Source organism: Neorhizobium vignae (genome assembly GCF_000732195.1).
GTDB classification, from domain to species: Bacteria; Pseudomonadota; Alphaproteobacteria; order Rhizobiales; family Rhizobiaceae; genus Neorhizobium; species Neorhizobium vignae.
On record NZ_JNNU01000003.1, the window covers coordinates 229,594 to 286,679 of the forward strand.

Annotated in this window: 57 protein-coding genes and 2 pseudogenes (2 of these 59 only partly in view); 35 read left to right on the forward strand and 24 right to left on the reverse strand. The window is 60.9% G+C overall.

The window, feature by feature from the left end; all coding sequences use genetic code 11:
• The 9 genes from GQ59_RS05715 to GQ59_RS05755 form a co-directional block, all read right to left on the reverse strand.
• Positions 1-896, reverse strand: partial view of an SAM-dependent methyltransferase gene (locus tag GQ59_RS05715; RefSeq protein WP_037078663.1) — the 5' portion only. It extends 355 nt beyond the left edge of the window; the window shows 896 of its 1,251 coding nt (coding positions 1-896); its start codon is at positions 894-896; its stop codon lies beyond the left edge, outside the window.
• Positions 897-1,279: 383 nt separating this feature from the next.
• Positions 1,280-2,923 (reverse strand): ABC transporter permease, encoded by a 1,644-nt coding sequence (locus GQ59_RS05720; protein WP_051903811.1) that lies wholly within the window; start codon positions 2,921-2,923, stop codon positions 1,280-1,282.
• 83 nt (positions 2,924-3,006) lie between these two features.
• Positions 3,007-4,029, reverse strand: coding sequence for an extracellular solute-binding protein (locus GQ59_RS05725; RefSeq protein WP_037078669.1), 1,023 nt, complete (start codon positions 4,027-4,029; stop codon positions 3,007-3,009).
• A gap of 123 nt (positions 4,030-4,152) precedes the next feature.
• A complete protein-coding gene (locus GQ59_RS05730; protein ID WP_037078672.1) occupies positions 4,153-5,208 on the reverse strand; it encodes an ABC transporter ATP-binding protein in 1,056 nt (351 codons plus the stop codon).
• 349 nt (positions 5,209-5,557) lie between these two features.
• The gene (locus GQ59_RS05735) at positions 5,558-5,881 is read right to left on the reverse strand and encodes a hypothetical protein (protein ID WP_152564243.1); all 324 of its coding nucleotides are present in this window, start codon (positions 5,879-5,881) and stop codon (positions 5,558-5,560) included.
• A gap of 47 nt (positions 5,882-5,928) precedes the next feature.
• A complete protein-coding gene (locus tag GQ59_RS05740; RefSeq protein ID WP_037078678.1) occupies positions 5,929-6,591 on the reverse strand; it encodes an SH3 domain-containing protein in 663 nt (220 codons plus the stop codon).
• Positions 6,592-6,616: 25 nt separating this feature from the next.
• On the reverse strand, positions 6,617-6,880 hold the full coding sequence (locus GQ59_RS05745; protein ID WP_037078680.1) for a cysteine rich repeat-containing protein: 264 nt from the start codon (positions 6,878-6,880) through the stop codon (positions 6,617-6,619).
• Positions 6,877-7,794, reverse strand: a complete 918-nt coding sequence (locus tag GQ59_RS05750) for a sterol desaturase family protein (RefSeq protein WP_084683056.1) — start codon at positions 7,792-7,794, stop codon at positions 6,877-6,879. The genes GQ59_RS05745 and GQ59_RS05750 overlap by 4 nt, the downstream gene beginning before the upstream one ends.
• A 74-nt stretch (positions 7,795-7,868) precedes the next feature.
• Complete coding sequence (locus tag GQ59_RS05755) at positions 7,869-8,174, reverse strand: hypothetical protein (protein ID WP_244447909.1); 306 nt, start codon at positions 8,172-8,174, stop codon at positions 7,869-7,871.
• A gap of 216 nt (positions 8,175-8,390) precedes the next feature.
• On the opposite strand from GQ59_RS05755, the gene GQ59_RS05760 reads away from it, so the two are divergent.
• From GQ59_RS05760 to GQ59_RS05795, 9 genes and pseudogenes are all read left to right on the forward strand, one after another.
• A complete protein-coding gene (locus GQ59_RS05760) occupies positions 8,391-9,095 on the forward strand; it encodes a response regulator (RefSeq protein ID WP_244447910.1) in 705 nt (234 codons plus the stop codon).
• Positions 9,095-10,438 carry a sensor histidine kinase gene (locus tag GQ59_RS05765; protein ID WP_037078684.1) on the forward strand — a complete coding sequence of 448 codons (1,344 nt, stop codon included), beginning with the start codon at positions 9,095-9,097 and terminating at the stop codon, positions 10,436-10,438. Before GQ59_RS05760 ends, GQ59_RS05765 begins: the two co-directional genes overlap by 1 nt.
• Positions 10,439-10,501: 63 nt before the next feature.
• Positions 10,502-10,851 (forward strand): annotated as a pseudogene (locus tag GQ59_RS30960) (transmembrane cation transporter); the annotation flags it as partial.
• Positions 10,848-11,424: pseudogene (locus tag GQ59_RS05770) on the forward strand (DUF2491 family protein); the annotation flags it as partial. The pseudogenes GQ59_RS30960 and GQ59_RS05770, both read left to right, overlap by 4 nt.
• 106 nt (positions 11,425-11,530) lie before the next feature.
• On the forward strand, positions 11,531-11,932 hold the full coding sequence (locus tag GQ59_RS05775) for a DUF350 domain-containing protein (RefSeq protein ID WP_037078686.1): 402 nt from the start codon (positions 11,531-11,533) through the stop codon (positions 11,930-11,932).
• A gap of 11 nt (positions 11,933-11,943) precedes the next feature.
• Positions 11,944-12,543 carry a DUF1190 domain-containing protein gene (locus tag GQ59_RS05780; RefSeq protein ID WP_037078688.1) on the forward strand — a complete coding sequence of 200 codons (600 nt, stop codon included), beginning with the start codon at positions 11,944-11,946 and terminating at the stop codon, positions 12,541-12,543.
• Between the two features lies 1 nt (position 12,544).
• Entirely contained in the window at positions 12,545-13,702 is a 1,158-nt protein-coding gene (locus GQ59_RS05785; RefSeq protein WP_037078690.1) for a glutathionylspermidine synthase family protein, read from the forward strand.
• Between the two features lie 176 nt (positions 13,703-13,878).
• Positions 13,879-14,925 (forward strand): DmpA family aminopeptidase, encoded by a 1,047-nt coding sequence (locus GQ59_RS05790; protein WP_037078692.1) that lies wholly within the window; start codon positions 13,879-13,881, stop codon positions 14,923-14,925.
• 20 nt (positions 14,926-14,945) lie between these two features.
• On the forward strand, positions 14,946-15,812 hold the full coding sequence (locus GQ59_RS05795) for a D-amino-acid transaminase (protein WP_037078694.1): 867 nt from the start codon (positions 14,946-14,948) through the stop codon (positions 15,810-15,812).
• 5 nt (positions 15,813-15,817) lie between these two features.
• On the opposite strand, the gene GQ59_RS05800 is transcribed toward GQ59_RS05795, so the two are convergent.
• The 7 genes from GQ59_RS05800 to GQ59_RS05830 form a co-directional block, all read right to left on the reverse strand.
• On the reverse strand, positions 15,818-16,702 hold the full coding sequence (locus GQ59_RS05800; RefSeq protein ID WP_037079169.1) for a LysR family transcriptional regulator: 885 nt from the start codon (positions 16,700-16,702) through the stop codon (positions 15,818-15,820).
• A 62-nt stretch (positions 16,703-16,764) separates the two neighbouring features.
• Positions 16,765-18,273: a serine hydrolase domain-containing protein gene (locus tag GQ59_RS05805; protein ID WP_037078696.1), complete on the reverse strand. Its 1,509-nt coding sequence runs from the start codon at positions 18,271-18,273 to the stop codon at positions 16,765-16,767.
• Positions 18,274-18,329: 56 nt separating this feature from the next.
• Positions 18,330-19,073, reverse strand: coding sequence for an ABC transporter ATP-binding protein (locus tag GQ59_RS05810; protein WP_037078698.1), 744 nt, complete (start codon positions 19,071-19,073; stop codon positions 18,330-18,332).
• Positions 19,070-19,897 carry an ABC transporter ATP-binding protein gene (locus GQ59_RS05815; protein WP_037078700.1) on the reverse strand — a complete coding sequence of 276 codons (828 nt, stop codon included), beginning with the start codon at positions 19,895-19,897 and terminating at the stop codon, positions 19,070-19,072. The genes GQ59_RS05810 and GQ59_RS05815 overlap by 4 nt, the downstream gene beginning before the upstream one ends.
• Before the next feature lie 3 nt (positions 19,898-19,900).
• Complete coding sequence (gene nikC, locus GQ59_RS05820; RefSeq protein ID WP_152564261.1) at positions 19,901-20,803, reverse strand: nickel transporter permease; 903 nt, start codon at positions 20,801-20,803, stop codon at positions 19,901-19,903.
• Complete coding sequence (locus GQ59_RS05825) at positions 20,800-21,813, reverse strand: ABC transporter permease (protein WP_037078706.1); 1,014 nt, start codon at positions 21,811-21,813, stop codon at positions 20,800-20,802. The genes nikC and GQ59_RS05825 overlap by 4 nt, the downstream gene beginning before the upstream one ends.
• On the reverse strand, positions 21,810-23,408 hold the full coding sequence (locus GQ59_RS05830) for an ABC transporter substrate-binding protein (protein WP_037078709.1): 1,599 nt from the start codon (positions 23,406-23,408) through the stop codon (positions 21,810-21,812). The genes GQ59_RS05825 and GQ59_RS05830 overlap by 4 nt, the downstream gene beginning before the upstream one ends.
• 209 nt (positions 23,409-23,617) lie before the next feature.
• Between GQ59_RS05830 and GQ59_RS05835 the strand changes: the two genes are divergently transcribed.
• On the forward strand, positions 23,618-24,655 hold the full coding sequence (locus tag GQ59_RS05835) for a dipeptidase (protein WP_037078711.1): 1,038 nt from the start codon (positions 23,618-23,620) through the stop codon (positions 24,653-24,655).
• 259 nt (positions 24,656-24,914) lie between these two features.
• Here the strand turns inward: GQ59_RS05835 and GQ59_RS05840 are convergent, their stop codons facing one another.
• The 6 genes from GQ59_RS05840 to GQ59_RS05865 all read right to left on the reverse strand — a co-directional run bounded on the left by GQ59_RS05840 (position 24,915) and on the right by GQ59_RS05865 (position 30,756).
• Positions 24,915-25,622 (reverse strand): GntR family transcriptional regulator, encoded by a 708-nt coding sequence (locus tag GQ59_RS05840; RefSeq protein WP_244447912.1) that lies wholly within the window; start codon positions 25,620-25,622, stop codon positions 24,915-24,917.
• Positions 25,623-25,716: 94 nt separating this feature from the next.
• Positions 25,717-26,514 (reverse strand): alpha/beta fold hydrolase, encoded by a 798-nt coding sequence (locus tag GQ59_RS30505; protein ID WP_051903812.1) that lies wholly within the window; start codon positions 26,512-26,514, stop codon positions 25,717-25,719.
• 4 nt (positions 26,515-26,518) lie between these two features.
• Positions 26,519-27,364, reverse strand: coding sequence for a carbohydrate ABC transporter permease (locus GQ59_RS05850; RefSeq protein WP_037078717.1), 846 nt, complete (start codon positions 27,362-27,364; stop codon positions 26,519-26,521).
• 1 nt (position 27,365) lies between these two features.
• Positions 27,366-28,310: a carbohydrate ABC transporter permease gene (locus GQ59_RS05855; RefSeq protein ID WP_162183285.1), complete on the reverse strand. Its 945-nt coding sequence runs from the start codon at positions 28,308-28,310 to the stop codon at positions 27,366-27,368.
• Positions 28,311-28,327: 17 nt separating this feature from the next.
• Complete coding sequence (locus tag GQ59_RS05860) at positions 28,328-29,632, reverse strand: extracellular solute-binding protein (protein WP_037078720.1); 1,305 nt, start codon at positions 29,630-29,632, stop codon at positions 28,328-28,330.
• Positions 29,633-29,670: 38 nt separating this feature from the next.
• Positions 29,671-30,756 (reverse strand): ABC transporter ATP-binding protein, encoded by a 1,086-nt coding sequence (locus tag GQ59_RS05865; RefSeq protein ID WP_037078723.1) that lies wholly within the window; start codon positions 30,754-30,756, stop codon positions 29,671-29,673.
• Between the two features lie 316 nt (positions 30,757-31,072).
• Between GQ59_RS05865 and GQ59_RS05870 the strand changes: the two genes are divergently transcribed.
• The 6 genes from GQ59_RS05870 to GQ59_RS05895 are packed head-to-tail and all read left to right on the forward strand — an operon-like array spanning position 31,073 to position 37,043.
• A complete protein-coding gene (locus GQ59_RS05870; protein WP_037078725.1) occupies positions 31,073-31,849 on the forward strand; it encodes an SDR family oxidoreductase in 777 nt (258 codons plus the stop codon).
• A gap of 5 nt (positions 31,850-31,854) precedes the next feature.
• Positions 31,855-32,985 (forward strand): pyridoxal phosphate-dependent aminotransferase, encoded by a 1,131-nt coding sequence (locus tag GQ59_RS05875; protein WP_037078727.1) that lies wholly within the window; start codon positions 31,855-31,857, stop codon positions 32,983-32,985.
• Between the two features lie 43 nt (positions 32,986-33,028).
• Positions 33,029-33,907, forward strand: a complete 879-nt coding sequence (locus tag GQ59_RS05880) for an alpha/beta fold hydrolase (RefSeq protein ID WP_037078729.1) — start codon at positions 33,029-33,031, stop codon at positions 33,905-33,907.
• 4 nt (positions 33,908-33,911) lie between these two features.
• The gene (locus GQ59_RS05885; RefSeq protein ID WP_037078731.1) at positions 33,912-35,171 is read left to right on the forward strand and encodes a hydantoinase/carbamoylase family amidase; all 1,260 of its coding nucleotides are present in this window, start codon (positions 33,912-33,914) and stop codon (positions 35,169-35,171) included.
• Positions 35,168-36,097, forward strand: coding sequence for a cupin domain-containing protein (locus GQ59_RS05890; protein WP_037078733.1), 930 nt, complete (start codon positions 35,168-35,170; stop codon positions 36,095-36,097). Before GQ59_RS05885 ends, GQ59_RS05890 begins: the two co-directional genes overlap by 4 nt.
• 1 nt (position 36,098) lies before the next feature.
• The gene (locus GQ59_RS05895) at positions 36,099-37,043 is read left to right on the forward strand and encodes a nucleoside hydrolase (protein ID WP_037078736.1); all 945 of its coding nucleotides are present in this window, start codon (positions 36,099-36,101) and stop codon (positions 37,041-37,043) included.
• A 58-nt stretch (positions 37,044-37,101) separates the two neighbouring features.
• On the opposite strand, the gene GQ59_RS05900 is transcribed toward GQ59_RS05895, so the two are convergent.
• Complete coding sequence (locus tag GQ59_RS05900; protein WP_037078739.1) at positions 37,102-37,512, reverse strand: hypothetical protein; 411 nt, start codon at positions 37,510-37,512, stop codon at positions 37,102-37,104.
• Positions 37,509-38,084 (reverse strand): DUF523 domain-containing protein, encoded by a 576-nt coding sequence (locus GQ59_RS05905; protein WP_152564245.1) that lies wholly within the window; start codon positions 38,082-38,084, stop codon positions 37,509-37,511. Before GQ59_RS05905 ends, GQ59_RS05900 begins: the two co-directional genes overlap by 4 nt.
• Before the next feature lie 399 nt (positions 38,085-38,483).
• Here GQ59_RS05905 and GQ59_RS05910 point away from each other — a divergent pair, with 399 nt between their 5' ends.
• The 19 genes from GQ59_RS05910 to GQ59_RS06000 form a co-directional block, all read left to right on the forward strand.
• Positions 38,484-39,413, forward strand: a complete 930-nt coding sequence (locus tag GQ59_RS05910; RefSeq protein WP_084683061.1) for an ABC transporter ATP-binding protein — start codon at positions 38,484-38,486, stop codon at positions 39,411-39,413.
• An 18-nt stretch (positions 39,414-39,431) separates the two neighbouring features.
• Positions 39,432-40,202, forward strand: a complete 771-nt coding sequence (locus GQ59_RS05915) for a class II aldolase/adducin family protein (RefSeq protein ID WP_037078741.1) — start codon at positions 39,432-39,434, stop codon at positions 40,200-40,202.
• 57 nt (positions 40,203-40,259) lie between these two features.
• On the forward strand, positions 40,260-41,285 hold the full coding sequence (locus GQ59_RS05920) for an ABC transporter substrate-binding protein (RefSeq protein ID WP_037078744.1): 1,026 nt from the start codon (positions 40,260-40,262) through the stop codon (positions 41,283-41,285).
• Positions 41,282-42,079, forward strand: a complete 798-nt coding sequence (locus GQ59_RS05925) for an ABC transporter permease (protein WP_037078747.1) — start codon at positions 41,282-41,284, stop codon at positions 42,077-42,079. The genes GQ59_RS05920 and GQ59_RS05925 overlap by 4 nt, the downstream gene beginning before the upstream one ends.
• Positions 42,076-42,837, forward strand: coding sequence for an ABC transporter permease (locus GQ59_RS05930; RefSeq protein ID WP_037078750.1), 762 nt, complete (start codon positions 42,076-42,078; stop codon positions 42,835-42,837). Before GQ59_RS05925 ends, GQ59_RS05930 begins: the two co-directional genes overlap by 4 nt.
• Positions 42,838-42,845: 8 nt before the next feature.
• Complete coding sequence (locus GQ59_RS05935; RefSeq protein WP_037078753.1) at positions 42,846-44,156, forward strand: LLM class flavin-dependent oxidoreductase; 1,311 nt, start codon at positions 42,846-42,848, stop codon at positions 44,154-44,156.
• A gap of 334 nt (positions 44,157-44,490) precedes the next feature.
• Complete coding sequence (locus tag GQ59_RS05940; RefSeq protein ID WP_037078755.1) at positions 44,491-45,150, forward strand: aspartate/glutamate racemase family protein; 660 nt, start codon at positions 44,491-44,493, stop codon at positions 45,148-45,150.
• Positions 45,151-45,154: 4 nt separating this feature from the next.
• Complete coding sequence (locus GQ59_RS05945; protein ID WP_037078758.1) at positions 45,155-46,525, forward strand: dihydroorotase; 1,371 nt, start codon at positions 45,155-45,157, stop codon at positions 46,523-46,525.
• 2 nt (positions 46,526-46,527) lie between these two features.
• Positions 46,528-47,454: a dihydrodipicolinate synthase family protein gene (locus GQ59_RS05950; protein ID WP_037078760.1), complete on the forward strand. Its 927-nt coding sequence runs from the start codon at positions 46,528-46,530 to the stop codon at positions 47,452-47,454.
• Positions 47,455-47,606: 152 nt separating this feature from the next.
• On the forward strand, positions 47,607-48,443 hold the full coding sequence (locus GQ59_RS05955) for an ABC transporter substrate-binding protein (RefSeq protein WP_037078763.1): 837 nt from the start codon (positions 47,607-47,609) through the stop codon (positions 48,441-48,443).
• A gap of 17 nt (positions 48,444-48,460) precedes the next feature.
• Positions 48,461-49,168, forward strand: a complete 708-nt coding sequence (locus tag GQ59_RS05960) for an amino acid ABC transporter permease (RefSeq protein WP_051903814.1) — start codon at positions 48,461-48,463, stop codon at positions 49,166-49,168.
• Positions 49,169-49,194: 26 nt separating this feature from the next.
• Positions 49,195-50,292 (forward strand): NAD(P)H-dependent amine dehydrogenase family protein, encoded by a 1,098-nt coding sequence (locus GQ59_RS05965; protein WP_037078765.1) that lies wholly within the window; start codon positions 49,195-49,197, stop codon positions 50,290-50,292.
• A gap of 4 nt (positions 50,293-50,296) precedes the next feature.
• A complete protein-coding gene (locus GQ59_RS05970) occupies positions 50,297-51,793 on the forward strand; it encodes an amino acid ABC transporter permease/ATP-binding protein (RefSeq protein ID WP_051903815.1) in 1,497 nt (498 codons plus the stop codon).
• Positions 51,794-51,924: 131 nt separating this feature from the next.
• Positions 51,925-52,641, forward strand: a complete 717-nt coding sequence (locus GQ59_RS05975) for a GntR family transcriptional regulator (RefSeq protein WP_051903816.1) — start codon at positions 51,925-51,927, stop codon at positions 52,639-52,641.
• A 71-nt stretch (positions 52,642-52,712) separates the two neighbouring features.
• Complete coding sequence (locus GQ59_RS05980; RefSeq protein WP_051903817.1) at positions 52,713-54,002, forward strand: NAD(P)/FAD-dependent oxidoreductase; 1,290 nt, start codon at positions 52,713-52,715, stop codon at positions 54,000-54,002.
• A 34-nt stretch (positions 54,003-54,036) separates the two neighbouring features.
• A complete protein-coding gene (locus tag GQ59_RS05985) occupies positions 54,037-54,417 on the forward strand; it encodes a cupin domain-containing protein (protein ID WP_037078770.1) in 381 nt (126 codons plus the stop codon).
• 60 nt (positions 54,418-54,477) lie between these two features.
• Complete coding sequence (locus GQ59_RS05990; protein ID WP_037078773.1) at positions 54,478-55,368, forward strand: creatininase family protein; 891 nt, start codon at positions 54,478-54,480, stop codon at positions 55,366-55,368.
• 369 nt (positions 55,369-55,737) lie between these two features.
• Positions 55,738-56,049: a helix-turn-helix domain-containing protein gene (locus GQ59_RS05995; protein WP_037079190.1), complete on the forward strand. Its 312-nt coding sequence runs from the start codon at positions 55,738-55,740 to the stop codon at positions 56,047-56,049.
• Positions 56,042-57,086, forward strand: partial view of a type II toxin-antitoxin system HipA family toxin gene (locus tag GQ59_RS06000; RefSeq protein WP_037078775.1) — the 5' portion only. 209 nt of this gene lie beyond the right edge of the window; only the first 1,045 of its 1,254 coding nucleotides appear in the window; it begins with the start codon at positions 56,042-56,044; its stop codon lies off the right edge, out of view. The genes GQ59_RS05995 and GQ59_RS06000 overlap by 8 nt, the downstream gene beginning before the upstream one ends.

The window sequence follows — 57,086 nt, forward strand, 5'->3', positions numbered from 1 at the left end:
GCTCCGGGAAAGATATATTTTCGAAGCCAGGCGCTCGCCATGCCGGGAGGGCTCATGTGGCCGATCGAATGGATGACGGCGAGACCATCATCCGGCATCAGCGCGTTCAGCTTCTTGAAGAACTCATCGTAATGACTGACCCCGACATGCTCGAACATGCCAATCGATACTATCCGATCGAACGTTCCGGTGACATCTCGATAGTCGCGCAGATCGAACCGGACACGATCGGCGACGCCAGCATTCCGGGCTCGTTCAGTCGCCAGCACCTGCTGTTCCGTCGACAGGGTGACGCCAACCACTTCGACATCTTCCAGCTGGGCGAGATAAAGGGCCATGTCGCCCCAACCGCAGCCGATATCAAGCACCTTCATCCCGGGCTTCAGATGGAGTTTCGAGGCGAGCAGCCGAAGCTTGTTTCTCTGGGCCTGTTCCAGGGTTTCGTCCGCCTCACGAAAATAGGCGCAGGAGTAGAGCATCTTGTCGTCGAGGAAGAGTTTGTAGAAATCGTTGCCTAGATCGTAATGGTGGGCGACGTTGCGCTGCGCCTCACCCTTGACGTTGGACTGCTGGCGCTTGCGGAAACGCATCTTGACGGCGCGCAACAGCTTTTGGATTGGATAGGAGCCAAGCGACAACCGATTGACCGAGAATAGGGTCAGGAAGTCTCGAAGCGTCGAACCGTTTTCAAAGCGGAGTGTGCCATCCATATAGGCTTCGCCGGCCGCAAGTTCCGAATTGAAGACCAAAGTGCGGTAAAGTCTGCGGTCTGTCAGTCGCATCGTCACTTCCGGGCCCGCCTCACCTGCAAAGACATGGCTGCGCCCATCGGCGTCAATCACCGTCAGCTTGCCTCTGCGGATGAAGGCTTTCATCATATGCGACAGAGGAAACATGCAGGACCTCGACGGATGGAGCGGGATTGAAGCGTCGCGAGCGACGATTCTGCAAGTGGATGAAACGACCATAGACAGCGGAGACCAGACTAGCCTCCAGCTGACGATAACAATGTAGAAGTCGATCGACAACATGGGCCGCATCTGGCCGCCGGCGTTTGAAGACGACGCTACCGTCGGGCCCGAAACGGGAGCCGGAGACGCTATGCGTCCGGAATGTTGACAGCCTCATTGGAAATAAGAATCGCTGCGGACGGTCATCTGTTTCATGACGTCAAGCAGCGCGGCTATACCGGCAGCTTCATCAATCTGGAGCGTCTGCCGGAGGCTTGGGGCGTCGCCCATGCTAGGCAGGCTGACCGACCTCGGCCTGCTCGGCAACGTCAACGATCTGAGCGACCGATGCGGGAGAGCAGGATGACCGGTAGCATGCCGATCAGAAGAATGGCCAAGGCGGCGACAGAAGCCTCCTCGTAGGTTCCTCTCGCCGCCTCGCTATACAGGTGGGTGGCAAATGTTTCGATGTTGAGCGGTCGCAACAGGAGCGTGGCCGGAAGTTCCTTGACGCAATCCACAAAGACCAGCAGGCCGGCCGCGGTTATTGCCGCTTTGGACAACGGTAGATGTATGTGGCGCAAGGTCCCGGCTGAAGACTGACCGAGCAGACGTGAGGCTTGGTCCAGTGACAAGGGAATACGTGCAAGCCCGGCGTCAATGCCTCCAGCCGAGATAGCCAGAAACCTCATCGTATATGCGTAGATCAGCGCAGCGCCCGAACCGATGAACAACAGGCCCGTGGAGACTCCGAACCAATCGATGGCGGCCTGGTCAACCAGTCGATCTGCCGTCGCCAGCACGATCAGAACGCCGATGGCAACCACCGTGCCGGGGGCCGCATATCCCATTGTCGCGAAACGATAGGACCAAGACGACACCGCGCCCGGTCGAATGCGGTTCGCATAGGCGATGACCAGGCCAAATGCGATCGTGGTCGCGGTTGCGATGACGGCTAGGGCAATCGTGTTTATTGCCTCGTGCAGCAGGTTCGAGGATAAGCCGGCGAAGCGGATGCGTTGCCATGCAGATGTCGACAGGTAAAAGGCCGGTGCGGCGAAACCGATCAAGATCGGGGTTAGGCCGAACATGAGTAGAAGCAGGCCTATCGCCGATGAAACTCGGAGGGGTTCAAAACCACGATTACGCTGCGTGGTTGCGGAATAGCGCTGCCTTCGCCTCGCCCACCGTTCGAACGACACGAGAGCGACGACCATAAGCAATAGCAACAGGGCGATCTGCGACGCCCCGGGCAGGTCCGTTCGCGTGATCCAGGTCGTATAAATCGACACGGTTAGCGTGCGAACACCGAGAAATTCTGAGGCGCCGACATCGTTCAGCGTTTCCATCAGCGCCAGGCTGACACCGACGGCGACCGCCGGCCTTGCAAGCGGCAGAGCGACGTTCCAGAAGATGGCGCGGCGGGAGATACCAAGCGTCCGCGCCGCGTCGATGAGATTGGCCGATTGTGTCAGGAACATCACGCGTGTGGGCATGTAGACGTACGGGTAGAGAACGAAACCCAGAAGAAGAATACAGCCGGGCATCGAGCGCACGTCCGGCAATCGGAATTCGCGCGGGCTCGAATAACCAAGCAACCAGCGGATTGCTCCCTGGACGGACCCGATCGGGTGTAGAATGTCGAGATAGGCATAGGCGATGATGTAGGTCGGCACGGCGAGCGGCAGCAGCAGTGCCCATTCCAGCGTCCGCCGACCGGGAAAGGAATACGCCGTAACCAGCCATGCCATTGTTGTGCCGATGACAGCCGAAACGATGCCGACGCCCAGGAGAAGGATGATGGTATCGACCATGGAAATCGGCAGGATAGTGGTTGCCAGATGCTGCCAGAGGCCGGGAGAACCCTGAATGGCCTGCAGGAAAAGGCCCACGACTGGAAGCGCCACAAGTGCTGCAACTATAACTGCGCAGATCAGCCAACGGTTGCTTGGACGACGTTTGGGCCAAGCCATCGCGGCGATAGGGGAGGTCACGTTATTCACCAACTGGCCAGACGAAAGGCGCCCGCAAAGACAAGGGCGCCTTTCTGTCCATGTTAGTTGTCGAAGCCAACCTTATCGACCAGCGTGCTTGCTTGCTTGCGATGGCCGACGATCTCCGTCAACGACTTGGAATCGATCTTCAATTGACCGAAGGAAGCGATGATCGGATCGGTGGCCGCGCCGGCCTTGACCGGGTATTCGTAATTGGCTTCGGCGTAGATCTTCTGGGCTTCATCGGAGACGAGATATTCCAGGAGCTTGACTGCTTCGGCCTTGTTTGGCGCATTTTTGGCGACAGCTGCGCCACTGATGTTGACCTGCGTGCCGCCATTCTTGAAGGTCGGAAGAATGACGTTGATGGCCTCACCCCACTTGACCTGATCCGGACCGCCCTTGCCCGATCGCATCAGGCCGACATAATAAGAGTTCGCGATTGCGATATCGCAGATACCGCCAAGGATGTCCTTGGCGCCGTCACGGTCGCCACCACCGGCCTTGCGGGCCAGGTTGGCCTTAAGGCCCGTCAGCCACTTTTCTGTTTCAGCCGCGCCGTAATGGGCGATGTAGTCAGCAAAAAGAGCCGTGTTGTAGGGGTGCTGGCCGGCGCGGATGCATATCTTGCCCTTCCATTTTGGGTCGGCAAGCTCTTCGTAGTTGAACGATTTCAGATCCACGTCCTTCGCGGCATAGAGCACGCGTGCACGCATCGAAAGCGCGAACCAGTTGCCTTTGGAGTCGCGCAGCTGCGCGGGAATGGCAGCATTCAGCACCGCCGACTCGACGGGCTGGGTCACACCTTTCTCGACCAGGTCGACCAGGCTACCGGCATCGACGGCCATCAGAATATCGGCGGGGGAGCTGGCGCCTTCTGTCGCAACGCGTTCCGCAAGGCCATCCTTCAGGAAAACGGTGTTGACCTTGGTGCCTGTGGATTTGGTAAACGCATCGAGAAGCGGCTGGATTAGCCCCGCCTCACGCGTCGTATAGATGTTGATCTCGGCGGCAGAGGCTGCACTTGCACTCAGGAAGAGCGAGGCGACGAGAAAGGTCGATGTTGCGATGGCATGCGTGTTCATGAGTCCCTCCATGTTTTGCATGCTTGCTGCAGTTTATGACCATTTTCGTCAAGTTTAATGTTCAGCTTGCAGTGGAAATCACGGTTTATTGATCTGCATTTCCCACCCAATTCAATCTCCGATTTAGTCGCTCGGAAATGCGAGCACTTGATCGTTGGCGATAGAGACTCGCACCAGATCGACATCCGGCGGCAGTCGTTTTGCCGATCTGACCCGCAATGGTGTTTCAAGGTTATCGACACGAACAAGGAACTGCTCGAACTCTCCATGAAAGCTTCGCCCTTCGATGCGGCCGGCAAAATCTCCGTCAGCCTGCGAAATCGAAATCGCCTGGGGGCGGATGTAAAGCGTCGACGGACTGCCTTCCGGGATTGCCAGGGCCTGTGAGAAGACGCCCATCGCTGTTTCAATCGCACCGCTCTTGTAAACGCCCGGCACCTTGTTGAAGTCACAGAAGAATTCCGCCGCATACGGGGTGAGGGGTCGATCGTGTAGATCGTAGCCTGATCCAGCCTGAACGACTTCGCCAGCCTTCATCAGAACTACGCGGTCGCCGGCCGAAAGCGCCTCGTCGGGGTCATGAGTGACCATGATCACGGTGGTACCCAGCGTTTTCAGAAGCGACAGCGTGTTGTCGCGCACCGTGTCCCTCAGGCTCTGATCCAGATTGGAAAAAGGTTCATCCATCAGCAGGATGTGGGGCCGGGGAGCAAGCGCCCTTGCCAGCGCTACGCGCTGTTGTTCGCCACCGGACAGCATATGTGGATAACGGTCAATGAGATGCGTGATACCTATCCTGCCAATCACCTCCGAGCTCCTCCTGATGGCCTCTGGTCTGTTGTAGCGCTTGAGACCGAACAGGATATTCTGCTCCACGGTCAGATGCGGGAAGAGAGCATAATCCTGGAAAACGAAACCGATATTGCGCGCCTCGGGCTCCATGAAGGTCGATGGGCCTGAAATCTCCTTGCCAGCGAGAATGATACGGCCGCCGTCCGGCGTCTCGACGCCGGCGATCAATCTGAGCAGTGTTGATTTGCCACATCCGGAGTGGCCGACGAGGCAGATAATTTCCCCCTGGCGGATCGATAACGAAATGCCGCCGACGGCTGCCGTCGCTCCGAAACGTCGTGTCACGTCTCGGATCTCCAGCGCAAACTCTGCAGTCTTGGCGACCATTTCTGACGTCCTCTCAATCTAGGGGATGGGCTGGTCCCCTTGTTGCAGAAACCGGATAGTGCTGCAAACCATGCGGCCCGCATTCTGACGGCGGTTGCGGATCTGAAGCGGCAGTTTCTGACGATACGGCCCGCGGATAGTCGCGATACAGGGTGCCGCGCATCAAATACTGGTCTTGAGCCGGAAGCCTGTATCCGTCAGCTACTTAATTGCATTGCCGATCATGCCATCAACGATGAACTGTTGCCATGGAACGTTCGCTCGCTCGGATGCAGAGATTGTCCGTCACCAAATCGGCACTTGGCGATGATCAAGGCTGGTGGCCGAATGAAGTGGCAGCAACGACTGGCTATGGCAAGCGGTCGCCGTCCTCAGACAAGCGGATGCTCTCCCGCTGTAAAGGCTGATTGGCTGTGCGAAGCGGATCGCCATCGGGCTTCTGGTCCGGTATGAGGCGCCAGGAGCGCATGCACCGGGCAATCCGGTCTTTCTCATCCATTAGGCAGAGTTCATAGCCGTCGTCGTCCAGGAAAAACGCTATGCAGATCTGCTGTCCGCCGTCCCGCGGAAGGCAGAACTCGTCCAACGGTTCATCCTCGAAGTCGTCTGCGGCCGCCGGAGATGAGAATGTCCCGGCTGCCGCAAACAGAAGGAGGGCAGCGAGACGCGGCATTCCGCGGCTCGCGGCACGTGGGAATAGCATGGCCTCTCCCATCCGCGTCACCGCTCGAAGAAGCGGGTGTGGCTGTTACCACGCGGGCCGGTGCGGGTAACGGAGCACGACTGATCCGCCCGGCTGCAATTACGCTCCCTCGACGCCACGTTGCCGCGGGGGCCGACGACTTCGCGGGTCGCGGTGCATTGCCCGTCGGCGCAACTGCGGTTATGGGTGGCCGTACCGCCATAGATGCCGGTCGTCGAGCGGGTCGCGGTGCAGGCGCCATTTGCGCATTCCACCGTCCGGTCGAAGGAATTGACGCGCGGCGCGACAACCGGCGGGTAATAGCGCCAGGTCGAGTACCACGGGTAGCGCACGTAGTAGCGATCCCAATAGGCGCGATTGTAGCCGACGAGGACGATGCCGATGCGCGGGCCGAGTGTCGGCGTCAGCACCACGGGCGCGCCGCGATAAACCACCTGGATATAGTTCGCCGAAACCCAGCCGCGTGTGACGCCGTGCCCGATGTCGCACCAGCTGTAGCCATCGAGGCAGCCATAGGTGGTGATGCGGGCGCCGGCCGGCACGACGGTGACGACCGGATAGGCAGTCGAGGGGCCGGCCCTCAGATTGACGTTGCCGGTGGCGATCGCTGCGGTAGCGGCGGCTGCGACGGACGTCATGCCGGCGAGCATCGCGAGCGTGAGAAGCGGTTTCCTGAACATCGGACTGTCCTTTCGATGGTAGAATTCAGTGTTGCATCACGTCGCTCAGCGCCGTGCGGCAGGACGAGGAGAGTTTTTGCGCATTGTCCCTGAGGCAGGCGGCGATGCGACCATCACCGCGCTCGACGCCGTCGCAATAAGTTTTCAGGTCGGTGCGGCAGGCGCGGGCGACCTTGATCGCCTGCTGCCGCATTTCGGGCGAAGCCTGCATCTGGGCCGAGGCCGTTCCGGCGAGCGCTGCGAGGAAAAGGGCGAGCAGGCTTGAGGCTATGAGGAGTTGGCGGATCATGGCGATAGTCCTTCGGTTCTCGTGGTGGTGGTATCGTGTGTCGGAAGACCGTCATTCGCAGGTCTTTCGATTGGCCGCAGCGTGGGGCTGACTGGTCCGAACAGTACCCGGAGCTTGGCGGCCGGGCCGGCTGCACGGCCGAAATCCCGCCAGAGGATGGCCCACTCGCCAAGCGCGATCCGGCCCGGATTGAGCGAGGCCGGGCGACCGCGCAGGCCGTAGCGCAAGGGCTCGGTCTTCGGCACCTCGGCGAAAGTGTCGAACAACCGGTCGAAGACGATCAGGATACCGCCAAAGTTCTTGTCAAGGCAGCCGGCATTGGAGGCGTGATGCACCCGATGGTGCGCAGGCGTGTTCAGCACCCATTCGAGGGGGCCGAGACGCGGCGAAAGCTCGGTATGGATGAAGAACTGATAGGCGAGGTTGAGGCCGAGCATGGCGACAATGGCAAACGGATGGAAGCCTGCCCAAGCAAGCGGCACGAAGAACAGGAAATGGCCGGAAATATTGCCCGTCCAGCCGAGCCGGATCGCCGCCGTCAGGTTGAGCCTGGTCGGCGAGTGATGCACCGCATGCGTCGCCCAGAGCCAACGGATGTGATGGGAGGCACGGTGATGCCAATAATAGATGAAATCCACCGCGACGAAGAGCATCAACAACCCGGCCGCGGTTGTGATGTCTATGTCGAACAGATGGTGCCGGTAGGCGAACATGAAGGGCACAGCGACGAGGGCGGCTTCGAGGGGACGCACCAGACCATGGATCACCGCGACGCCGAAGGACGCGGCCGATTCTTTGAGGTCATGGGTGTCGTGCCGCGCCAGCCTGCCGATCAGGTATTCGAGCAGCATGAAGGAGACCGCGACGATGAGGAAACCGACACGCAGCGATGGTTCGACGGAACTCTGGAGCATAGGAAGGCCTCGTGAAAAGGATTGCCCGGCGGCTCGTGCTGGGGGTGAGAAGCCGCCGGGCGCCGCGCATCAGATCAGTAGCGATGAAAGCTGCCTGAGCGGGTAACCGTATTGCCGCGGGGGCCCGTCGTGGTCCGGGAGCCGTTGCAATAACCACCGTCACAGGACACAGAGCCGCTGCGCGACATGCTGTATCCGTCCGGCCCCGTGCGGTTGATGCTGCGGGAGCACGAGCCGCCGGTGCAGCCGCCATTCGCATGGACGGATGCCGTGCCGCGCGGACCGCTGATCGAGCCGTCGCGGGTCCAGGCATTCGCCTGACCGACCGAAAGCAGAGCAAAAGTGCCGGCAAGCAGGCCGGCCGTCAGTGTCTTGGTCATCGTTTCATCCTCGTTTCGATGGGATCGTCGCGTCAACGAAAGCAGGGGATCGTTCGTCGACGTGAGCAGAGGATGGCGGCTCCATGTATGCTGGTTATGTCGCGCCGGTTTCGACTTGTAGGTCTTTGTCGCCGATTTGTAGCGTTTTGTATCAACGGCTTGCCGACGCTTGATTTCGGCAGATCGCTTGTTCATGGTCGCGCCATGGACCAATCCATGCCCACCATTCTGATCGTCGATGACGATGCCGACATAAGGCAGCTCGTCGGCGGCCTGCTGTCGCGCGAAGGTTTTGCCATCGAAACGGCCGAGGATGCGCGCGCCATGGACGAGGTGCTTCGGCGGCGTGAGCCGGACCTGATGATTCTCGACCTGATGATGCCCGGCGAGGACGGACTTTCCATCTGCCGGCGCATCCGCGCAACGCGGCCGTTGCCGATCCTGATGCTGACGGCGAAAAGCGACGAGACCGACCGGGTCGTCGGCCTCGAACTCGGCGCCGACGATTATCTCGTCAAGCCGTTCGGCCCGCGCGAACTTTTGGCGCGGGTGCGGGCACTGTTACGCCGTGCTGCGCCGCAGGTATTCCAGCCGCCGAGCCGGCGTTACGCCTTCGATCGCTTCATCGCCGATCTCGATGCACGTCAGCTGGAGACCGTGCCCGACGGCGTCGTTTCGCTGACGAGCGGAGAATTCGAACTCCTCTCCTGTTTCGTGCTGAGACCGCGCCGGGTTCTCTCCCGCGACCAGATTCTCGACTGGACCCATGGCCGCGCTGCCGATTCCTTCGACCGCACAGTCGACATACTCGTGTCGCGGCTGCGCAAGAAACTGGAAGCGGTAAGCCCAGGCAGCAACCTGATCAGCACGGTGCGCAACGGCGGCTATTTGCTGACGGTGCCGGTGCGGCAGGTGACGTGATGTTTCGCCTAAGCCTTTCCAGGCGGTTCGTCGCAATCGGAGGAGCGGGTTTCCTCGCGCTGTGGATCGTGCTGATTTCGTTCTACTATCTTGCCAACGGTCTTAGCCGCACCGCGTCCAACCCGCCGCCTGGCCAGATTGCCGCGATTGTCTCGCTGCTGAAAACGGAACCTTCCACCCGCTGGCCGGCGCTGATCGGCGCTGTGAGCTCGCCCATCCTTGATCTGCGTGTTGTGGGAATGGATCTTGGCCCGGAAAAAGCCTCCGATCTCTGGGACGATCCGGAATATCGGATTTACAAGGAGGTACTGGGCGACGACCTGTTGTCGATCCGCCTTCTGGTTCCGCAGCGCAGATTCCAGCGGCCGCGCCTCTTCCAGGGAGTGCTTAATCCTGTCCAGTTCCGGATCCGACTTGTGCCGGATCAGGTACTGGTGATGGAAACCCGCACGCCGTTCGTGGTCTCCTGGTTCGGCCTGCCGGCGGGGCTCGGCGCCGGGCTGATCGGGACGTTGTTCGGCGTTGCGGCGCTGATCGTTCTCCATCGCGAAATCCGTCCGCTGACCCGGCTGGCGGCCATCGTGGATCGGATCGACCCGGTCGGCGATCCGGTCGCGCTGCCGAAGCTGAAAGGGGCGGCGCCCGAAACCCAGGCGCTGCTCAAGGCCTTCGACCGGCTGCAGACGCGCCTGCATGCGATCGTCCGCGCCAGGTTGGCGCTGATCGGCGGCATCCAGCATGACGTGCGCACGTTCGCGACCCGACTGAGGCTTCGCGCCGAGCACATCCCGAACGAAACGGAACGGGAAAAGGCCGCAGCCGACATAGACGATATGATCGAGCTTCTCGACAATGCGCTAATGGCCGGCCGCGCTGGTGTCGGAGCTCTGGACGAGGAACTCCTCGACCTCATGCCGCTTTTGGAGGCGGAGGTCATGGACCGCCGGGCCGCGGGCGCGCATATCACCTTGGCAGCCCTCCCGCCCGAGACGGCATTGGTAATTGGCGATCGTCTGGCACTGCGGCGGGTATTCGCAAACCTGATCGACAACGCGCTCAAATACGGCGGTGCGGCGCATCTGGCGCTTGCGATCGAAACCGAGTGGTTGCGGGTGACGATCGATGACGACGGCCCGGGCATTCCAGCCGATTGGCGCGAGTTCCTGACGGAGCCCTTCGTGCGTCTGGAACCCTCCCGTGCCCGCAAGACCGGCGGGGCCGGTCTTGGCCTCGCCGTCGCCCGCAATCTATTGGAAGCCCATGGGGGCACGTTGGAAATCGGCGATGCACCAGGCGGGGGCGCGAGGCTGAGCGTCCGGCTCCATCTATTTGGCAGCCGATGAGGTCACCCTACAGGATCGGCGTGGGGATGGTTGGATTGGCTCCGCTCTCTGAACTGCGATCCGCCGCGCGTTGAGGCCGTGAGCTCTCTGGCCGAAAAGCTGCTGTCGCGGGCCGCCCGCGAGCCAGGTTCTTCTGAAATCACCGCGCGGCCGCTTTCGGTCGCCTCCAGCGATACGGCTTTCTCGCTGCCGAGTACCCCGCCTTGAAGGCGCCACAGCGTTACGGAGACGTGTTCATGAACTTCAAGCATCGATACAATGTCACGCTGGTCGGCATGCTGAGCGAAGGCAATACCGATCTCAATTGCCGCGATGGTGCCATGCTTGGCCGCGGCGGGACACTTTACTACATCCCCGGAATGCGGCTTAATCCCGCCGCCATCGCTTGGGATCGGCTGGGGGACGTGGCATGATCGGCTGGTTTGGCGGGAACAAGGATAGGCGCCTGCCTGAAGAACTCGGTCCCCTCGGCGCCGGCATTGGCGGAGCACTGAAGATCGACTTCCTCTCGCGTGAAGCCGATACTTTGGGCGGGACACTGGCCCTGCCGCTGCCGCAGAGCGGTCCTTTTATCATCGCCGACTATGGTGAAGCGCGACTTGAGGCATCGACGGTCCTGTCGCGCTATCATGACGATGAACACCCGATGATTCAGGTGATGTCTTCTTCGGGCAGGCCGGGGAATGCAGTCGAAGACGTCAGCTTCTATCAACCGTGGGACAGCGTTGTACCCGCCGGTGCGGGCGAATGGTGCCGGTGGACCGGGCCGAACGGTCTGATCGGAGAGCCATCCTTTGATGCGGATGGCGTCATCTATCAACGCTTCGGGGTGACCCGGAACGCGCCGAACTGATGCAGGTCGTGGAAAAGGTCGATGACGGCGAGACACAACGGTCTATCCACCAAACCTGTATGCTGTATACCGCCCAGTCGACTCGGCGCGCGAAATGCAGCTGATCGATGTCGAGCGCGATGTCGATCAGGCTTAGAACCAAACCGGTAGCTCGGTGGAATTCCTGATCGGCTACGGCATCGGCCCGGCCGAGTCTCCCGTGTTTGACGGAAAAATCGATAATTAAGGAGGTTTTTTCAATGCTTGATTATGTGGCGGGACTGCCCGCCTTCTTGGGATACTTTGTCATTGGTCTCGCCGCCTACGGTGTCTTTTCGGTGATCTACACGCATCTGACGCCGCAAAAGGAGGTCGAATTGATCCGCGCCGGCAATCTGGCCGCAGTGACAGCTTTTCTCGGCGCCCTGATCGGCTTCAGCTTGCCCCTTGCTTCGGCCGTGGCCCATTCCGTCAGCGTTGTCGACTATATCATCTGGGTCGTGATTGGCATTCTGGCGCAAATTCTTGCCTTTTACATTGCAAACCTCACCATGAAGGATTTGCATGAAAAAATATCCTCCAACGAGATTGCCGCCGGCCTTTGGGGCGGCGGCATCGCGCTCGTCATCGGCATTCTCAATGCCGCGTGCATGACTTATTGAGGGAGGGTAACATGCAGAGACGATTGAAGGGGCGCAAGACGCCTATTCTTGCCCTCGGCACCATCGCTGCCTCGACGATGGTTCTATCTGGTTGCGGCGATGATCCTTCGTCGGACGTAATGTTCACGTCCGTCGATCAGTGCGCATCGTCGGGCATGGATCGTCAGGTTTGCCAGGCAGGCTACCAGGACGCGATGCGGGCTCACCTCGCCAACGCTCCGCGTTTTGATGGCAGAGCTGCATGCGAGACCGAATTCGGTGCAGGCCAGTGCCTTGAACAGCCTGCGAACAGCGTTCCCGGTTCGACCGGCGGAAACGGCAGCTATTTCGTGCCGTTCCTGACCGGCTATGTCCTATCGTCGGCAATCAACAATATTGGTGACTATTACAACTATCGGCGACGACAGGAGGAAAACGGTTACTATTCCGGCTCAACGCCGATTTACCGCAATCGGTCGGGCCAGACCGTGACGACGGTCGGGACAGGTGGCAGCCGCAATGATACCGCGATCGCCCCGCCGCGCCAGAGCACGAAGCCAGTCAATGTCAATACTCGCACCGTTGCCAGGCAAGGTTTCGGAGGGCGCTCCTTCTTCAGTTTCGGCGGTTGAGATGAAGCGCATCACCGTTCCTCCACGCCCGGATTGGGTTAACAAGGCGCGAGCCGTCGGCTTCGGCTTTCACGAAATGTATGGCGAGCCCTACTGGCTGGACGATGCCGCTTACACGTTCACGCTTGAAGAAATTGAGACGCAGGTCGAGGAGCCGAGCCAGGAACTGCACGATATGTGCATTGACCTGGTCGATGATATCGTGAGGAGCGAGGAAACCTTAAACAGGTTGGTCATTCCGGAGGATTTGCGCGATGCGGTGCAACGATCCTGGCAGCGTGGGGATCGGCACCTTTATGGCCGATTCGACCTTGCATACGACGGTAAAGGACCGGCGAAGCTTCTCGAATACAATGCCGACACGCCTACTGGGGTATTCCAAGCGGCCTTTTTCCAGTTCAACTGGCTGACGGATCAAATGGCGCTTGGCGTGCTGCCTGTCGATGCTGACCAGTTTAACTCTCTTCAGGAAAGCCTCGTCGAAGCTCTCGGGCAATTTCCAAAAGGCCCGATTTTCCACTTTGCGGCCATAACCGACAATGAGGAGGACAGGGGTACGACGGTCTATCTTATGGACTGCGCAGTGCAGGCCGGTCATCTTGTCGAGCTTCTGGAGGTCCGTGAGATCGGCATCGACGCGCAGGGCCGCTATACCGATCTTCAGGATCGGGTGATCCACCGTTGCTTCAAGCTTTATCCATGGGAGTTCATGCTTCGGGAGCCCTTCGGTCGCGAACTCCTGCGCTCGGGAGATGTCTTCATTGAGCCGGCGTGGAAAGCCGTTCTCTCCAACAAGGGTCTGCTACCTTTGCTCTGGCAGCGCTATCCCAATCATCCCAATCTGCTCCCGAGCTTTTTTGCTGACGATCCGGCAGCTTCGACCCTGAGTGATTATGTGCGCAAGCCATTGTTGTCGCGTGAAGGTGAGAACGTAACGATCTTCCGGGCTGGACAGGAGCTGATTTCGGCGCCTGGCGATTACGGCGGCGAAGGTTTCGTAGTCCAGGCATACAGCCCGCTTTTCGAGAGCGAGGGCGGCTTTGCCGTGCTGGGTAGCTGGGTCGTGGGCGACCGCGCCTGCGGCCTTGGAATCCGCGAGGACCGTTCCGGGATCACTGCCAACCTCTCGCGCTTCGTGCCGCATGTCATCATTGGTTAGGCCGAGGTGGGACCTCGTTCATTGGCTCTTCGATATCCTCCACCTGGACGCTGCAGACCGCGACGATCACCGCGGCGGCTCTTGCAAAGCCGGCATGAAACTATTCCATTTTTATCGTGTCCGTCGCTCTGAGATCGAAGTATCGTGCGGGCAACTTCGATCTCAGAGTTCGTTCAATGACTTACGAAAATCGTGCCCGTTTGCGCTCGCTTGGCATCTCTGTTGGCCATTACCCGATCGGCGAACTGAACGCGATCACCGACGTTGCCGGTGTCTCCATCGGCCATTTCACCTGCGTCGAAGGCGATCGGATCCGCACGGGCGCGACTGCTATCCTGCCGCATGCCGGCAATCTGTTTCAGGAAAAGGTGCCGGCGGCGCTGGCCGTCTTTAATGGCTTCGGCAAGTTCGCGGGCTCGACCCAGATCGCCGAGCTTGGCGAGATCGAGACGCCGATCCTGCTCACCAATACGCTGGGTGTCGGCCGTGCCATCGAAGCCATCAACCGTCACACGCTGGCGCAGGCTGGCAATGAGTGGGTCGTTTCGCTGAATGCCGTCGTCGGCGAGACTAACGATTCCCGGCTCAACGATATCCGCGCGGCACGTCCGAGCGTCGATCAAATGTTGGAAGCACTTTCTGCCGCCAAGGCCGGTCCGGTCGAGGAAGGCGCGATCGGCGCGGGCACCGGCACGGTCGCCTTCGGACTGAAGGGGGGCATCGGCACCAGTTCGCGCATCGTAGTTGTCGCCGGTATCTCCTATACGGTCGGTGTTCTCGTCCAGTCGAATTATGGTGGCAAGCTGACCGTTGCCGGCCAGCCTTACGAGGCGGAAGGCCATGACAAGGACGGTTCGATCGTCATGATCGTCGCGACCGATGCGCCGCTCTGCTCCCGAAATCTCCAGCGTCTTGCGGAACGCTGCTTTGGCGGCCTGGCGCGCACTGGTGCCGCCCTCAGCAACGGGTCCGGGGATTATGCGCTCGCCTTCTCGACGGCTGAAGAGGTGCGCCGCACGCCCAAGCATCGCAAGACGGTCGCCCATTATCCGGTTCTTTCCAACGATGTCGTCTCGCCGCTCTTCGAAGCCGTCATCGAGGCAAGCGAAGAGGCCATTCTCAATTCGATGACGATGGCGACGACCACGCACGGCTTCAATGCCGGGACCGGCAAGCCTTCGACCATTCACGCCATTTCCCTCGACGCTCTCAAGCGCCGCTGATTTTCTAGACTGGAGTTCCCATGCCTGCCGCAATGCCCCGCACCGTCTATCTCAACGGTGCCTTCCTGCCCGAAAACGAGGCGCATATCTCGATCTTCGATCGTGGTTTTCTGTTCGGCGACGGGATTTACGAGGTGACTGCCGTTCTCGACGGAAAGCTGATCGACAGCCCGCTGCACATGGCGCGCCTGGAGCGTAGCGTGCGGGAGATCGGCGGCACATTGCCGATTTCGACCGATGATATCGTTTCAATCGAAAAGCGTCTGGTCCTGGAAAACAAGCTGACCGAAGGCGTGATCTATCTGCAATATACGCGCGGTGCCGAAGATCGCAATTTCCTCTATTCGGACGATCTCGAGCCGACCCTGCTGCTCTTTACCCAGGCAAAGACGCTGGAACATGTGGCCGCCGTCGAAAAGGGCTTGAAGGTCAAGATCGTGCCGGACCAGCGTTGGGAACGCCGCGACATCAAGACCGTCTGCCTTCTGCCGCAGGTTCTCGCCAAGCGTATAGCCAAGGCCGAAGGCTGTGACGAGGCCTGGATGGTCGAGGACGGGTTCATCACGGAGGGCGCGTCGTCGACGGCCTATATCATCACCCATGACGACAAGATAATCACCCGCGGCAACGGCAATGCCACGCTCCCGGGCTGCACTCGCCTTGCATTGCTCGATCTCGCACGCGAACAGGGCCTGACGATCGAAGAGCGCCCGTTCTCGGTTGAGGAAGCCATGGCTGCGCGTGAAGCCTGCCTGACCAGCGCCTCGAACTTCATCGTGCCTGTCACCTCGATCGACGGCAAGCCGGTCAGCGATGGCAAGGCTGGTCCGATGTTCAAGCGCTTGCGCACGCTATACATGGACAACGCCCGCCGCACCGCGGTTTGATGAAATCAGCCAGCGGCCAGAACGTCCCAGATGCGTTTGACGATCGGCCGCCGGTTTTCTTTTGAACGATAAAGCCGGATCTCAACATCGATATCCCAGTCAGGCCCAGCCGCCCTGACGAGCCGGCCATCGGCAAGTTCCGCGGTAATCAGGCTTTCCGGTATCCAGGCAAGCCCCCAGCCCGCCATGACCATGCCCTTCAGGCCGACCGACATGCTTCCGACATGGACACGGTTTTCCACCGGCAGCCGGTCCCTCATTGCGCCGGCGACGAGCTGACCGAAGAACGAGATTTTTTGATAGCTGACATGTGCGAAACCCGGCTCGATATGGTGTTGGTGCTGTCCATAGGCGTCGGGGGCGCTAACTGCGATGATCGTTTCTGCGCCCAGCTGATGATGTTCGAACTGCGGATCGAGCAGCATCGGCACATGCTGGTTCTGGTAGGTTAGCAGGAAATCTGAATCGCCGTCGACGAGCGAGTTCAGGTTCTCCTCCATGCTGCCGGAATCGGGCCGCATATGCGTAACGATTGGTCCGAGCTTCGCGTTGAGCTCGTTCAGCCAGTTCGGGAAGAAGGTGAAGGACAAAGTATGCAGCGCCGTTACGGTGACCGTGCGCGCGTCACTACCCTCTTCGTGCTGCAGATTTCGGCGGGCCTGATAGAGGCTTTGCAGGGTCTGTTCGGCGATCGGCACGAAGCGTTCGCCGGCATCGGTCAGACGCGACGGATAGGTGGCGCGATCGATCAGGCTGGTTCCGACCCAGGCTTCCAGCTGCCGGATCCTTCGGCTGAAGGCGGATTGGGTGACGTGGCGCTCTTCCGCCGCCTTGGTAAAGTTTAGCGTCTGGGCCAACGCCAGGAAATCTTCAAGCCATTTGACTTCCACCATAAGCTCCAACTGGAAACCGACCGCGGTTCTCCATTGGTCTGAATGATGGAAAAATGCAATCAGCCGGCGCGTCTATACTCGATCATTCTCGCACGAGCTAAGACGAGTTCGAGGCGATTTTCGGACAGGAGGTGAAGGCAGACACGCTTCGTCCACGGCCCATCCTTCAGCGTGAAGAGAAAACGGCCGCTGCCCAGCGCCATGAGCGGCATGCGATGACGCACCGGCCCAACGCCCATCACGACGACATCGCCGGTAATCTCGAAGAAAGCCCCTTCTTCGGAAAACCAGCGTCCAGAGAGCGAGGCCGGCACACCGCTATCGGCTGATGGCAGCAGGCGGCGCGCGGTATGGCCGATCTCGCCAACGATGGCGGATCCTTCCATCTTCAGGCGCATCGGCGACGAGTCCGAAAACGACGATACGAACTCGCCGTCATCCTGGTAAACTATATCGTCGGAATCGAGCCAGGTGACGGTCGAGCCCTTGACCTCGGCCCAGAAGGGACCGGTTTCTGAGACATAGATGCCGTCTGCGAGCGTGGGGGAAGGGACGGGCAGGGCAAGGCCCAAGAGAGCTGCCATGGCTTCCTGGGCAATCTTGTTGCCGTTCGTGTCTTCGCGGTTGGAGACGATGACGAAGCCGCTTTTGCTTTCGTGGTCGAGGAGGAAATAGGACTTGTAGCCCGGATGCGAGCCGCCATGGCCGGTAAACCTCCGGCCGCCGAGAAGCGTGTGGCGCAGGCCGAGGCCATAACCACTTTCACGGCCATCCTTCAGCGCACGCGGTGCGGCGAGGCGGTCGAGCATGCCGGCAAAGGGCGCATCGCCACGAAGCAGAAGGCGCAGCCAGTTGGCAAGGCTCATTGCGCTGCCGGTCATGCTGCCGGAGGCGGAGATATGCAGGCCGGCGGCGGACAACTGCCACTTGTCTCCGTCACGCCAGTAGCCGGGCACGAGGCCGTCGACGGCGTCGTTCCAGACCTCAGGGGCATCGAGGATCGCGCCGGAATCGGCACCCGCCTTGCGGATGAAATCGCGGAAGAACAATCCCTTGCGCTCGAGCGCGGTCTCAACGAGGCGGTAGCCGGTATTGGAATAGGAAATCTCCGTACCAGCCTCATAGTTCAGGCGCGTCTGGCGCGCGAGAAACTCCATCAGGGGGCCGGCCTTGGTTTCGGTATAGACTGACAGGCCGAGCAGCGACAGGCATTCGCGCGTATCGGGCAGGCCGCCGCTCATGTCGAGGGCGCGGCCGATCGTAACGCCTGCCAGCGGTTCCTGCAATTCGGGCAGATGCTGGCCGAGCGTGTCGTCGAGGGAGATTGCTTCCGGATGCGACAATATCATGGCGCAGAAGGCATGCTTGGTTACGGAGGCATAACGCACCACCGTCTCGGCCGAGAACGGGGCCATTGTGGAGAGACTTTCGACGCCGCCGACTTCCGCAAAGCGGATGCCATTGGCATCGAAGCCGATCACGGCGCCTCCAGGCTGGTCAGCGCCCCAACCGCCAGCGCACTTCCCGGCTGCTTCCTGTGCCGCCTCCCAATAGGCCGTGATCGACATTCTCTTCTCCACTGACTGCTCTTGAACCGGACCGGGTGGCCAGACCCTTCTAAAGGTCAGGCCGGTTCTTCGAGCTCCACGCTCAGGCTGCGCAATTCGCGGGTATGAGCATGATTGACATTGCCAAGTCTCAGATCCTCGGTGGTCACCTCTTCCACCATGTTGCCGTCGATCATCACGCCGACTTCGGTGCAAAGATGCGCGATGACGCTGAGATTGTGGCTGACCATCACATAGGTGAGGTTTCGCTCGGCCCGAAGATCGGCGAGAAGGTTGAGGATTTCCGCTTGCACCGACACGTCGAGCGCCGAAGTTGGCTCGTCGAGCAGCAGCACTTCCGGCTCGGCGATCAATGCGCGGGCAATCGCCACGCGCTGGCGCTGGCCGCCGGACAGCTGATGCGGATAGCGGAATCGCGCGCTGATAGGCAGGGCAACCGCCGACAGGACCTTGGCGATGCGATCGTCGATCTTGTTCATGCCATGTACGAGCGGCAGTTCCGACAGGATGCGGTCAATCGTCTGGCGCGGGTGCAGCGAACCATAGGGGTCCTGGAAGACCATCTGCACCTTGCGGAAGAAGGCCGGCGGGCGATGCAGCGGAGCGTCTTCACCGGAAAAGGCGATGCGGCCCGACCATTCGTTGTTGAGCCCGGCCATGGCGCGCAGCACGGTGGACTTGCCCGAGCCGCTTTCGCCGACGATGCCGAAACTGGCGCCCTTTGCGACATTGAAGGACACGCCTTTGACGACTTCGCGGTCACCGAAACTGATGCGCAGATTGTCGATCTCGATCGTCATTTCAGCCACTCCGGATCACGAGTCAGCACAGGCAGGCGCTCCTTGGGGTGGATCAGCGAGGGCATACAGTTCAGAAGCCCGCGCGTATAAGGATGCTGGGCGGAGAGAAGTTCGGACGCCTTCAGCTCCTCCACCACATGGCCGGCATACATGACGGCGACGCGGTCGCAGAAATGCGAGACCAGCGGAAGATCATGGCTGATCAGCAGAAGACCCATGCCGCGTTCCGACACCAGTTCCTCGATCAGGCGCAGGATTTCGGCCTGCACGGTCGCATCGAGCGCGCTGGTCGGTTCGTCGGCGATCAACAATTCCGGATCGGGTGCCAGCATCATTGCGATCATGACGCGCTGGCCCATGCCGCCCGAAACCTCGTGCGGATAGGAGGCCGCGACCTTTCTCGGATCGCGGATCTTCACCTGTTCCAGCAGCATGATTGCAGCTTCCAGCGACTGGCGCCTGCTGCCACCCTTGTGGGTGTGCCAGGATTCGGCGACCTGGCTGCCGATCGTCTTGACCGGGTTGAGTGAGTATTTCGGGTCCTGCAGAATGAAGCCGGCGCGCTTGCCGCGGATCGAGCGCATCTGCTTTTCAGAGGCAGCCAGGATGTCGATCCCGTCGAAGGCGAGCCTGTCGGCTTCGATGACCGTCTGCCTAGGCAGCAGCTTCATCAGGGCGCGGGCGGTGAGGCTCTTGCCCGAACCGCTTTCGCCAACGATGCCGAGCTTTTCCGTGCCGAGCGTCATCGAGACGCCCTTGACCGCCTGATGCAAGCCGGTACGCGACTGAAAACCGATCTTGAGATTGTTGATTTCGACCAGCACCCGTCAGTTCCCCTTCGGATCCAGAACATCGCGCAGCGCGTCGCCCAAGAAGTTGAAGGCGAGCGAAACGAGGAAGATGGCAATGCCGGGAATGGCCGCAACCCACCATTGTTCGAAGATGAAGCGTTTCGCGGTGGCGATCATCGCACCCCATTCCGGCGACGGAGGCTGGGCGCCCATGCCGAGGAAGCCGAGCGAGGCGGCGGTGATGATGATCGAGCTCATGTCGAGCGTGACACGAACGATCAGCGTCGGTACGCAGAGCGGCATGATATGCCGGAAGATGATGCGCCAGGAAGAGCCACCGGTGAGGCGATAGGCGGCGATGAAGTCGCTGCCGCGCACCGTCAGCGTTTCGGCGCGGGCCATGCGCGCGTAAGGCGGCCAGGCGGTGAGTGCGATGGCGAGGACGGCGCTTTCGACACCCGGCTTCAGCGCTGCCACGAAGGCGAGCGCCAGAACAAGGCGCGGGAAGGCCAGGAAGATGTCGGTGACGCGCATAAGGATCGTATCGACGATGCCGCCGAAATAGCCGGCGATGCAGCCGATGGCGAGCCCGATCGGCGCGACGAGCACGACGACGGCGATGACCATGCCAAGCGTGACGCGGCCGCCGTAAACCAGGCGCGAATAGATGTCGCGGCCGAGTTCGTCCGTGCCGAACCAGTGGGCGGCGCTCGGCGCGGTAAGGCGATTGCCGAGTTCCTGGGTGGCGGGATCATGCGTCGCCAGCAGCGGCGCGAACAGCGAGATTCCGATGAATACGAGAACGATGGTCAGGCCGATCATGCCGAGCGCGTTGCCGCGCAGGTTCAGCCAGATACGGTAGCGGTTGCCCCAGGCGGCCTGCTGGCGCGATGACGGACTTTCATCCAGCGCCCAGTTTCGGAAGGTGGCGATCATTATTTTACCCGTGGATCGAGGACGCGGTAGAGGATGTCCGCAATCAGATTGAGACCGACATAGATCAGGCCGATCAGAAGCGTGGTGCCTATGACCGGGTTCATGTCTGCATTCATCAGCGATACGGTCAGATACTGGCCGATGCCCGGCCACGAGAATACCGTCTCGGTGACGACGGCGCCTTCGAGAAGGCCGGCATAGGTCAGGGCGATGACGGTGACGAGCTGGACGGCAACGGTCGGGAAGGCATGGCCCCAGATGACTTTGGTCAGCGTAAGGCCCTTGGCGCGGGCGGTGATGACGAATTCGCCCTTCAGCGCATCGATCATGAAGGCGCGCGTCATGCGGGCGATATAGGCCATCGAGAAATAGGCAAGGATGATGACCGGCTGCGCCATATGCGCCAGTGCATCCCAGAAGGCGCCGAGATCGCCGGCGATCAGGGTGTCTATCGTCAGGATGCCGGTGACCGTGTCGATCATGCCGTCATAGATGATGTCCTGGCGGCCGGGGCCGGGCGCGATGTCGAGCGCCGAATAGAAGACCAGGAGCGAGATCAGCGACAGCATGAAGACCGGCACCGAATGGCCGGCAAGGCAGACGACGCGGATCGCCTGGTCGGTGAACGAGCCCTGGCGGACGGCGGCCCAGACGCCGAGCGGAATGCCGATCAGTGCAGCCAGCAAGAGGGCCGCGGTGGCAAGCTCAAACGTCGCCGGGAAGAAACGGACAATGTCCTGCGCCACCGGGTTCTTGGTCAGAACCGACATGCCGAAATCGCCGTGGGCGAGCTGGTAGAGATAATGCAGGAATTGCACCGGAATGGGCTGGTCGAGGCCCATCTCGGTGCGTGCGCGAAGAATGACGTCCTCGGGCGCATTGTCGCCGACGGCGGCAATCACCGGATCGACCGGCATGACCCGGCCGATGAGGAATGTCAGCACAGTCAAACCGAACAGCGTCAGGAGGACGCTGCTCAGTGTTGCTGCAAGGCTCTTGAAACGTCGGTTCACGCCTTGTTGGTCTCCAGGTAGGAATTGCCTTCCGAGAGAACGCCGAGCTGGAAACCAGTGACGTTCTTGCGGCAGGCCGCGGTCCTGGTGGTCTGGAACATCACCGCGAACGGGCTGTTTGCCATGAAGTCGCGCTGCAGCGTTTCATAGAGAGCCAGACGCTTGGCCGGATCCTTCTCGTCGCGGGCGGCTTCCGCCTTGGCGGTGAACTCGTCGCTCTTGAAGCTCGAGCGCCATGCGAAAGGCTTCTTCTTGGCGTCGTCCGAATTGTCCTTGTTGATGCAGAACACTTCGGCGTTCGAATTCGGATCAAAGTAGTCCGTGCCCCATGCCGACAGCGCCATTTCATGGCCGCGGGCGCGCATCTTGGTCAGGACCTGACGGTTTTCGGCCGACTGTAGCTTCACGCGGATGCCGATGGCGCCGAGATTGGCCTGGATCGCCTGGGCGAGGTCCGGATAGGGTTGTGCCGAATAGTGGTCGAGGGTGATGTCGAAACCGTCCTTCAGCCCGGCTTCGGCCATCAGCGCCTTGGCCTTTTCGAGATCCTGCTTATACGGCGTGTCGGTGACCGTGCCCGGGAAACCGGCCGGCTCCATGCTCTGGTGAACGGCGTGCGTCAGGGGCACGATGTTCTTTTGCATGCCTTCGTAATCGAGCGCCCACTTCACCGCCTGCCAGACCTGCGGCTTGGCAAGATTGGCATTGTTCTGGTTGAGCGAGATCAGCACCAGCGAGGCGATCTGCTTGCGTACCAAAACAATGCTGTCGTCCGACTGCAGAGCCTTCAGCTGTTCGGAGGTCAGGTCGCGGGCGATATCGACGTCGCCCTTCTGCAGCATCAGCATCTGGGACGAAGGATCGACGACGTGGCGGATGATGACGCGCTTCAGATTGCCCTTGTAGGGACCGTTTTCGTTGAGCACCAGGGTAATGCTTTCCGAAGCCTTCCAGGCCTGCAGCTTGAAGGAACCGGAGCCGGCGCTATTTTTCTGCAGCCAGGCATTGCCAAGGTCGCCATTCGTCTCATTGGCGAGAACCACCTTCTTTTCGACGATGGCGCCGATGTTTGCCGAGAGGCAGAACAGCAGGAAGGAAATCGCGGTCGGCTGTTCGGTCGTCAGCGTGACGGTCTTTGCGTCCTTGGCGACGATGCGGCTCTCGACGTTTTCGGCGGTGAAGCCGAACTGGTTGATGATGAAGGCCGGGCTCTTGTTCATCTTGATGGCGCGCTGCAGTGAAAACGCCACGTCTTCGCCGGTGACCGGTGCGCCGGACGAGAATTTGGCGTCGGCGAGCTTGAAGGTGAACACCTTGTTGTCGGCATCGGCTTCCCAGGAAGCGGCGACGACGGGGAGAACCTGGTCGGGATTGTCGCTGTTGGCACGCACCAGCTTCTGGTACATGTTGCTCATCACTTCGCCGCCGACTGCCTCAAAACCCTCATGCGGGTCAAGGCTGGTCATGTTGTCGAGCTGCTGGGCAACGACCAGAATATCCTTTGGCGTGGCAGCGAAGGCGGTGTCTGCCAGTTCGATATAGGACAGGAAGGGCAGGGCTGCGCCGCCGATCAGAAAATTGCGTCTGGATACCATTATTATATTCCCCTGGAACGACCGGACCTCCGGAATGCCGGAAGCCGGCAAGATTTTGCCGCAAAAAGATGCAGGCCTCTTATCAGGCGCGATTTCAGGCGACCAATTCCGTTTTTCGAATGGGCTATGCGCGGTTTGCATTTGCGGCCGCCGCGCCCGGAACTTAACGGTAAACGCAATTTCCAGGCTCCGGTAGGACATTTCAGAAAATGCTGAACAATTCGCTCCCGATCTTCGACGGCCATAACGACGTGCTGCTGCGCCTGAGGCGCGCTGGCGGCGAGGACCCGGTCAGGCGTTTTCTCGAAGGCGAGGAGGTCGGACATATCGACCTGCCGCGCGCAAGGGCCGGTGGCTTGGCCGGTGGCCTTTGCGCCATCTACGTGCCGTCGCCGAGCATGACCAAGGATGCCAATGGCGATTTCCCGACACCGGCGCAGCCGGAAGCGCTCAACGAAACGCTCGCCATGGCGCGGCTGCTGTTCGATATCGAGGCACGCTCGCAGGGTGCGGTGACGGTGTGCCGAACGGCCTCGGACATTCGCCAGTCGATCGACAAGGGCAGCTTCGCCGCCGTCTTCCATATCGAGGGCGCCGAAGCGATCGCCGCCGATCTCGATGCGCTTCACGTCCTTCATCAGGCCGGGCTTCGCACGCTGGGGCCGGTCTGGAGCCGGCCGAACATTTTTGCTTACGGTGTTCCCTTCCGTTACCCGTCCTCGCCGGATATCGGTCCGGGTCTGAGCGACGCGGGCAGGGACCTGATCCGCGCCTGCAACGAGCTGAAGATCATGGTCGACCTGTCGCACATGAACGAAGCCGGTTTCTGGGAGATCGCGAAAATCTCCACGGCGCCGTTGGTGGCGTCCCATTCGAACGTGCATGCGCTTTGCCCGCACAGCCGTAACCTGACTGACCGCCAGCTCGACGCGATCCGCGACACGGGCGGCCTGGCCGGCATCAATTTCGGTGTGCTGTTCCTGCGCGACGATGGCGCCCGGGACCCGAATACCAGCCTCGACCTGCTCGTCCGCCACGTCGCCTATATTGCCGAGCGCATCGGGATCGACCATGTGGCGCTCGGCTCGGATTTCGACGGTACGACCATTCCGACCGAGATGAAGGATGCCACTGGTCTGCCGAGCCTCGCCGAAGCACTTCGCCGCAACGGTTTCAACGATGCGGAAATGAAGAAGATCGCCTATGAGAACTGGGTCTCAGTACTGGAACGCAGCTGGGCGGTCTGACCATACCACGCAAGGTCCAAGTCCCACCACATCCTTCCAAGCATATTCATCGGCGCTGGTGCACAGATATGATTTCGACAGATTCCATCTATGTGGCTCTGTCAACGAAGCTGTCATATCGTTGCAATCAACCCCGATGGGCGCATGAAAGGCAGGCCGCTACCGAAACCGCGTTAACAGACGCTTGGCAGCCTTGGTGTCCCCGGCACGCAGACGTAGGTCAACGCATTCGGACAAGTTCTGATCGTTCGCCGTAACGTTATTGCGAGAGGTTGAGGCGAGGGGGAAGCGACGAAATAAAGTCGGTCAGCTGATCTCCCAAAAGCTGGACGTGGTCGCTTGCCGCCTTCTGGGCGGCGTCGGGATCGCCCGCATCGATCGAGTCCATGATCCTTACATGCTCGGCCAGCGTTCCCAGCATTCGCCCCGGCTGATAGGTAGCGCGCAACCTGTAGGCGCCGATCCGACGGCGGAGCTGGATCGTTTGTTCGGCGATGAAATGTGTATGCGCTGCCTCATAGAGCAGGTCGTGGAACTGCTGATTGATCTTGTAGAAGTTCACCGGATCGCCGGCTTCGTAGGCCTTGACCAGCTCCTCATGGACCGCGCGCATGGCGGCCCGCTCGGTCGGCGTCGCGCGGCGCGCTGCAAGCTTGGCGCATAGTCCCTCGAGAGAGGCCATGACGTCGAACATCTCGATGATCGCGGGTATCGACAGCAGGGCGACATGCGTGCCCTGTCGCCCACGCGTTTCGATGAGGCCGATGGCGAGCAGCGATTTGATCGCCTCGCGGACCGGCGTTCGCGAAAGCCCGAACCGGCGCGACAACTCCATCTCGTCCAGCCGCTCGCCGGGCGCCAGACGGCCGTCCAGGATCATCTCCTCGAGATGATCGCGCAACTCGTCCGATCGTGTCGCCTGGCGTGTCGCGACGACACTGGATATGCGAACCGCATCTTGGTTCAATTCGAATGCTCCTTTGCCGGCGTTGCTCGTGACCGGTCGGGCTTTGGTGGCGCGCATATACGTTTATTTCTCTGCTGCATTCAATATCATATAATCAGTATACCAAGCTGGCGATGCAACTTCTGATCTTGTCCACAATCATCGTCGGTGCCTCTATCATGGGAAAGTGGCCGGAATCGTAGGTGGCGATCGTGGTTTTGGCAAAACACGGCATGGGCTCGGGATGCGCCAGACGCGCCACGTAAGGTGAATTCAGCAGCATTTTTGGGCAGGTTACCAGCGGCCAGCGATCTTCGGCATTCCAGAAGAACAGGTCGTCCTTGATATCCAGCGCGAAGTCGCCCGGCGCCGCGGCCAGCATGCCCTCGGTGATCCGGGCTCGCATGGCCTCTTCGGTGGTCGGATGAACGATCATGTCGACCATGGCCCGCATCCGGCCCGGATAGTCGGCCTGGAAATCCTCGTGCCGACGCCGGATCTCGTCATCCGGCACACGTCCGTAATAGTCCCGGTCGGACAGCGTATCGAGACCGATCACCGCGGCCACTCTCTGCGGTGCGGCAATCGCCGTCTCCGTGGAGATGGGACCGCCCATGGAGTGGCCGACCAGGATGGCGCCCGAAATGTCGAGATGATCGAGGACATGCGCAACCGCTGCGCCCATGGCAGCGATTGTCTGGCCGCCTGCAGGCGGCGGCGCGGTGCCACCGAAACCGGGATGTGAAAGTACAAGCACCCGGAAATTGCGGGCCAGTTCGGGCCCGATGATATCCCAGTGATCGGCACTGCCGCACCAGCCATGGATCAGCACCAGCCAATCTCCTGCGGCGCCGAGCGTACGATAGCCGATCTGGCCGCCTAAAGGTGCGTCCAGCAGATGAAGATCGCTCATCCGCTCAGCCCTTTATGCCGCTGGTGGCCATGCCTTGCGTGAAGTACTTCTGCAGGACCAGGAAGAGCAGGATGAGCGGCACCGTGGCGACCGTCGCTCCGGCAAATGTCTCGCCCCAGTTCGGCAGCTGCGTCGGCGAACCCTGCTGGGCGATCGCCACCTGGATGATCTGTCGTGCCGGATCCTGGACGATGACCAGAGGCCACAGGAAGCTGTTCCAGCAGAACAGGAATGTGATGAGCCCAAGCGTCACCATCGGAACTTTGACGTTCGGCAGGACGATGGAAAAGAAGATGCGCACATGTCCGGCACCGTCGATGCGTGCCGCATCCTCCAGCTCGGCGGGCAGTTCCTCGAAGGCCTGTTTCAGCAGAAAGAGACCGAAGGGGCTGGCGATCCAGGGGATCATGATCCCGACCAGCGTGTTGGAAAGGCCGAGCCCGGAAACCACCTGGTAGAGGGGCACCATCATCGCTTCGATCGGCAGAAGGAAGGTCAGAAGGATCAGCATGAAGACGACGTTGGCGCCAGGAAACTTGATGCGGGTCAACGCATAGGCGGCCATCGAGCACAGCAGCAGCGTGAACACTACTTGACCGATCGCGACGATCGCCGTGTTCAACAGGGCTCTCAGGATATTCGTGCGCTCGAACAGCGACACGTAGTTTTCGATCGTCGCGCCGACCGGCACGAAGGCGCGCCAGGAGAGCGGCGTCACGTCGCCAAACACGGTGAACTGGTTCTTGAGCGATGATGCTACGACCCAGGCATAGGGCGCCAGGAAACAGGCGATGATCAACAGGATGATCACGAGAGTGAGCGCGCTGCGGCGGATGCGGGTCGTTGCCATGTCAGTAGTTCCAACGGGATCGCAGGAGAGCCATCTGGACCATCGAGATGGCTAGGACGACGAGCAGCAGCACGACCGAGAGCGCCGAGGCATAACCGGCCTGCTGCATGATGAAGGCGGTATTGTAGATATGGTAGACGATCAGGTTCGTCGCCTCCTGCGGTCCGCCCTGGGTCATCAGGAAGGCGGGCGCGAAGGCTTGCAGCGAAAACACAGTCATGATCACCACGACGAACAGCGTGGTCCGCGACAGGAGCGGTATGGTGATGTTCCACAGCACCTGCCACCGCGTGGCGCCATCGATGCGGGCCGCCTCGCCCAGTTCGGAAGGCACGCCCTGGAGGCCGGCCAGAAACAGGATCGCCCCGAACCCGACCTGTTGCCACAGCGTCATGGCGATCAGCGACGGCAGGGCCTGCTGGGTGCTGGTCAGAAACGGTTGCCGGGCGATGCCGACGATATCCAGCGCGCCGTTGATCAATCCGTTTGACGGGTCGAGCAGGAACGACCACATCGTCGCGATCACCACCGAGGACGTGACGACCGGCAGCATGATCATGGTGCGCACCAGGCCGCGCGCCGGAAGTTTCGAATTGAGGAAGAGGGCAAGCGCGAAGGCGATCGGGATGACGAAAACCACCACCCCGAAAGCGAAGAGGAAGGTGATGCCGAAACTTCTGCGGGCATCGTCATATTCGATCATGTCGGCGAAGTTGCGCAGGCCGACAAATTTCTCCGCTGCCGGGTTGAGCAGCGAATAGTCGTAGAAGCTGTTTCGCGCCATCACCAGCAGAGGAACGTACTGGAAGATCAACAGCAGCAGCATGAAAGGCGCGAGAAAGCCGACAGCGACCAGACGCTCCTGCTTTTGCCGCCGGGTGGCGGCCTTGCGCGGCCGGGTCTTTGCGCCCGCCGAAACGGTAAGGGTTTGTTCGCCTCTCGACATTCTCGCGTCCATTGTCATTATCGGTCGAGGATACGCTGAACCTTCTTTTCAGCGTCCGCCATCAGTTCTGCCGGATTGCCGCCGAAGGCAACACCACGAAGAGCCTCGCTGACGATCTTGTCATACTGGGCGAATTTCGGGCCCGGCGGGCGCGGCTGACCCCAGGACTGAAGCTGGTCGACGAAGACCTTCATCGGATACTTGTTGTAGATGTCGAACCGGGAGAACAGGCTCTTCAATGTCGGCAGATTGCCGCGCTGGCTGACGTTCATATAGGCATATTCGCCCCATGACATATCGACCACGAACTTTGCGGCGATCTCGGGATGCTTGGAGCGGGCGGTCGCACCGAACGTGGTCGAGCCCGTATGCACGACAGGCGTCTTGAAATACGGCAGCGGCGTGATACCCCATTCGATCTTCGGGTCCTTGATCAGCGCGTTGCCGGCGGCTGGGGTATCGATGTAGAAGCAGGCCTTGGCATCGAAGAAGGCATTCGGAATGCCGACCTTTGGCGCAACGCCTTCAGCATTGAACATCGACTGGTAGAATTTCAGCGCTTCGACGGCTTCCGGCGTATTGAGATAACCTTCAGCCGTCTTGCCGTCCGGCGCGAACGCCCAAAAGGTCTTGTAGGCGCTGGTGGTCGGGGCTGCCTTCGGGTCACCGGCGGAGCGCTGGTAGGTCAGGTCCTGATAGACGAGACCCGGCTGGCCGTTGCCGAAGCGGGTCGGGCCTAGGCCCCAGACCGCGGCGGCACCTGCCGGACCCTGCTGGCACTTCTTGAAGGCTTCGAGCGCCTGGGGCCATGTCCATGCCTCGGCAAGCGTCTGCGGCGGCTTTACGCCTGCGGCTTCGACCAGCTTCTTGTTGTAGTACATGGCAACGGTGGTCTGCTCGATGCCCGGCGAATAGACCTCGCCATTGTAGCTGTGCTCGGCCTTGGTGGCCGGCAGGATATCGTCATCCCAGCCCTTCGGCAGGTATTTGGTGATCGGCAGCAGGATGCCGGCGGCCGCGTAGGACTGGGTGTTCGGGCCGTCGTAGACGATGATATCAGGCGGGTTGGAGCTGGCTGCCTGGACCGAAATCGTGTCCGCGAGCTGCGGGAAGGGGACTTCATTGACTTCGAACTTGACGCAAGGGTTTTCCTTTTGCCAGGCTTCCATCGGCTTCGGATACGGATAGTTGCCGGGCGTGCGCAGGATGCGTAGCGTCACGGTTTCGCCGGTGCAGGCAGCCGCGGTTTGCGCCTGAGCCCCGGTGGCATTCAGCGCCGTGGCGCCGAGCAGACTGGCAAAAACGATAGCATAGATCTTCATCAGCCGTTCTCCTTCTGGTGTTTTATCCGATAGCAATTTCAGATGGCGCCGCCGGTATCGGGGTCGAAAAGCGACATGCGGTCATACGTGATGCGGAGCGGCTGCTGGCTACCCTCGGGGTGGGCATGCTGCGGCGCAAGCATGGCCGCGCAGGGCACGCCGGCAAGGGTGAAGTGAACCAGCGTGGTGGGTCCGAGCAGTTCAGCCATATCGACGGGAACCGAAAGATCCGGCTTGCCGTCGCCGGCCAGGAAGTGTTCCGGCCTCAGGCCCACTTCGACAGTCTTTCCCACATACGGAAGGAGAGCATCGCGCCGGTCGGCTGGCGACGGCAGGGTGGCACTGTTGAGTCTCAGCACCGGCGCGCCGCCGTCCAGGGCGACCTGCGCGGGGAGGAAGTTCATCGAGGGGCTGCCGATGAACCCGGCTACGAAGCGGGTGGCGGGACGTTCATAGAGTTCCTGCGGCGTGCCCTGCTGCTCGATCTTACCGTTGTTCAGCACCACGACGCGATCGGCGAGCGTCATCGCCTCGACCTGGTCGTGGGTCACGTAAACGGTTGTCGCCTTCAGGCGCTTGTGCAGCCGGCGGATTTCCGTGCGCATCTGTCCGCGCAGCTTGGCGTCCAGGTTGGAAAGCGGTTCGTCGAATAGGAAGACCGCCGGATCGCGAACCATGGCGCGCCCCATGGCAACACGCTGCCGCTGGCCGCCGGAAAGCTGCTTCGGCCGCCGGTTCAGCAGTGCGGAGATCTCGAGCAGCTTGGCGGCTTCCTCGACCTTGCGGCGAATTTCCGCCTTGTCCACTTTGGCGAGTCGCAGGCCGAAACTCATGTTCTGGGCGACGGTCATATGCGGATAGAGCGCGTAGTTCTGGAAAACCATGGCGATGTCGCGCTCGCGCGGATCGAGCTCGTCGACCCGGCGCTCGCCGATCCAGATCTCGCCGCTGCTGACCTCTTCCAGGCCGGCAATCATGCGCAGCGTTGTGGACTTGCCGCAGCCCGAGGGGCCGACCAGCACCACGAATTCACCGCTGCGAATATGCAGGTCAAGTCCATCGATCGTGGTTGCCGAAGCACTCCCGTAGGTCTTGCCCACCTTTTTAAGCTGAACGTCTGCCATGCCGGCTGTAAGGCCTTTTCCATTGAAATTCCGAGACCCGCTGATCCCGCTATCCAGACATTAGGGATGAAAAATGTATTCTCGCAAGAGATAAATGTATACGTCGATGATTTATTTGGCTAACCGCTTTTCCTGCTCATTTTTTGGGCCTAATGCCTGATGTGTTTGCTTATATATGAAGCAAATTAGAATAATAACGGCGGTTACTCCGTTTATCTGGCAGAAAATTTCAAGTTCGTTTAAAAATCCTATGGACAGTCAGCGTAAATGGCGTATGCAAAAAAGACAAATATGTATTCATCACAGGAGACGTAGGGTGGAACTCAATCTTGCCGGCAAAACGGCCCTCATCACCGGAGCATCTCAGGGCATCGGCTACGCGATCGCCAAGGTTCTGGCTGCTGAAGGATGCCACCTCCACCTTGCCGCCCGCAACGGCGCCGCCATGCAGGACCTGAAGAAGGAGCTCGCCCAATACCCGGTGAACATCACCGTGCACGAGGCGGATCTGAGTACGACCGAAGCCATGGTCGCACTCGATAAGGCCTGTGGAGATTATGATATCCTGATGAACAACGCGGGTGACATCCCCGCGGGTTCGATCGAGGACGTCACCGACGAAGCCATCCGCCGCGGTTTCGATCTCAAGGTCTTTGGCTATATTACCCTTTCGCGCGAATTCTGGAAACGCCGCAAGGGCCGCGACGGCGTCATCATCAACGTCATCGGCAATTCCGGCGAAAACTGGGATGCTGCTTATTTTGCCGGCTCGACCGGTAACGCAGCGCTGATGAGCTTCACCAAGGCACTCGGCGGCCGCAGCCTCGATCAGGGTATCCGCGTCATCGGCGTCAATCCCGGGCCGGTCGATACCGCGCGCATGTTCAAGATCATGAAGCGCAAGGCGATCGACATGCTCGGTGATGAGAGCCGTTGGAAGGAACTCTACGACAAGTATCCGGGCAAGCGCCCGGCCACGGCCGAAGAAGTCGCCGATCTCTGCGCCTTCCTCGCCTCGCCCAAGGCCGGCTACATCACCGGCACGGTCGTCACCATCGACGGCGGCATCGCCGCGCGTGGTTCGGTGATCTGACGATCATGAGCGACGCCCGTATTCGAAACCGCTATTTCGACGACCTGTTCTCGACGCCGGATCTGGCGTGGATGGGACAGAACACCAATCACATCCCCGCGCATCCCGCCGTGCGCGAAGCAATGATCCGCTCCATCGAAGCCTGCGAATTCAACGCCTACGCGCCGCCGATGGGCTTCGAGGCGCTGCGAGCAGGGATCGTCGCCGATCTCGGCGTCCTGTCCGCAGAAGCGCTGGTGACGGAAGGCGGCGTCAATGCGCTGGCAATGATCTGTAAAGCGCGCGCCAGGCCCGGCACGACGCTGGTGACCACGGACCCGACCTGGAAATGGCCGTGCATGTTTGCCGAACAGGCCGGTGCCGAGGTCATCCAGATCCCGATCTACGATCCGGCGACCAAATACAAACTGCACCCGGATGCCCTGCGGGCCGCCGTCGATGACCGTTGCGCGATCATCTATATCGTCGATCCCAACAATCCGCTCGGCATCCGTTACGACCGCGAGGAAATCGAGGCTTTCACAGAGATCGCCCGGTCGGTCGGCGCGTTGATGATCCACGATTGCACCTACAGGGATTTCGCAGACGGCCACACGCCGGTTCTGCAGGTCGCTCCGGAAGGCACCGTCGTTTCGCTGAGCTTCTCCAAATGGCTGGGGCTCGCCGGCATGCGCATCGGCGCCCTCGTTGCGTCACCCGCGCTGGTCGATGAGTTTTCGTCCGCCTCGACCTCCGTGCTCGGGGCATCTGTCGTCGCCCAGCGCGCCGCGATGGCCGGGCTTTCGGTCAAAACCGAATGGATGAAGGACGTCCGGACTATCGACAGGGCGAACAAGGCGATGATCGTCGCGGCCGCGGAAGCTGCCGGCATCATAGTGCCGGTCCAGCCGTCGCACGGCAATTTCCTCGTGCTGGAAACGGCGTCCACCGGCGTTTCGCCCGAAGCGATCGTCGAGGCGGCCCGCCGCGAGGGCGTGATGATCCGCCAGGGGCGCTACCACACGGCGCGTTTCGGCGACCGGTTCATCAAGGTCTCGACCTCGGTGCCATCAGCCTGGGCCGAACGCTTCTGCGAAGGGCTGCCCGGCTATATCGCGACCGCGCGCACACTGAACGACGTGCCGGCTCTCTTCTAGGGGCCGGTCCAGGAACCAAGCATATTACAGGAGAGACCGGTTCATGTTCGTGACCAGCAAGGATGGCATCAAGCTCTATTGTGAAACGGCAGGCGAGACCGGAACGCCGATCCTGTTCATCCACGAGTTCGGCGGCAATTACGACGCCTGGGAACCGCAGATGAGCTTCTTTCCCCGGCGCAACCGCTGCATCACCTATGCGGCCCGCGGTTATGCTCCGTCCGATATCCCGGCGGATGTCGAACGATATTCGCAGGCGCTGGCGGCAGAAGATGCCCTGGCCGTGCTCGATGGTCTCGGCATCGAGAAGGCGCATATCGTCGGCCTGTCGATGGGCGGCTTCGCGACGCTGCATTTCGGCCTGCGCTTCCCTGAGCGGGCGCTATCGCTGACGGTCGCCGGAGCCGGTTACGGCACGGAGCGCGCCACCGCCGATTATTTCCGCAATACGTCGCTGAAGGTCGCCGATAATTTCGAGAAGGATCCGGTCGGTTTCTCCAAGATCTATTCGCTCGGCGCAAGCCGCGTGCAGTTCCAGAACAAGGACCCGCGCGGCTGGGCTGCCTTTGCGGAGCGGCTGTCGCGGCACTCTGCCGTTGGCGCGGCCAACACCATGCGCGGCGTACAGTGCCGCCGGCCATCTTTCTGGGACCTGGAAGACGAACTGAAGAAGATGTTGGTTCCGACCCTGATCATGTCGGGTGACGAGGACGATCATTGCCTCCAGCCGAGCATTTTCCTGAAAAAGACGCTTCCCGCCAGCGGCCTCGCGATCCTGCCGAAGACCGGCCATACGCTCAATCTCGAGGAGCCCGCCCTGTTCAACACGCTGGTATCCGATTTTCTCGCCCAGGTGGAAGCGGGCGCCTGGAAAGTGCGCGATCCGCGCGCCGATCCGGGACAGGTGATGCGGACGGAATAGCGCAATGACCGGCGTGGTCTCGATATCCCCGGAGCGGCTGTGGTCGCGGCTCATGGAACTCGGCAGGGATGGCGCCCTGCCCGAGAAGGGTGTCAACCGCCAGGCCCTGTCGGCCGAGGAAATTCTTAGCTGGCGCCGCATCATCGCATGGAGCGCCGAGGTAGGCTTGAAACCCTCCACGGACGCGGCCGGAAACCTTTTTCTGACACTAAACGGCAAGTTTCCCCACCTGTCGCCCGTCGTCGCTGGCAGTCATGTCGACAGTCAGCCGACGGGCGGTCTTTTTGATGGGGCATTCGGCACACTGGCGGCGCTCGAAGCTGTAACGGCTATAGCCGAGGCGGGCATGATACCGGAGCGGCCCCTCACGGTTGTCGCATGGATGAACGAAGAGGGCAGCCGATTTGCGCCCGGAATGATGGGGTCCGAGCTTTTCGCCGGCAGGCGAACGATGGATGAGGTCATGGCGGTCAAGGACGCCGCCGGCATTTCCGTCGCCGAGGCGCTGGCTGCCGTGCATGCCGCCTTTCCGGATATGGAGCATCGGCCGCTCGGGTTTCCCATCCACGCCTATATAGAACCGCATATCGAGCAGGCGGATGTGCTCGAACGCGCCGGTGCGGTGATCGGCGTGGTTTCCGGCATTCAGGGCAAGAAGACCTACGAGATCATCATATCCGGACGCGAAGCGCATGCCGGCACCGAGCCGATGGAGCGCCGCCAGGACGCGTTGCAGGCGTTTGCGCGCATGGCGTTGCGCATGCAGCAAGAGATGGCGGTCGATGAGGTGGTGAAATTCACTATCGGCCGGCTGGAAATCCAGCCCAACGCGCCATCGGTCGTGCCCTCCAGCGCAGTCTTCCGCATCGACCTCCGGCATCCGGACAATGCCGTGCTCGACCGGCTCGGCCTGCGCCTGGAGGCGATCGTTACCGAAGAGGCGCATCCCTGCAGCTTTCATATCAAACGCTTGGTCGATGCTCCCTCGAACACGTTTGACGAGGGGCTTCGGGCAGCGATACGCCATTCCGCCGGCCGTCATGGCTATTCCGCCCTCGATTTGCTTTCGGCGGCAGGGCATGATGCCCGGCAGATGGCGCCGATTGCTCCGAGTGCGATGATCTTTATCCCCTGTCGCGCTGGCCTCAGTCATCATCCAGACGAATGGGCGGAACCGGAACACGTTGCGGCCGGCGCTGCCGTTCTTCTCGATCTGCTCCTGGAGCAGACAGGTCTTTCACAGGAATATGGAGACGCATCATGAGCACCGTCAACGACATGGCCGAAATGCCAGTTCAGCTGCCTCGCAATCCAGCCAATGCTGCGGAGGCGCGGGGCCGCTATTTCAACTCCGGCAATGCCTTCAACATCAAGCTTCCGCCGGTGCCGGGCAGGATCTTCACCGCCGAACCGACCAGCGCCTTCGCGCTCGAAAAGACCGGTTTCATCAACTGCGATCTGTCCGCCGAAATGCAGTGCCCTTTTCCGGCGACGACTCCGTTGATGCTGGCCCGCTATGCGGTGGTCAAGTCCGGCGAAGTTCTGGATACGACGCTCATCAATACCGCGTCGATCTGGTACGTCATCAAGGGTAAGGCCACTCTCGTCGTAGGTGACGAAAAGGCTGTATTGGGCAAGGCAGATGTCTTCCTTCTTCCCGGCGGCGTGCCCTCTGCCATCACGGCGAGCGAGGACAGTATCTTCTGGCTGGTGGGCAATGATCCGCAGCTGATGTTCGACGCGTCGGAGCCGATCATCGGTGACAACGCGGCCGTCAGCTTCGTGCATTACCCGGCAGGCGAGATCAGCCATCAGCTAGACGTTGTCTATGGGACCAACGCCAATGCAAGCACATCCGGCCACGCACTGATCTTTTCGGCCGAAAAGACGCAAGCAAGCCGCAACATCGCAACGACGATGACCCTGTCGCTGAACACGCTGAAGCCGCGCAGTTTCCAGCCGCCGCACAAGCACAATTCCGCCGCGATCACGCTGGTGGTCAACGGCGATCCGGCTTATTCGATGGTGGCGGATGCCAAATGCGCGTGGTCGCCATGGGCGACGCTGGTGACACCTCCGGCCGCCAAGCATAGCCACCACAATGATGGTGATACCCGGGCCGAATTCCTGATCGTCCAGGACGGCGGTTTCCACTACCATGCCCGCACGATGGGTTTCGAGTTCTACTGATATGCGGCTGATCATAGACACGGATACGGCGGGCGACGACACCTATTCGCTCCTGCTCGCCATGCGCACGCCCGGCTCGACATTGGAGGCGGTGACGATCTGCGTCGGCAACGTGCCCTTCGACCAGCAGGTTGAAAACGCTTTGGCGACCATCGAGGCGGCGGGTTTCTCGGGAAAGGTGCCGGTCTATCTCGGTGCCCGCCGCCCCATGGTGAAGCCCTGGGAAGCATCCACCATGCACGGCAACGACGGAATGAGCGGCGCTAACCTGCCGATCGCCCGTCAGCGGCCGGAAACCATGCATGCGGTCGATGCCATCATCGAACGGGTGATGGCAGAGCCCGGCGAGATCGATATCCTGGCCCAGGCGCCGCTCACCAATATCGCGCTGGCGGTCATGAAGGAGCCGCGGATCGCCAAGGCGGCGCGCCACCTCTGGATCATGGGGGGCACCGACAACGCGGTCGGCAATATCACGCCCTGCGCCGAATACAATTTCTTCATCGATCCGGAAGCCGCACGTATCGTCTTCGAGGCGGGTTTCGATATCACGCTGTCCACCTGGACGTTGACCATGCGTTCCGGGCTTTTGGAGGGCGATCAGCTGGACGAGATCTTCGCGATGCAGACGCCTCTTTCGGAATTCTACCGCAAGGTTTCCGCGGTGCCGCGCGAGACTGCGGAAGTGCGCTACGGTCGGCCGGTCAGCACCCATCCGGATTCGCTGACCTGTGCGTGTGCTCTAAACCCGGATCTGATCGAATCCTCGCGTGAGGCCGTAGTGCGCATCGAGACTGCGGGTGAAATCACCCGTGGTTTCTCTGCCATCCACCCGCCGAAGCTCGGCACCCGCTGGCCGGAATACAAGGTCAACGCCCGTATCATCGAAAAGGCGTCGACAGGCGGCTTTCTTAAGATGATGAAGCAGGCATTCGCCGAAAACTGAAGACTTGCGGTTTCGGCGGGCGTGATCCCGCCGATCCGTTTCGATGTTGTCGCGTGGCTCAGGCCGCCGGCGCCAGTGCGCCATCGAGTCTGTCGGCATCGGCAGCCGTGGCATCCGATCGGATGGTAACGACGGGCGGCATGTCCTTGCCGACTTTCCTGAAGCAGACCGCCATGGCATCCAGCCAGACGCCTTGCTGCGGCAGGTCTTCCACAGCGGCGATCACCACGTCATAGCCGTTCTTGCGGTAATCGATCAGGTCGCCTACGGAAACCTCGATCAGCGCTTCGCAGCTTTCCGGTTTTGCCACATGCGGCGGCATCTTCATGACGCCCCAGCCGCGCTCCACCAGTGCATCCATGAAGCTGCTCGGCGGTGCTTTCTGTCTGCCGTAAAGTGCCGAACCGGGATTGACGACGAAATCGGCGATGACCGCAATGCGGCGGCTTCTCAGGTCTTCCCGGATCACGCGGCGTTCTCCTTGCCTTCGGTCAGAAACGCGTCGAGTTCGACCATCGCCTTCTGGAGATCGAAATCCTGTGCATCCATCGCCACGCCGGTCGCGCGGGGAAATGCAAGACCGCGTTCCTCGAACTCGCATTTCAGCTCTTCCATCCAGATGCCCATGCCGGGTCGGCGATCGCTCCCCCCGTGGACGGCGCCCTCCGGTCTGCCACCCCAGGATGCCTTGGTGCTGGTGAGACGGACGCCACTTGACGGACTGCCGTCCAGGCCGACGATAACGACGTCGTAGCCGGCATCCTGATGCATCATCACGAGATCCACCACGCTTTTTGCCAGGTTGCGGCAGTGGCGCCGGTAACCCGGTGTGTCGTACTGTTCTCGGGATGCCCACCACCTGACGACACCCATATGGCTCATCTCCGGGCAGGGGAGTTGTTGCAGCTCAAAGCCGTTTTTGACCAGCCGCTCGACCAGCGGAGAAAAAACGCCTGCGCATTTCGCGAACTCACTGACCTTGGCATTCTGGTTCATGAGACAGTGCGCCACATAGGCTACTCGTCTTGGTTCGTCCTGCATCACTTGCGTCCCTCAATGTCTTGATCTGCCCTGTAACGACTAGAATGGGCCGCCGGCTCTCGCGGCATGTCGACTGGGTTACGATGCAATCGCCATGCCACTATCCCCCGCGCCGCGCTGTTTCCGGTACCTTGAATGCTTTGCTGGAACGGCCTCCCGGCAAAATGCCGCATTAGCGATCATTCTGCGTCCAAAATATGCGTTTTATGTATGCATATTTTTGATTACTGGATATTTTATCCGCGATTTGTCTTGTGGCGGCGCCGTGACAATCTGATCCAGTTCGAAAAATCCCTAGATCGGCCCCATTTTTTATAAATTTGGAAAGTTAGCGTATTTGGCATGAGGCTTGCTTGCATCCTGAATGGTAATAATTGCATGCAAGGAGACGCCTTCTCGATGACCGACATGTCGATTGCCTGGAGTGAGGACTACGCATGCGGGCTGAATTCGGGAGCGCGGGGTCTCGCGGGCCTGTTGAGGCCGGTAAAGGCCGAAGCCCTTGCAGCACCCGCCGCGGAACCGGCCTGGACCGCATCGGGTGACAGGCCTCTCATCGAACTCCGTAAGGTGTCCAAGAGTTTTGGCCCTGTCATTGCGCTGGATAACCTGGAGGCAACCATCCTTCCGGGTGAGCTGGTGACGGTTGTCGGCCCTTCCGGCTGCGGCAAGAGTACGCTGTTCAACATCCTCGCGGGCCTCGAAGAGCCGGATCCGGGCAATATCCTGCGTTTCCGCGGCAAGAGTTCTGCGGCCTCCGAACTGCTCGGACAGGTTTCCTTCATGCCGCAAAGGGACCTGTTGCTGCCATGGCGAAACGTCATCGACAACGCCATCCTGGCGCTGGAGATCGAAGGCATGCCGCGGGCGCAGGCCCGGGCGGAAGCGCTGAAGATGTTGCCGGAATTCGGGCTTTCCGGATTTGAGGCGCAATATCCCAATCAGCTTTCGGGCGGCATGCGCCAGCGCGTGGCTCTGATGCGCACGTTTCTCTTCAAGCGCGATCTCATGCTGCTCGATGAACCGTTCGGCGCGCTGGACGCACTGACACGGACGATGATGCAGCGCTGGCTGCTCGACGTTTGGCAGAAACACCGGCGCACCGTGCTCTTCATCACCCACGACGTCGATGAGGCGATTTTCCTCGGCGACCGCGTGTTGGTCATGACGGCCCGGCCGGGCAAGGTGAAACTTGAACAGAAGATCGACCTGCCGCGCCCCCGCAAGGCCGACATCGTCACGTCGCCCGAATTCGTCGGGCTGAAGAAGACACTCCTCGACGCCATCGAGGAGGAAAGCATGAAGTCGTTCATGACTTCGGGACATTAGAACAAAAGAGGAAACACGATGGCCAGTGAATATGCCGAACGTCCCGCCCACATTTCCGAAGCCGAGTGGAAGGCGCGCGTCGATCTCGCCGCCTGCTACCGCATGGTCGCACGGCTGGGCCTGGACGACCTGATCTACAACCACATCTCCATGCGCGTGCCGGGGCACGACGACCAGTTCCTTCTCAACCCCTATGGCTTCCTGTTCGGCGAGATTACCGCTTCGAGCCTGGTACGCATCGATATCGACGGCAACAAGCTTGACGACACGCCCTATACGATCAACAAGGCCGCCTTCGTCATTCATGGCGCCATCCACAAGGCCGTGCACGATGCGGTCTGCGTTCTGCACACCCATTCCGATGCCAGTACCGCTATCTCCTGCCAGAAGGACGGGTTGCTGCCGCTGACGCAGTTTGCGATGCGTTTCTATCAGCGCCAGGCCTTCCACGATTACGAAGGTGTGGCGATCGACATGGACGAACAGGCCCGCCTCATCGCAGACATGGGCGACAGCCGGGTCATGCTGATGCGCAACCACGGCATCATGACACTCGGCCGCACGCCGGGCGAGGCCTTCATGCTGCTTTATTACTTCGAGCGCGCCGCGCGCATCCAACTCGACCTGCAGGCTTCGGGTGCCGAGTTGCTGACCCCGTCGCATGAGGTCTGCGAAAAGGCGGCGCGCCAGTTCTGGGAGAACAAGGGTGACATCCTGATTGCGGGAGAACGGGAATGGCCCGCCTTCCTTCGCCAGCTCGAACGGGAAGGATCGGATTATCGCCGGTAAGTCGCGAAAAAACGACTGACACAACCATAACCAACCAAAAATCAACAGAGAGGGACCATGCTTAAAAAACGACATCTTCTGGCGGCGCTCGCCGCAACGTTCGTCGGCATTCAGGGTCTGGGCTACAGCGCGACCCCGGTCGCTGCCCAGCAGACAGTCAATGCCAGCCTGCGCCTCAAATGGCTGACCCAGGCCCAGTTCGCCGGCTTCTACGTTGCGCTGGAAAAGGGGTATTACAAGGATGAGGGCATCAACCTCACCATCAACCCGGGCGGTCCCAACCTGTTGACCGAGAACCTGGTGGCGACCGGCGCCGACACGTTCGGCCTCTCGGGCGGCACCGACAGCGTCTTTAGCGCGCGCGACAAGGGCCTGCCGATCGTCTGCATCGGCGTCGCGCATCAGGTGACGCCGTTCGTCTTCGTCACCTACAAGGATGGTCCGGTCAAAACCGTCCAGGATTTCAAGGGTAAGAAGGTGACGGCCTGGTTCACCGGCGCAAACCATGTTCTGTCGGCCATGCTGGCGAAGGCTGGTATCAAGGCTGGCGAAGTCGATGTCCAGCCGCAACAGGTCTCGATGACGCCGTTCATCGACAAGCAGGTCGATGTGGCGACCGCCACCCGCTACAACGAACTGCAGATCGTCGCGCAACGTGTCGGCATGGACAACCTGCGGATCTTCGTGCCCGAAGATAGCGGCGTCTCCTTCCCACGCGACACGCTGATCGTGTCGGAACAGACGGCCAAGGAAAAGCCGGAACTGGTCGAGAAATTCCTGCGCGCCAGCATCAAGGGCTGGAAATACGCCCTGACCAACGAAAAAGAAGCGATCGACATCGTCATGAAGGTCGCGCCGACCCTCGACCGCGCCCAACAGGCAGTCATGCTGTCCGAGATCAAGAAGCTGATGGTCGCCGGCAAGGGCGGTACTGATGGCCTCTTCGCCATTGACAAGGCAGCCGTCGGCTCTGCCAATAGCCTGCTCGCCGAATACAAGGTGATCTCTAAGCCCGTCGATCTAGACGCCGCGTTCAACGACAGCTTCCTGTCGAAGATCGCGGTCGCGGAAAAGCGCTTATGAGCCTCTCCGGCCTGTCCGGTGCATCCCTGTCCGCCGTAAAGGCGGGCAGATTTGTCTCGATCCTTAAGTCCCTGATCTGGATCGCCGCATTTCTGCTGGTGGTGGAGCTGATTGTCGTGGCGTTGGGAATCAGACCCTATTACCTGCCACGGCCGAGCGCGATTGCAGCCGCGTTTCTTGCCACGCCGCAGGCCTATCTGCTGAGCATGTGGCGCACCCTGCTGGAAACGATCATAGGCTTCGTCGCTGGCAGCCTGTTCGGCGTCGCCATGGGCGTGCTTTTTCATCGCTGGACCATCCTCCGGGAGCTGTTTTTTCCCCTCTTCGTAGTGTCCCAGACCATACCAGTCATCGCCTTCGGCGCCGTCGTCGTTCTGTGGTTCGGCAATACGCTGTTCGCCAAGGCCGTCATCGCCTTCTACATCAGCTTCCTGCCGGTGACGGTGAACGCGCTTCTCGGCTTTGCGACGGTCGATCCGCGTCAGGTCGCGCTGATGCGCAGCTTCGGCGCAAAAGAGGGCCAGATCCTGCGGCGCCTCTACCTGCCGGCCGCCCTGCCGCAGATCTTCGTCGCCCTCAAGCTCGCCTCCTCCCTCTCGCTGATCGGCGCCATCGTCGGCGAATGGTTCGGGGATACGACTGGCCTCGGCGTGCTGCTGCTGCAGGCCATGTACAACGAAAACGTCGTGGGCATCTGGGTCACCATCGTCGCTTCCGCCTGCCTCGGGATCGGCCTTTACGGCGCGGTTTCCGAAGCGGAAAGGCGGATCGTCTTCTGGGGAGCGGAACAATGAGCACCGTCGCTGCAAGCAGCAATGCGCGCCGCATCGGCCGGGGTTTTGCCGGCGCCTTCCTCCTTGCGGCAATCTGGGAACTGAGCGTCCGCGGCTTTAACCTACCGACCTATGTCCTCCCTTCGGTGAGCAGCATTCTCGCCGGCATGGTCGCCGACGCGGGCAAGCTCGCCGCCGCCGCCCGCTTCACCGCCGCCGAGGCCCTGACCGGCTATCTGTTGGGCTGCGTCATCGGCATTGCGGCTGCCGTCGGGGTCAGCATGGTCCCTCGCACCCGCAGCGCCGTCATGTCGGTTGCGACGGCCATCAACTCGGTGCCGGTCGTCGCCTATTCGCCGCTCGTCCTGCTCTGGCTCGGCATCGGCATGACGTCCAAGATCGTCATGGTCGCCGTCGCCGTCAGCTTCACCGTCTTCCTCAGCACCGTCGCGGGGTTGGATCGCGTCGATCGTAAATCGATCGATCTGGTCCGCTCTTTCGGGGCAGGGCGAATGGCGGTGCTCTGGCGTCTGCGGCTCCCAACAGCTTTGCCGCTGATCATTGCCGGCATGCGGGTGTCCACCGTCCGCAGCGTCATCGTCGCCATCGTCACCGAAATGCTGGGCGCTTATGGGGGCCTTGGCTGGGTGATCTATCAGGCCGTGCTGCAGATCGATTTCGTGCAGGTCTGGGCGGCGATCATCGTCGCGTCGGCGATCAGCCTCTGCTTCTTCGGTGTGATCAGTTTCATCGAGCAGCGTTACATTTTCTGGAGATGAACAATCCTATGACGCGCAGCATTCATTTCGGCCTTTTCCTTCTGGGCACCGGCAGCCATGTCGCCGGCTGGCGGATACCAGGAGCGATGGACAGCTTCCAGGATATCGAGATGATGCGCCGCGTCGCCATGGAGGCGGAGCGCGGGCTGTTCGACCTGATCTTCATGGGCGACAACCTCAATGCGGATCCGGGCGCCCACCCCTCGTATACGGCGCGGCTCGAGCCGCTGACGCTGCTGTCGGCGATTGCCGGTGCGACGCGCCATATCGGTCTCGGCGCCACGATGTCGACGACCTACAGCGATCCGTTCACAGTCGCCCGCGCATTTGCCTCGCTCGACCATATCAGCGGTGGCCGCGCCGCCTGGAATGCCGTGACGACAGCCAATCCGTCGGCGGCGGCGAATTTTGGAACGATTCATCCGGACCATTCCAAACGTTACGAGATCGCCGAGGAATTCCTGAGGGTGGTGCGCGGGCTGTGGGACTGTTGGGCCGACGACGCGATCGTCGCCGACCGGGAAAGCGGCGTCTATATCGATGCGGCAAAAGTCCGCGCGCTCGATCACGACGGCACCCATTTCAAGGTCAAGGGCCCGATCAACATTGGGCGCTCCCCCCAAGGGCAACCGATCATCCTGCAGGCCGGCGGCTCAGGCCCGGGACAGGAACTCGCGGCCAAATCCGCTGATGTTGTGTTCTCCGTCACCCAGGATCTCGAGGAAGCGCGCGCCTTTTATGCTTCCGTCAAAGGGCGGCTTCCGAAATATGGTCGAACGGCGGATTCCATGATCATCTTGCCGGGCGTGATGCCGATCGTCGGTCGCACCGAACGCGAGGCTCACGACAAGCTTGCGCAATTGCAGGGTTTCATCAGTGAGACCAACGGGCTTTCCATTCTGAGCGACCGCTTCGGCATCGACATGAGCCAATTCGACCTCGACGGGCCGATCCCGGATATCGGCCCTTCGCAAAACTATTACGCCTTTGCACGGGTCATGCTGGACAAGGCAAAGCGGGAAAACATGCGCCTGCGTGACCTCTACAACCTGGTCGCTGCCGCACGCGGCCACTGGGTTCTCTGCGGCACGCCGGATTATGTGGCGAATACGCTTGAGACCTGGTTCCAGACAGGTGCGGCGGACGGATTCAACATCATGCCGTCTCATTTTCTCGGCGGATTGACGGATTTCGTCGATATGGTCGTTCCGATCCTCCAGGAGCGAGGGCTCTACCGCATGCACTACGAGGGAACAACGCTCCGCGATCGGATGGGTCTCGCAAGACCTCCGCGTTCTGAACGTACGCGACCTGCGTGAATAACACGGTTTCAAGTTGCTCACCGAGAGAGACGGGTGTCCGCTGCGGCAGAGAGCTGAAACCACTGTGGTCCTTTTCCCAGTTCTCTCCAGTCGCACACACCGCTGCAGATAACTCGGCTAGCCATACTACAATACACTCACCGTCTCAGCGCAGGCCACTTGCGCCGTGTATCTCATTTGACGACGGTTCCGTAAAAACGCGTCCATCAAATTAGCTAAATGTCTAATTTATAGTCATTAATTGGCATGTTATATGCTGTAGAATATCAGTTGACATATCACGGCGGATATAGAATTCTCCTGATGCCAAGCAAAGGCGTCAGGGGGTGCGGTGAAAATTCTCGTTCTCAACCCGAATAGTTCGACGAAGGTGACCGAAGCCATTGCCGCAAGCATTGCGCCTTTGCAGGCCGTTACCGTTCACACGATCGTTTGCGACCGCCTTCCCGATGCGCCGATCGGTATCGAGACCGATGAGGATGTGGCGTTTGTCGCCCCCATGGTGGTTGAGAGAATAGCCCGCGGCGACGCGGATGCCTTCGTGGTGGCGTGTTTTTCCGATCCCGGCGTTGCTGCGGCCCGTTTGGCAACGAACCGGCCGGTGGTTGGCATCGCCGAGGCTGCCTATTATGCCGCGCTGCAATTGGCGCCGCGCTTCGGCGTCGTCTCGCTCGGCCCCTCATCGGTTGCGCGCCATGCGGCTCATATCGAGCGGCTCGGGTTGACCGCGCGATTGGCGGCCGACCGGCCGGTCAATATGTCCGTGGCGGAAGCGAATGATCTCGATTTGGCGGGCGCGTCGGTTGCCCGCACCGCAAAGGTAATGGCGGACTTGGACGGTGCCGGCGTCGTAATCCTTGGCTGCGCCGGCATGGGCGGCCACCGGCCCGTCCTACAGCAGGAGTTGGGCATGCCGGTTGTCGATCCCGTGCAGGCGGCCGTCGCGGCGGCCATCAATGCGCTCGACCTCGAGTATTTTGCAAAGGGGTGATCTGATGGAGCTTGTCATTAAGGGCCGGGTGGTCGTGCCGAATGGCATCCTCGAGGGTGGCTGGGTAGCTGTCTCCGAGGGCCGCATAGTGGCTATCGGAGTGGGTGATGCTCCGAGCGCCGTAAGGGTCGATGATCGACGCGATGCGCTGATCCTGCCGGGAGCGGTGGACGGCCAGACCCATGCGACGAGTTACAAAGGGCTCCCCGGCATTGCCGACACCACGCGATCGGCAATCGCGGGTGGCGTGACCACGCTGGTCGACATGCCCTATGACAATCCCGAGCCGCTCGACCGCCGGGAACGGCTGGATGCCAAGGTCGCTGCAATCGCGACGCATGCGCATGCCGACATGGCGCTGTACGGAACGGCGACCCGAGAGACTGGCGTGAGCAACCTGGCGTCGCTGATCGCGGGGGGTGTCGTCGCCTTCAAGATCTCGTCGTTTGAAAGCAATCCCGTGCGTTTTCCCCGGATTGGCGAGGATCTCGTGCTCGATCTGATGGAGGCTCTGGTCTCGACGCGTCTGCCGCTTGGGCTGCATAACGAGGATCAGGAGATAGTCCTTTCCCGCATCGCGCAAGCGAAGGCGGCCGGTCGAAACGATATCGCCGCCCATGTGGAAGCTCGCCCGGAAGCGGCCGAGCTGGCGGCGACCGGGCAGTTCCTTGCCCTCGGCCTGGCGACTGGCGCGCATGTCCATCCCGTTCACCTGACGACGGAGGCGGGCTTCCGGTTGACGGGAGCGATCGCCGAGCTGGGCGCGGCGGCAACCGGCGAACTTTGCGTCCACTACCTCTGGCTCGATGCCGCGCGTGATGGCGAAAGGCTTGGGGCGCGCATGAAGGTGAACCCGCCGATCCGCGCATCGGCGATCGACGGCCTCTGGCGATCGATTTCCGAAGGCCTTGTCGCGTTCGTTTCTTCCGATCATTCCAGTTGGCCGATCGACAACAAGCTGACGGCCTCGATCTTCGATGCCGGCGCCGGGGTCCCGGGCCTCGAAACGCTCGTTCCCGCCTTCTTCACGGCTGCCGAAGCGCGGGGTCTCGATGCCGCACGGTTGAGCGCGGAGTATCTGGCCGAACGGCCCGCCCGCTTCTTCGGTATCGACGACCGCAAGGGGGCGATTGTTGTCGGCCGGGAGGCCGATTTGATCGCGCTCGAACGGGGTAGCTTCGTCTGGGACCAGGGGTGCTCCCACGACGGACTGAATTGGAGCCCCTTCCACGGCGAGACTTTCACGGTCCGCGTGGCGGCAAGCTGGTTGCGCGGGCAGCTCGTCTGGGATGGGCAGGACATTCTCAACAGCCCCGGAAGCGGCCGTTTCGTGCCGCGCGCCACAGCGGGCTGGTTCGCGACTGAAAAGGGCTGACAATGACAATTCTCACCGACAAGGCGCGGGGCGTCTATGTGATTTCGGTCACGCCGTTCAAGGATGACGGATCGCTCGATCTCGACAGCCTCGACCGCGTGACGGATTTCTACCTTGCCGCAGGCGCTGACGGTCTGACCGTTCTCGGGATGATGGGCGAAGCTCCCAAGCTCACGGGAGCCGAGTCGCGTCAGGTGATCCAGCGCGTCATTTCACGCGCGCCGGGCAAGCCCGTCGTGGTCGGCGTTTCGTCGCCCGGCCTCGCAGCGCTTGCCGAAGTCAGCCAGGACGCCATGGCGCAGGGCGCCGCCGGCGTTATGATTGCGCCGCCGATGAACCTGCGCACGGACGCACAGATCCTGAGCTACTATCGTCAGGCCTGTGGTTTTATCGGCAATGATGTGCCGGTGGTGCTTCAGGACTTCCCGCTGGCAACGACGGTGCAGATCAGCGACGAACTCCTGGGGCGCCTGATCGATGAACTGCCGCAGATCGTGATGCTCAAGCACGAGGACTGGCCCGGCCTGTCGAAGATCTCGAAGCTTCGCGAGGCGGAAGCCAAGGGGCGCCGCCGTATCTCCGTGCTTTGCGGCAATGGCGGGGTCTTCCTGCCCGAAGAGGTGGCGCGCGGCGCTGATGGCGCCATGACCGGCTTCGGTTTCCCGGAAATGCTGGTCCAGGTCACCGATCTGGCAACCCGCGGTGAAATGGACCGTGCCCAGGACCTGTTCGATGCCTATCTGCCGCTCGTCCGGTACGAACAGCAGCCGGGCGTTGGCCTTGCCGTTCGGAAATACGTGCTGGCCAGGCGAGGTGCGATCGCCTCGGCCGCGCAACGCCAGCCGGGCGCACAACTGGATGCGCTGGCCCGGGCCGAAGTGGAGCGGCTGCTTCGCCGCCAGGAGAAACGTCTCAAGGAGCTGGGTTGATGGATTTCAGTTTTGCCGGACGCAAGGCGTTGGTTCTGGGGGCAGGCCGTGGCCTTGGCGGGATGCTGCGGAACCGGTGAGATTCCAGGCTCTCGGAGTCTGAATGTGGAAATAACCAGTAAGTCAAAGCTAACCAAGAAAAGGGGAATGACATGATGAAGAAAACACTGAGCATTGCTTTCCTTGCCATGATGGCCACCGCCGCGCTGGCGGAGCCCACCCTCACCAAGGGCAAGATTTCGTTCGCAGCCGATTTCGCCGCGGCTCCGAACCAGTTCATCCGCACCGATGGCCAGAAGGACGGCCTCAATGTGGACATGTGCGGCGAGATCGGTAAACGCCTCGACCAGGAAGTCGAATGGACCAACCTCGCGTTTCCCGGCCTGGTCCCCGGCCTGCAGGCGAAGCGCTTCGACAGCCTCTGCACCGCGATCTTCATCAATCCGGATCGTCTGAAAATCATGAACATGATCGCCTACGTTCAGTGGGGTGAAGGCATGATGGTTCCGAAGGGTAATCCCGGCGGCATTGCGTGCGAAGGCAAGATCGGCGTGCCGGCGAGCTACAATGCCTGCTTCGACGGCCTGGCTGGCAAGGTGGTTTCGGTCGCCGCCGGCGGCACGACCAACAAGAACCTCCAGGCGCAGAGCGACCGCATGGTCGCCGCCGGCAAGAAGCCGATCGACATTCGTGCATTCGACTCCAATTCCGAAGCCATCCAGGCCGCGGTGACCAAGCAGGTCGATGCGGCCTATCTGAATGATCCGCAGGCGGCCTATTACATCTCGACCAGCAAGGCGCCCTTCGAAATGGCTTTCACGGGTAACGCCGCAAATCGTCTTGCGATCACTACCCTGAAGGACAACACTGAGTTGGCGACGATGATCGTCAAGGCGCTGGAAGAGATGCGCGCTGACGGCACCTACAAGAAGATCGTCGAGAAATGGGGCGTGGCCCCGGTCGATGCATTCGTACTCAACCCGCAATGATCTGATGTAGGCTGACGATGCAGTTCTCGGTCGAGACATTCCTGCATTACTTGGCGCAGCCACGGTTTGCCACCGTGGCTGGCGTCACCCTGTTGGTCGCGATAGCGGCACAGGCGATCGGAACCGTCATCGGGCTGATCCTTGCGCTGTGTGCCCTGTCGCGACACAGGGCCTTGCGGATATTTTCCGGGACTTGGGTATGGCTGTGGCGCGGCACGCCACCGCTGGTGCAGCTTTTCCTCCTCTATTTTGGTCTGCCCCAGCTCGGCATCCGCCTTGGGGTGCTGGAGGCCGGACTGATTGGTCTGGGCTGTTACTCGGGTGCCTATATGTCCGAGATCATTCGCGGCGCCCTGCAGAGCGTGCCGCCCGACCAGATGCAGGCGGCGCGAGCAATGGGCATGAGCTGGCTCGGCGCCATGCTTCACGTGATCCTGCCGCAATCGGTGCGACTGATCCTGCCGCCGTTCGGCAACGAATTTTCGTCCATGATGCGAACGACGTCGCTCCTGTCGGTCATTTCCTTCAGCGAGCTTCTGCGCGTCACGCGAACCGCAATCAACGAAACCTACGCTGTCATCGAGCTCTATGCCGTAGCGGCCTTCTGGTACCTGCTGATGTATTCCGCCTGGATCATCGTGCAGCGCCAGCTCGAGCGCTACGCCGCAACCGGCAGCGTCAAACGAAACATGACCATCGTCCCGCCCCTGTCGGCGAAAGGGTGAGAGAGTTGTCTCCCGGAGAAGCTGAGATGAAGACCGTTGTTCTGTTCGGGGTCGGCGCCATGGGCGGTCGACTGCTGCGTGTGCTCGAAGCCGACTATCCGGGCATCAAGGTCGTTGCGGCAATCGACACCGATGCCGCCAAGATCGGGCGCACGCTTGCGGAGGTGACTGGCTACCAGCGCTTCGGCGGCATCAAGATCGTCGGCGATCTTGCAACCGCGCTCGCCGAACTTTCGAAAAAGCCGGACGTGCTCGTGCATATGACCGAGTCCAAACCTCACCTCATCAAGGATCAGCTGCTTGCGGCCCTGAATGCGGGCCTCAACGTGGTGTCCGCGGCCGAATCCATGTTCTATCCCGGCCTGCGCTACGGCGCCTTCGCGGATGTCCTGGATAGCGCGGCGCGTGCCAACGGCGTATCCATCACCGGCACGGGCATCAATCCCGGCTTTTCATATGACGTGCTCCCGCTGGTGCTGGCGCGCGGTACCAGCGCCGTGAAGCGCCTGACCATTCATCGCTGCATCGACGTTACCGGCACGGGTCCGGGTGACATCGAGCACGTCGGTTACGGACTGACGCCCGAGGAGTTCAACCGGCGGATTGCCGACGGCCGCGTCGAGGGACACATGGGCGCGCCTGAGTCGTTGCTCAGGATCGCGGACGCTCTCAATTTGGATATCGACGAGATCACCGAGGCGTGGGATCTCGAGACGGCCGATTTCGAGGTCGATAGCGGCGATCCGACGCTGGGCATCCTCCCGCCCGGCCGCGTGATCGGCATCACCCAACGTGCCCGGGCTCTCCGTCAAGGCAATGAGGTGCTCCGCACGTCGCTGGCGATGTATTATCAGCCGGAGAAGTTCAACCTGGTCGAGGAGGACAGGATCGAGATCGACGGCGCTATGCCGGTCAAGATGTCGATCAAGCCTGCGATGCAGTCGCTGTTCGGCGCAGCCAATATCATGGCCAACACGATCGTGCCGCTGGCCGAGGCCGAACCGGGTCTCGTTTCGCCTCTGGACCTTCCGACCGGCGGTACCGTGCGTGGTCTTTCCCGCTATGCTGTCGATCCTTCGCGCCAGGTGAAGCCCGGTTACCTGCCGGTAACGAGGAAGGTCTGATTTCGTGGGTTTCGACGCTGGCATATTCCTGGATATCCTGCAGTCGCCTCAGCTGCTGAAAGCCGCCTGGGTCACGATCTGGGTTGCTGTCGTTGCCCAGACGATAGGGACGGTTCTGGGGTTTGCTCTGGCGGGCATGTTGGCGGCGCCCAGGTTGATGCGCTGGCCGGCGCTTGTCTTCGTCTGGGTCTTCAAGGGTACGCCGCTGCTTGCGCAGATCCTGTTCTTTTATTCGGCGTTGCCGCAGATGGGCGTCCCGCTCAGCCTGATCGCCACCGGCTTGCTGGCGCTGGGTCTCAACGAGGGCGCACGAATGGCAGACATCGTGCGCGGCGGCCTGATGTCCGTCTCGCGCGATCAGCGCGAGGCCGGACTGGCATTGGGTCTTCATCCCTGGCAGATTTTCGTCACGGTGGTGTTTCCACAGGCGATCCGGGCGATCGTGCCGCCGCTCGGCAATAATTTCAGTTACATGATCAAGGCCACGTCGCTCCTGGCGGCCATCTCGTTTGCCGAACTCCTGCGTGTCTCCCAGCAGCTTGCCCAATCGACCACCCGAGCGCTGGAAGTCTATCTGGCCGTTGCCCTCTGGTATCTCGCGATCTTGACGATCTGGATGCTGATTCAGCATCGGATAGAAAGAGCAGTGGCGCTGAAGACCTCCAGCCATGTGTCTGCGCCGCCGCCGGTGGTCGAGCGCACCGTGGTCAGGGAGGACTTGGGTCCAGAGGCGCCTTCGCGTCTCAATCCGGTGATCGAGGCGCGCAACCTCACCCGCAGCTTCGGGCCGATCAAGGGACTCGACGATGTCTCGCTGGCTGTCGGCAAGGGTGAAGTCGTGGTGGTCCTCGGCCCGTCGGGGTCGGGAAAAAGTACATTGCTGCGCGCGCTGAACTGGATCGAGCCTGCAGATAGCGGCGATGTCCTGCTGACGGGCGAAAGCCTGCCATGGGTCGATGCGGCCCGTCGTGTCGCTCGCCCGGAGCGCATGCTGGACAAGCGTCGCCGTCGCCTTGGCATGGTGTTCCAGAGTTTCGCGCTGTTTCCCACGATGACGGCACGACAGAACGTCGCCTTGGGCCCGCGCAGGCTGCTCGGCATTCCGAAGATGGAGGCGCTGGCTGCCGCGGACGGACTGCTCGACAAGGTCGGGCTCAGGGACAAGCTGCACTCCTATCCCGTGGAACTGTCCGGCGGACAGCGCCAGCGCGTCGCCATTGCGCGGGCATTGTCGATGAAGCCCGATGCCCTGCTCTTCGATGAACCGACATCCGCTCTGGACCCGGAATCCATCGGGGGTGTCCTGGGCGTGATGGCGGATCTGGCCGGGCAAGGTTTGACGATGGTAATCGTGACGCACGAGATCGGCTTTGCCCGGCGAATCGCCGACCGCATCGCCTACATGGAACGTGGTCGCCTGTTGATGGATCTGCCGCGTGATCAGGCTTTTGGCGATGAAGCGCCGGATTACTTCCGCGCTTTTCTGTCTCGCGAAGGATAGTCAGGGGTAAGCCATGCGGAATTGGCCATGGGGTAAAAACGCCGTCTTTCGGTTGCGCTTTGTACATGCATATCTGCTGGAGCGACCACCGGGTTGCGGGCTGAAATGCCGACTTACAGATAGGAGTGCCCATGGCTGAGGTAACAGCAATCAGAAAGAAGCGCCGGGTGGTGCAGCCGGCAAAGCCGGCATCGCTGACGGAACAGGTTCACGATGCGCTACGAACCCAGATTCTGACATGCGCAATCCGTCCGGGTCAGGAACTGAACGAAGCTGAAATCGCGGAGCGCTTCAATATATCCAAGACGCCGGCCCGCGAAGCGTTGGCCGCCTTGCGGCAGGAGGGGCTGGTCAGATCTTTTCCGCGCCGCGGCTACCAGGTCACGCCGATCACGTTTGCGGACATGGACGAACTGTTCGACGTGCGAACCATTCTGGAAGCCGGAGCCGCCGAATTCGCCTGTACCCGGTTGACGGGGGAGCAGATAGATCGTCTGAACTCCCTCGCGGATGCCACCTATAATCAAGGCGAACAGCTCAGCCTCGCTACGTTCATCAGGTCCAACCGGGAATTCCATCTGGCGATTGCGGAAGCGACCGGCAATGGAAGGCTCGTCCAGCTGCTGACCCATCAGATTGATGCGCTTGAACGTTTCTTCTATCTGGGCGCCCAATTGCGGGACGTGAATAACGAGACCAACGTCTCGCACCATCAGATAGTGGAAACCCTGGCCCGCCGTGACCAGACGGCGGCGCGGGAGATCATGATTCGCCATAACGAGCAAACCCGCCAGGGACTGTTCCAGGCCCTGGCGGCGGGGCGGGGATACGATCTGATCAACCTGTAGGGCGCGGACAGTAGCTACGAAAAATCAAGGGAACGCCGTCCGCCGAAATGGTGCGTAGACAGGAAATGATGATGGAAGTCGGATCATTGTGGGAGGCGATAACGCCCTCCGCGCCCATATTCGCGAAACTGACCGAAGCGATCACTGCCGATGTGGTGGTGGTGGGAGCGGGCTTCCTGGGTCTCTCCTCCGCTCTGCATGCCGCCGAGGTGGGTGTCGACGTGGTTCTGCTCGAAAGTCATCAGCCGGGCTTTGGTGCTTCCGGGCGCAATACCGGCTTCGTGGTTCCCAGCCTCAAGACGTCGCTCGGACCTGCCGAGGTGGTGACGGCTCTTGGTGCCGATCACGCCGGGCGTCTGCTGAAACTGGTCGCGGGCTCCGGCAGGGCGGTGTTCGATCTGATCGGACGTCACGAAATTGACTGTGATGCCGTTCAGAATGGCTGGTTGCAACCCGCACATTCACGCGCGGCCGAAGAAGTGCTTCACGGCCGCATGCCACGGCTGCTGGCCGCCGGCGTCGATACCGAATGGCTCGATCGCGATGCCATGCTCAAGCGTACGGGACTTCCGTCGCTGCATGGAGGAATAAGGGTGGCCTCCGGCGGGCAGATCACGCCGCTCTCCTACGCGCACGGGCTTGCGCGCGCTGCCATATTGGCGGGAGTGCGATTGTTCGGGGACAGTCCGGTGACGAGCATTGAAGCCGATGGGCAAGGTTGGCGCGTTCGGACCGCGGGAGGAGAAGTCCGCGCCCGCCGTGTGCTCATGACCACCAATGCGCTGATCGGCAACCTGCTGCCGGAGCTGCGCGCATCGATCATTCCCGCCCGTGTCTTCCAGATCGCAACCCAAATACTGCCGCAATCTCTGAGCGCAACACTTTTGCCGGACATGGCGCCGGTTGCCGATACGCGCCGTCACACTTTCGCATTGCGCTGGTCTCCGGACGGCCGGCTGGTGACCGGGGGTATGGTGCCGCCGCTGCCCGGACGAATGGCACTGGCCCGCAGGCTTTTTGCAAATCGTCTCCGCCGCATAGTCCCGGATCTCCCGGAAATCAGAGTCGAATATTCGTGGACCGGGGTCATTGCAGGGACTCTGGATTTCCTGCCGCGAATGATGCGGCTGAAGCCCGGTCTCGATGCGGCGATCGGCTGCAACGGCCGCGGTGTGGCATTGACGACGGCGCTCGGGCGCGAGATCGGCCCCTGGCTGGCCGGAAGGATCGCGGACGCCGATCTGACGCTGCCGCTGACGGCACCACGCCCGATCTCGTTCGGCCGCGTTTCCGGACTTGGGCCACATCTCATTCTTCCGGTCTGGGAAGTGCGCGACGCTTTCGAGGCACGATTCCGATAGATCGCATCAATTGCTGTAAACAAGGAGCTATGACATGAGCGAAGAGACCGTCGGCGGCAAGATCAAGTGGTCGCGTCAGGAAGAGGTGGCGCTGACCTGGGTGCACCAGGGGCAGGAATTCAGCCATCGGCTGATCACCAAGAAGCTTCACGGCTCGTCGATCTCCTTTCATATCACCACCTACATGCCGCACTTCGATACGATGGTAGAAGGCGACGGGGTGCATGAAGTGATCCTCTATTGTCTGCATGGCTGGTCCAAACAGATCGTCGAGGAAACCGGCGAGGAGCACATCTTCAAACCGGGCGATGCGATGTATCTGCCCAGGAACTACCGTTACCGCCATATCATCGGCGAGGCCGGACTCGTGATCGCCGTCTGCGCCAACCCGTCGAAAGAGGCTGGCGACATGTAATTGCGCTACGGGCGGTGACGCGAAGCCGTCGCCCGTCGTTCCAGCCAGGAGGTACCGGACATGACAAGCATTGCACCCCGGCATTTTGCGCCGTCTTCACTCATCTGGGCCGAAATGACCCGTGCCGAACTGGCGGCCAAGCGGGATGCCGGCGCTCTCGTCATCGTGCCGACCGGGGCGATCGAGCAGCATGGGGACTTTCTTCCCGTCGAGACCGATACGCTGCTGGCTTCGGCCGTCGCCGAACTCGCGGCCAATCGTGTTGTCGGCTTGGAGATTGTCGTGGCTCCCGCCGTCCCGGTAGGCTTTTCACCGCACCACCTGAGCCATCCCGGCACGATCAGCCTGCGGCTGGAAACCTATCTTGCGGTTCTCGCCGATACCGCGCGATCCATTCTCGATTCCGGATTTCCCCGCGTGGTTTTCGTCAACGGTCATGGAGGCAACTCGGCTCCGTTGCGCTCGCTTTGCGCCCAGATGGTGACCGATGGATATGCTATCGGCATGGTCGACTATTTCGCGCCGGGCGAAAAGGACTGGCTGCCCCTCCTGAAAGGAAGCCTTCCGCGAACCGGCCATGCTTGTGAACAGGAAGCTGCGCTGACGATGGCATTGACTTTTCCCGAAGCGCAGGAACGGGTACGGTCGGCGATCGAAGGTCTTCCCGCGCGTCTGATTCAGCCCTGGATCGCAACGGGTCATATGGATGATCCCATAACAGCGTTCGGGGCAGGTTGGCCACCGATTTTCCAGGCTGATGACTGCGGATACTTCGGAGACCCGGCAAAGGCCACAGTTGAAAATGGCGCTCTGATTCTAGAAGCGACGGTTGCGGGGCTGGCATCATTCTTGGAAGCATTTGCGGGTACACCATTGCGGCTGGGAACCGCGCGCGACAAGACCGAGCCGAGACTCAGCGATCGTGTCCGTCAGCGTGGTGTGGGAGAGTAGCGGGAACGTCAGTGTTTTTCGGTACAGTCGGGTTGTTGGGGCAAACCCGATGAAAACCACTCTGCCATCGCTGTTCATCTGCATCGCCTCACGGCGATGGCACATTGGAACGCGGTCACCGCCACGGCGGCCTGATCCAAACAGCATGCCGAAAGCTTACTTGATCGAGCTAACCTGAGATCACCATCGAAAGATAAATTGGGGGTCGCACTCGACGCCGCAGTGCGCATTTACTTTTCTAAAATTGGCACCTAAACAGATCATAATCTATACTATGATCTGTAAATAGATCAATTGTATTGACTTTCTGGAAGGAGAAGAGATATGTGAACGTAACATCTAATGCGTGATGATAGGTTTAGAGATCAAATGGTTGCTGAGTCAGAGGCTTTGCGTGCGATCGGCCGGCTGTTGAAGACGGCACGCAAAAACTTGGGGTTTACTCAAGGGCAAGTTGCCGATTTGGCAGGCATATCACGTCCTCGCTATCGCGAAATCGAGGCTGGAAGCGCGGCTGCTCGCACAACGACCTTGATCAATATTTCGCGGGCACTCGGTCTTGAACTTATGCTCATCCCGCAGGCTATGGTCCCGGCGGTTGATGCCCTGCTGCAGCCCGATGGTGCTGAAGACGACCTTCCTGCGTTCGTGGTCAGCGCCGACGGTGATGCAAATGCCTGAGGCTCCTCTCGATCCGAGATCCATATCGTCACTTGAAGTGCTGCTGAACGATTGGAAGGTCGGCACGATCGTCAGAACGCCTGGTGACTTCAACGCATTCAGCTTCGAGGACAGCTATCGCGCAACGGGCGGCTTTCCCGTGTTGAGCTTGTCTTTCCGTGCGGCAACCGGAGGTCTGCGCAAAGACCCCAAGCCTGTTGCCAGGGCGTTGCCTGCATTCTTTGCCAATCTTCTTCCCGAGGACAAGCTGCGCGAGGCGATGGAAAAGCACCATGCCGGCGGTGTTCGCCCCGGAAACGACTTTGATCTGCTGGTTGCACTCGGGTCGGATCTGCCAGGTGCCGTCCGCGTTGTGCCAAGCGCAGGAACCGTTGCTCGCGTTGACGATCCATCACCTCTGAAATCGAAGGCCCGGTTTTCGCTCGCTGGCGTACAGATGAAGCTTTCCGTCATCAAGAACACGGGCAAGGGCGGCGGTATGACGGTGCCACTGGGCGATGAGCAAGGATCCTATATTGCCAAGTTTCCGTCGACTTCGTTTCCCGGCGTCTCGGAGAACGAATATGCCAATCTCGCTTTGGCCGAAGCAATCGGCATGGACGTGCCGGAACGTGAACTTGTCGAACAGTCGGAGTTCGAAGGGATCCCGGCGGAGTTTGAGACGCTATCGGACGGCAAAGTCTTGCTGGTCAAACGTTTCGATCGTGGCGCTGGTGCCGAACGAATTCATATCGAGGATTTCGCTCAGGTGTTTGGCATCTATCCCTCACGCAAATACGAGGGCGCAGCCTATCACGATATCGCCGCTGCTCTCGGCATCGCTGTATCGTCGGCGGCCCCGATTGAATTTGTCCGCCGACTGGCGTTGGCCGCCATCACCGGCAATGGCGACATGCATCTCAAGAACTGGTCTCTGACCTATCCTGGCGCGGGCGACAAACCCGAGCTCGCTCCTGTTTACGATGTGCTCTCGACCATTCCCTACATCCCGGCGGATGCCATGGCGCTGTCGCTCGCCGGCGAGCGCGCCTTCATGG

Coding starts and splice junctions, on each gene's coding strand:
- GQ59_RS05960 (WP_051903814.1), top strand. CDS start 48,461: ATGCAGTTCTCGGTCGAGACATTCCTGCATTACTTGGCGCAGCCACGG.
- GQ59_RS05780 (WP_037078688.1), top strand. CDS start 11,944: ATGCAGAGACGATTGAAGGGGCGCAAGACGCCTATTCTTGCCCTCGGC.
- GQ59_RS05795 (WP_037078694.1), top strand. CDS start 14,946: ATGCCTGCCGCAATGCCCCGCACCGTCTATCTCAACGGTGCCTTCCTG.
- GQ59_RS05735 (WP_152564243.1), bottom strand. CDS start 5,881: ATGCCGCGTCTCGCTGCCCTCCTTCTGTTTGCGGCAGCCGGGACATTC.
- GQ59_RS05760 (WP_244447910.1), top strand. CDS start 8,391: ATGCCCACCATTCTGATCGTCGATGACGATGCCGACATAAGGCAGCTC.
- GQ59_RS05995 (WP_037079190.1), top strand. CDS start 55,738: ATGGTTGCTGAGTCAGAGGCTTTGCGTGCGATCGGCCGGCTGTTGAAG.
- GQ59_RS05965 (WP_037078765.1), top strand. CDS start 49,195: ATGAAGACCGTTGTTCTGTTCGGGGTCGGCGCCATGGGCGGTCGACTG.
- GQ59_RS05810 (WP_037078698.1), bottom strand. CDS start 19,073: ATGACGATCGAGATCGACAATCTGCGCATCAGTTTCGGTGACCGCGAA.
- GQ59_RS05855 (WP_162183285.1), bottom strand. CDS start 28,310: ATGTCGAGAGGCGAACAAACCCTTACCGTTTCGGCGGGCGCAAAGACC.
- GQ59_RS05915 (WP_037078741.1), top strand. CDS start 39,432: ATGGCCAGTGAATATGCCGAACGTCCCGCCCACATTTCCGAAGCCGAG.
- GQ59_RS05725 (WP_037078669.1), bottom strand. CDS start 4,029: ATGAACACGCATGCCATCGCAACATCGACCTTTCTCGTCGCCTCGCTC.
- GQ59_RS05835 (WP_037078711.1), top strand. CDS start 23,618: ATGCTGAACAATTCGCTCCCGATCTTCGACGGCCATAACGACGTGCTG.
- GQ59_RS05830 (WP_037078709.1), bottom strand. CDS start 23,408: ATGGTATCCAGACGCAATTTTCTGATCGGCGGCGCAGCCCTGCCCTTC.
- GQ59_RS30505 (WP_051903812.1), bottom strand. CDS start 26,514: ATGAGCGATCTTCATCTGCTGGACGCACCTTTAGGCGGCCAGATCGGC.
- GQ59_RS05895 (WP_037078736.1), top strand. CDS start 36,099: ATGCGGCTGATCATAGACACGGATACGGCGGGCGACGACACCTATTCG.
- GQ59_RS05745 (WP_037078680.1), bottom strand. CDS start 6,880: ATGATCCGCCAACTCCTCATAGCCTCAAGCCTGCTCGCCCTTTTCCTC.
- GQ59_RS05990 (WP_037078773.1), top strand. CDS start 54,478: ATGACAAGCATTGCACCCCGGCATTTTGCGCCGTCTTCACTCATCTGG.
- GQ59_RS05720 (WP_051903811.1), bottom strand. CDS start 2,923: ATGGCTTGGCCCAAACGTCGTCCAAGCAACCGTTGGCTGATCTGCGCA.
- GQ59_RS05730 (WP_037078672.1), bottom strand. CDS start 5,208: ATGGTCGCCAAGACTGCAGAGTTTGCGCTGGAGATCCGAGACGTGACA.
- GQ59_RS05785 (WP_037078690.1), top strand. CDS start 12,545: ATGAAGCGCATCACCGTTCCTCCACGCCCGGATTGGGTTAACAAGGCG.
- GQ59_RS05985 (WP_037078770.1), top strand. CDS start 54,037: ATGAGCGAAGAGACCGTCGGCGGCAAGATCAAGTGGTCGCGTCAGGAA.
- GQ59_RS05890 (WP_037078733.1), top strand. CDS start 35,168: ATGAGCACCGTCAACGACATGGCCGAAATGCCAGTTCAGCTGCCTCGC.
- GQ59_RS05950 (WP_037078760.1), top strand. CDS start 46,528: ATGACAATTCTCACCGACAAGGCGCGGGGCGTCTATGTGATTTCGGTC.
- GQ59_RS05790 (WP_037078692.1), top strand. CDS start 13,879: ATGACTTACGAAAATCGTGCCCGTTTGCGCTCGCTTGGCATCTCTGTT.
- GQ59_RS05875 (WP_037078727.1), top strand. CDS start 31,855: ATGAGCGACGCCCGTATTCGAAACCGCTATTTCGACGACCTGTTCTCG.
- GQ59_RS05930 (WP_037078750.1), top strand. CDS start 42,076: ATGAGCACCGTCGCTGCAAGCAGCAATGCGCGCCGCATCGGCCGGGGT.
- GQ59_RS05935 (WP_037078753.1), top strand. CDS start 42,846: ATGACGCGCAGCATTCATTTCGGCCTTTTCCTTCTGGGCACCGGCAGC.
- GQ59_RS05860 (WP_037078720.1), bottom strand. CDS start 29,632: ATGAAGATCTATGCTATCGTTTTTGCCAGTCTGCTCGGCGCCACGGCG.
- GQ59_RS05925 (WP_037078747.1), top strand. CDS start 41,282: ATGAGCCTCTCCGGCCTGTCCGGTGCATCCCTGTCCGCCGTAAAGGCG.
- GQ59_RS05920 (WP_037078744.1), top strand. CDS start 40,260: ATGCTTAAAAAACGACATCTTCTGGCGGCGCTCGCCGCAACGTTCGTC.
- GQ59_RS05850 (WP_037078717.1), bottom strand. CDS start 27,364: ATGGCAACGACCCGCATCCGCCGCAGCGCGCTCACTCTCGTGATCATC.
- GQ59_RS05755 (WP_244447909.1), bottom strand. CDS start 8,174: ATGACCAAGACACTGACGGCCGGCCTGCTTGCCGGCACTTTTGCTCTG.
- GQ59_RS05905 (WP_152564245.1), bottom strand. CDS start 38,084: ATGCAGGACGAACCAAGACGAGTAGCCTATGTGGCGCACTGTCTCATG.
- GQ59_RS05740 (WP_037078678.1), bottom strand. CDS start 6,591: ATGTTCAGGAAACCGCTTCTCACGCTCGCGATGCTCGCCGGCATGACG.
- GQ59_RS05945 (WP_037078758.1), top strand. CDS start 45,155: ATGGAGCTTGTCATTAAGGGCCGGGTGGTCGTGCCGAATGGCATCCTC.
- GQ59_RS05750 (WP_084683056.1), bottom strand. CDS start 7,794: ATGCTCCAGAGTTCCGTCGAACCATCGCTGCGTGTCGGTTTCCTCATC.
- GQ59_RS05980 (WP_051903817.1), top strand. CDS start 52,713: ATGGAAGTCGGATCATTGTGGGAGGCGATAACGCCCTCCGCGCCCATA.
- GQ59_RS05955 (WP_037078763.1), top strand. CDS start 47,607: ATGATGAAGAAAACACTGAGCATTGCTTTCCTTGCCATGATGGCCACC.
- GQ59_RS05775 (WP_037078686.1), top strand. CDS start 11,531: ATGCTTGATTATGTGGCGGGACTGCCCGCCTTCTTGGGATACTTTGTC.
- GQ59_RS05865 (WP_037078723.1), bottom strand. CDS start 30,756: ATGGCAGACGTTCAGCTTAAAAAGGTGGGCAAGACCTACGGGAGTGCT.
- GQ59_RS05975 (WP_051903816.1), top strand. CDS start 51,925: ATGGCTGAGGTAACAGCAATCAGAAAGAAGCGCCGGGTGGTGCAGCCG.
- GQ59_RS05805 (WP_037078696.1), bottom strand. CDS start 18,273: ATGTCGATCACGGCCTATTGGGAGGCGGCACAGGAAGCAGCCGGGAAG.
- GQ59_RS05910 (WP_084683061.1), top strand. CDS start 38,484: ATGACCGACATGTCGATTGCCTGGAGTGAGGACTACGCATGCGGGCTG.
- GQ59_RS05765 (WP_037078684.1), top strand. CDS start 9,095: ATGTTTCGCCTAAGCCTTTCCAGGCGGTTCGTCGCAATCGGAGGAGCG.
- GQ59_RS05880 (WP_037078729.1), top strand. CDS start 33,029: ATGTTCGTGACCAGCAAGGATGGCATCAAGCTCTATTGTGAAACGGCA.
- GQ59_RS05885 (WP_037078731.1), top strand. CDS start 33,912: ATGACCGGCGTGGTCTCGATATCCCCGGAGCGGCTGTGGTCGCGGCTC.